We start from the raw sequence: 57,295 nt of genomic DNA, 5'->3' as shown, positions 1-57,295 counted from the left end.
GTTGTCATTGCGCTGTCGTCAGGCGCGACGACCATGCCGTCGGCGCTGACGGAGGGCGTCAGGCCGGCACGTCGTTGCGGCCGCCCCAACGGTCGTGGACGCATTACCCCCGGCCCCGCGCCGAGGGCTCCCCACGAGGCAAACGCACCGCCGGTCACAGGGTCAATCGGCCTTATTGCGTACAACCCGGGCAGGAGGTCACGCGTCCGCGAGGAGGCTCTCGTCGAGGAACTCCCGGACATGGCCGAGAATCATCGCCCGGTCCGTCCCCCGCAGCCCGATCGCCACGTGGATGGAGAAGCCGTCCAGGAGGGCCCGCAGCCGGGCCCCGAAACGGTCCGGGTCGATCGCGCGGAACTCGCCCCGCGAGACCCCCTCCGCGAGCAGCGCCACCAGGTCGCGGTGCCAGGCGCCCTCGATCGCGGCCTGACGGTCGCGCGCGTCGACGTCGGCGTTCTGCGAGCGGTTCCAGACCTCCAGCCACAGGGTCCAGTGCGGATCGCGGTGGCCGTCGGGGACGTACAGGTCGACGTACGCGTCGAGCCGTTCGCGGGCGGTCGCCGTGCGGGTGAGCAACCGTCCCCGCTCGGCTCCCAGCCGCCCCTCGCTCCACTCCAGGGTCCGCAGCAGCAGCTCGTCCTTGGAGCCGAAGTAGTACAGGAGGTGACCGCTGCTCATGCCGACCTCGCGGCCGAGCGCGGCCATGGTGAGCTTCTCCAGGCCCCGCTCGGCGATCATCTCCATGGCCGCGGCGAGGACCTGCTCGCGCGGCGGCGCGGGCGTGCGCCGGGCGGCGGTCATGCGGAGGCCGTCCGTACGCCGTCGGGGAGTCGGCGCGGCGGCTCGGTGCGGCGGTGACCGCGGGCGGTGCGATGCGGCAGGACGTTCACGCGTCTGTTCTACCCGACCGTCGCCCGCGGCTGCTGCTGCGTGACGCAGTGGACACCGCCCCCGCCCGCGAAGATCGTCCGCGCGTCGATCAGCGTCACCGTCCGCCGCGGGAACAGCCGCCGGAAGATGCCGGCCGCGAGCTCGTCGCGCGGGTCGTCGAAGCCGCACAGGACCACACCGCCGTTGCAGAGGTAGTGGTTGATGTAGGAGTAGTCGGCCCAGTGACCGTCGGCCTCCAGGACGGTCGGCGCGGGCACCTCGACGACCTCCAGACGCCGGCCACGAGCGTCGGTCCGGGACGCGAGGAGCCCGATGATCTCCTTGGTCACCTCGTGGTCCGGATGCGCCGGGTCCGGCTGGACGTGGGCCACGACCACGCCCGGGCGGGCGAAGGCGGCGACGATGTCCACGTGGCCCTGAGTGCCGTACGTGCCGTAGTCGCCGGCCAGGCCGCGCGGGAGCCAGATGGCCTTGGTGGTGCCGAGCCTGGCGTGGACCTCCGCCTCGACCTGCGCACGGGTCCAGCCGGGGTTGCGGCCGACGCCGAGCTGGACGGTGTCGGTGAGCAGGACGGTGCCCTCGCCGTCGACGTGGAGGGCGCCGCCCTCGTTGACCAGGGGGCTGCCCAGCACCGGCACCCCGGCGAGGTCGGCCACCCGGCGGGCGATCTTGGAGTCGTGCTCCCAGCGGGCCCAGTCCTGACCGCCCCAGCCGTTGAACACCCAGTCCACGGCGGCCAGTCGGCCCTGCTCGTCCTTGACGAACGTCGGGCCGATGTCGCGCATCCACGCGTCGTCGAGCTCCCGCTCCACGAGCTCGATGTCCGGGCCGAGCAGCTGGCGCGCGGACTCGGCGTGGCCGGGGCCGTGCACCACCGTCACCGGCTCGAAGCGGCGCACCGCACGGGCCACCGACGCCCAGGCGGTGCGGGCCCCGGCCAGTTCCTCGTCGTCGGTGAAGGTGGGGTTGGGGCCGGGCCAGGCCATCCAGGTGCGTTCGTGCGGGGCCCACTCGGGGGGCATGCGGTAGGTCATCGGGGTCCTACAAGTCCTAGAGGAAGTAAAGGCGGTTGAGGGAGACGGACTCGGCCGGTGCGGAGGCGAGCGGCTCTCCGTCCAGCGTGACCAGGCCCGTGTGCTGGTCCACGTCCACCGCTCCGGTACGGGAGTTGAGGCGCAGGTCGGCCGGGCCGATGCCGCGGGTGCCGTGTACGGCGACCCTTCTCCTGCGGGTCGGCATCCGGTCGTTGCCCTGGTCGAGAGCGGCCCGGGCCACGAAGGCGACGGAGATCTCGGCGGGGGTGGCGCCGTACGCCCCGAACTGCGGTCCCAGGACCAGGGGTTCGCAGGTGTCGGTCGCCGCACCCGGGTCGCCGACCACGCCGTACGCCGGGAAGCCGGACTTCAGGACGAGCTGCGGCTTGGCACCGAAGTACTCCGGCCGCCACAGCACGAGGTCGGCCAGCTTGCCGACCTCGATCGAGCCGACCTCGTGCGACAGTCCGTGCGCGATGGCGGGGTTGATGGTCAGCTTGGCCACGTACCGCAGGACGCGCTCGTTGTCGTGCTCCTGGGGCGCGCCGAACTCGGCCTTCATCTTCCCGGCCATCGCGAAGGTACGGCGGACCGTCTCCCCGGCCCGCCCCATGCCCTGGGCGTCCGACGAGGTGATGCCGATCGCGCCCAGGTCGTGCAGCACGTCCTCGGCGCCCATGGTCCCGGCGCGGATGCGGTCGCGGGCCAGGGCGGCGTCGCCGGGCAGGTCGGTCTTCAGGTCGTGGACGGAGACGATCATGCCGTAGTGCTCGGCGACGGCGTCCCGGCCGAAGGGGAGGGTCGGGTTGGTGGAGGAGCCGATGACGTTTGCGACTCCGGCCATCTTCAACACGTTCGGGACGTGCCCGCCCCCGCAGCCCTCGATGTGGAAGGCGTGGACGGTGCGGCCCTCCAGCACCTTCAGGGTGTCCTCGACGGCGAGGCACTCGTTCAACCCGTCGCTGTGCAGGGCGACTTGGACGTCGTGTTCCTCGGCGACCCGCAGCGCGGTGTCCAGCGCCCGGGTGTGGGCGCCCATGTCCTCGTGCACCTTGAAGCCGCTCGCCCCGCCTTCGGCCAGGGCCTCGGTCAGGGGGGCCGCCGCCGACGAGGAGCCCCGGCCCAGGAACCCGATGTTGACCGGCCAGGCGTCGAAGGCGGCGAACGCGTGCCGGAGCGCCCAGGGCGAGTTGACCCCGACGCCCCACACGGGCCCGAACTCCTGCCCGATGATCGTGGTCACCCCGGAGGCCAGCGAAGCCTCCATGATCCGCGGCGACAGCAGATGGACATGGGTGTCGACGGCCCCGGCGGTGGCGATCAGTCCCTCGCCGGACACGATGGACGTCCCCGTGCCGACGACGACGTCGACACCGTCGAGGGTGTCGGGGTTCCCGGCCCGCCCGAGGGAACAGATCCGCCCCTCACGGATCCCGATCGAGACCTTCCGGATCCCCTGCACTGCGTCGATCACGACGACATTGCTGACGACGACGTCACAGGTCTCCCGTACGGCGGCGGCCTTGAGATGCAGCCCGTCCCGAGCGGTCTTGCCGAACCCCGCGAGGAACTCGTCGCCGTGGCGCTGGGAATCGTCCTCCACCCGGATCACCAGCCCGGAGTCACCGAGCCGGACACGGTCACCGGCCCGGGGGCCGTGGATGGCGGCGTACTCGTACGGATTCATCGAGCGCCCTCCACAGAAACCACGGCGCCCGAGAACTCGTCGCCGTGGCGCTGAGAGTCCTCCACCCGGATCACCAGCCCGGAATCACCGAGCCGGACACGGTCACCGGCCCGGGGGACGTGGATGGCGGCGTACTCGTACGGGTTCATCGAGTGCCCTCCGCAGAAGCCACGGCGCCCGAGTAGCCGCAGGCGGCGGCCCGGCGCAGGGCCTCTTCCCTCGCCCCTGGGGCGTCCAGCGGCCCGTCGACCAGCCCCGCGAACCCGATGGCGACCCGTGCGCCCCCGATCGGCAGCAGGCCGACCTCGACGCTCTCCCCCGGTCCGAAGCGCACGGAGGACCCGGCGGGGACGGCGAGCCGCATGCCGTAGGCCTCGGCACGCGGGAAGTCCAGCCGCGGGTTCACCTCGAAGAAGTGGAAATGGGAGGTGACGGAGACGGGCACGGTCGAGGTGTTGGTGACCGTCAGCCGTACGACCGCCTCCGGCCCGGCGTGCTCCGGCCCCGGCAGCAGCGCGCCGGGCGCCTGCCGGCCGAGCCCCCCGCCGATCGGATCGGTGACGACCGCGAGCCGGGAACCGTCGTCGAAGACCGCCTCGACCTGCACCTCGGTGACGACGTCGGCGACACCGGGCAGGACGTCGTCGGGCCCGAGCACGGAGCGGGCGCGCTCGACGGCCTCGGCCAGCCGCACCCCGTCCCGGGCGGCCTCGCACACGGTGTCCGCGACGATCGCCGTCGCCTCCGGGACGTTCAGTCTCAGCCCGCGGGCCTTGCGCGCCCGAGCCAGCTCAGCGGCCCCGAAGAGCAGCAGCCGGTCACGTTCGGTGGGGGTCAGTCTCACGACTGCACCTCCTTGGTCGACCGATGTTAGAGCAACACTCTAAAGCCGGTACCCGACACAACAATGGGACGGATGCCGATGTCGGGCACATCACATGGAACGTCGCTCTATCGGGAGGGCGGCTGGACGGGACCGGAAAATGCGCGACGGGCCCGCCCGGACGTCGTCCGGACGGGCCCGTGAGCGGTCGCCGATCAGCCCAGCTTGTGCATCCAGCCGTGCTTGTCCTCCCGGACACCGCGCTGGATACCGAGCAGCGCCTCGCGCAGCTTCTGGGTGACCTCGCCGGGCGTGCCGTCGCCGTGGGTCCAGGCGTCCGTCTTCGTCTTGACACGGCCGATCGGCGTGACGACCGCGGCGGTGCCGCACGCGAAGACCTCGGTGAGGGCGCCGGAGGCCGCGTCGGCGCGCCACTGGTCCAGGGTGACGACACCTTCCTCGGCGGTGTAGCCGAGATCGCGGGCGACCTGGAGGAGGGAGTCGCGGGTGATGCCCTCGAGGATCGAGCCGGTGAGCGACGGCGTGACGATCCGGTCGCCGTAGACGAAGGCGATGTTCATCGAGCCGGACTCCTCGACCTTGGTGCGGGTCACCGCGTCGAGGTAGACGACCTGGTCGCAGCCGTTCGCGGCGGCCTCGGCCTGCGGGAGGAGGGAGGCCGCGTAGTTGCCGCCGGTCTTGGCGTCACCGGTGCCGCCGGGGACCGCGCGGACGTGGTCCTCGGAGACCCAGATCGTGACCGGCTTGACCCCGCCGGCGAAGTACGCGCCGGACGGGGAGGCGATCAGCATGAAGAGGTACTCGTTGGCCGGGTGGACGCCGAGCGCGGCCTCCGTGGCGAACATGAAGGGCCGCAGGTAGAGGGACTCCTCGCCACCGTGCGGCGGGACCCAGTCGGCGTCCTGGCCGATCAGGGCGTCGAGGGCCTCGATGAACAGCTCCTCGGGCAGCTCGGCCATCGCCATCCGGCGGGCGGAGTTGCGGAAGCGCCGGGCGTTGGCCTCCGGCCGGAACACGGCGACCGAGCCGTCGGCCTGGCGGTAGGCCTTCAGGCCCTCGAAGATCTCCTGGCCGTAGTGCAGGACGTGGGTGGAGGGATCGAGGGAGATGGGGCCGTACGGAACGAGCTGCGCGTCGTGCCAGCCGCGGCCCTCGGTCCACTTGATCGTCACCATGTGGTCGGTGAAGTGGCGGCCGAACCCGGGACTGGCCAGGATCGCCTCGCGCTCGGCGGCGGAGAGCGGACTGGCGGAGGGCTTGAGCTCGATCGTGGGCGTCGTCATGAGTGGTTGTCCTTCACCGGTTGTGTAGTGACGGGCCGCGCTCACGCCCTTTTACTGTCAGTGACCAGTGCTAGGACGTCCGAGCATTCCCTCATTCCGCGGCTCCGCGTTCGATTATCGCAAGCGGGGAGCCGAGGAAGAAACGGCGTGAAATGCGACCCTGGGGATGATGGTGGCACCCGGCGGGGGACATGCGAAAGCCGCCGGGTACGAGTGACCCGGCGGCTTCGAATAGTTTTCGAGTGGCCTGCCCGGTCAGTCGGCTACTCGTACGGCGAGCGCGTCGCCGATCTCCGACGTGCTGCGGGCGGGCTTGCCGGTGCGCTCGGCGAGGTCGGCGGTGACCGCTTCGTCGATGCGGGTGGCCTCGGCCTCGAAGCCGAGGTGGCGCAGGAGCAGGGCGACGGACAGGACCGTGGCGGTGGGATCGGCCTTGCCCTGACCCGCGATGTCGGGCGCCGAGCCGTGGACCGGCTCGAACATCGAGGGAAACTCGCCGGACGGGTTGATGTTCCCGCTCGCGGCGACGCCGATGCCGCCGGACACGGCCGCGGCGAGGTCGGTGATGATGTCGCCGAAGAGGTTGTCGGTGACGATCACGTCGAACCGGGCCGGGTCGGTGACCAGGTAGATCGTGGCCGCGTCGACGTGGATGTAGTCGGTGGTGACCTCGGGGAACTCCCCGGCCACCTTGTTGAAGATGTTCGTCCACAGGTGCCCGGCGAAGGTCAGCACGTTGTTCTTGTGGACCAGCGTGAGCTTCTTGCGCGGACGGGCCTGGGCGCGGGCGAAGGCGTCACGGACCACGCGCTCGACACCGAAGGCCGTGTTCACGGAGACCTCGGTGGCGACCTCGTGCTCGGTGCCCTTGCGGATGGTGCCGCCGTTGCCGGTGTACGGGCCCTCGGTGCCCTCACGGACGACGACGAAGTCGATGGCCGGCTCGCCCTTGAGGGGCGTGTCGACACCCGGGAGCAGCTTCGACGGACGCAGGTTCACGTGGTGGTCGAAGGCGAAGCGGAGCTTGAGCAGGAAGCCGCGCTCCAGCACACCGGAGGGGACCGACGGGTCGCCGATCGCGCCGAGCAGGATCGCGTCGTGCTTCTTCAGCGCGTCGAGGTCGGCCTCGGTGAGGGTCTCACCGGTGGCGTGGTAGCGCCGGGCACCGAAGTCGAAGTCCTTGGTCTCCAGCTTCACATCCTGCGGAAGGACGGCGGAGAGGACCTTCAGACCTTCGGCCACGACCTCCTGGCCGATGCCGTCACCGGGAATCACTGCGAGATTGAGGCTGCGAGACATGCGGGAACCCTACTCCCCGTCCCATGGGATGACATGACCTGTCCGCGATACGGACTCGATAGGGACACGGCACAGGCGCGGCCACACGGACGGGCGTCAGCCCTTCGACTCACGTTCACCCGCAGGTATGGCGGTTGTCGGTGTCCGCTGGGAAGTTCACAGGCATGGACCTCCCCGACTTCGGCATTCCGCCCCGGCTGGCGCGCCGGATGACCATGGCCGAGCAGCACGAGTACCTGCGGACGAAGCTGTCCCGGCGCCGCACGCTGGTGACGGCGGGCGCGGTCGCGGGCGGCCTGCTGACCGGCTGCGCGGGCAACAGCTCCGCGAGTCCGGCCACTGCTCCCTCCCCCACGGCCTCGGTGCACGGTTCCGCCGTCTCCCCCTTCGGCCGCCATCTCGCCTTCGGCGCCGACCCGAGGACGCAGATGCGGATCTCGTGGCAGGTCCCGCTCGCGGTGAGGAAGCCGTACGTCCGCGTCGGCCTGAAGCCCGACGACCTCAGCCGGAAGATCGAGGCCGAGCTCCGCGACCTGCACACCCCCGGGCAGACCGGYGTACGCCTCGCCCTCGACCAGTACTACCTGCACGCGGCCCTGGACGGCCTGCGCCCCGGCACGACGTACTACTACGGCGTCGGCCACGACGGCTTCGACCCGGCGGACGCGAGCCGCCGCTCGACCATCAGCAGTTTCCGGACGGCCCCGGCGAGCCCCGGGAAGTTCGTCTTCACCGCCTTCGGCGACCAGGGTGTCGGCACCGCCGCGGCCGCCAACGACAACCTCCTGCTGCGCCAGAAGCCCGCCTTCCACCTCCACGCCGGCGACATCTGCTACGCCGACGCCAACGGCCAGGGCCGGACGTCGGACGGCTACGACCCGGGCTTCTGGGACCTGTTCCTCAAGCAGAACGAGGAGGTCGCGCGGAGCGTGCCGTGGATGGTGACGACCGGCAACCACGACATGGAGGCCTGGTACTCGCCCGACGGTTACGGCGGCCAGCTCGCCCGCTGGTCCCTCCCGGACAGCGGCTTCGACCCGCGCTCGGCACCGGGTGTGTACTCCTTCGTGTACGGCAACGTCGGCGTCGTGGCGCTGGACGCGAACGACGTGTCGTACGAGATCCAGGCCAACTTCGGCTGCACGGGCGGAAAGCAGACGAAGTGGCTGGAGAAGAAGCTGGCCGAGCTGCGGGCGGCCAAGGGGATCGACTTCGTCGTCGTCTACTTCCACCACTGCGCGTACTCGACGTCCTCGCACGCCTCCGACGGCGGGGTGCGCGCCGAGTGGCTGCCGCTGTTCGAGAGGCACCAGGTGGATCTGGTGATCAACGGGCACAACCACGTCTACGAGCGGACGGACGCGATCCGTGGCGGCGAGGTGGGCCGGACGGTGCCGGTCGGCGGCGCCACGGATCCGACGCGGGACGGGATCGTGTACGTGACGGCCGGCGGGGGCGGGCGGGATCTGTACGGCTTCCCGGCGGGCGTGAAGGAGAGCTACGAGGGGCGCGTGCACGACCACGAGTCCGTCGAGACCTTCGCGTGGACGAAGTCCAAGCAGCCCCGGAAGGAGACGGTGGAGTGGTCGCGGGTGCGCTACCGCGGGTTCTCGCTGCTCTCGGTGGAGGCGGAGAGCGGGGCGCGGCCGCGGCTGACGGTGTCGGCGCTCGCGCAGAGCGGGGAGCGCGTCGACCACTTCGAGGTGCGACGCGGGGCCTGACGGGCCCGCGCCGCACCTCGTTCGGGTGCGGCTCCCGGCTTGGAGAAGTCGGTCAGTGACCGGTCGAGCCGCCGTTGTCACGGCGGTCGAGGGCGCGCTGCAGGGCTGCGGCGGCGTTCTTGCGGTCGGACTCGCTGGTCCGGGAGGTGTGACGGACTCGACGGCGGGCGGTCGTCTCGGCCATGAGAAATCGACTCCTTCGGATTTCCAGGGAAGGGGACAACGAGACGCCGGAGGGGCGGGGAGCGGCGGGCCGCAGGGGTTGCCTGCATGGGGTCCGGCTCACGACCGCCATTCGCTTGATCGAGCGAGACGTTCGGCTCCTACAAAGCTAAGCGAGGACGGCCGGTCTGTCTCCACAATTACTCGGACTTCCTACTATCTGAGACGGCGGAGTGGATCACCCGCCACTGACCTGCGGTTTCACAACCGGATGGGGCCGGGCGAAAGCCCGGCCGCATCCAACGGCTGACAAGGGACTCAGCCCATGTGCGGGTACCCGTAGTCGGTGGGCGGGACCAGGGTCTCCTTGATGGCGCGGGTCAGCGTCCAGCGCTGGAGGTTCTGCGGGGCGCCGGCCTTGTCGTTGGTGCCGGAGGCGCGGCCCCCGCCGAAGGGCTGCTGGCCGACGACGGCGCCGGTGGACTTGTCGTTGATGTAGAAGTTGCCGGCCGCGTAGCGCAGCTTCTCCATCGTGTACGCGGCCGCCGCGCGGTCGGACGAGATCACCGAGCCCGTCAGCGCGTAGTCGGACGCCGACTCCATCTGGGTCAGCATCTCCTCGTACCGGTCGTCCTCGTAGACGTACACCGCGAGGAAGGGGCCGAAGTACTCGGTGGTGAAGACCTCGTTGGCCGGGTCCGTGCACTCGACGACGGTCGGGCGGACGAACCAGCCGACCGAGTCGTCGTAGGAACCGCCCGCGACGATCGTGCAGGTGGGGTCCGACTGCGCGCGGTCGATCGCGGCCTTGTTCTTGGCGAAGGCGCGCTCGTCGATGACCGCGCCGATGAAGTTGGACAGGTCGGTGACGTCACCCATGGCGATGCCGTCCACCTCGGCGGCGAACTCCTCACGGAAACCGCTGTTCCAGATCGACGCCGGGATGTAGGCCCGGGAGGTCGCCGAGCACTTCTGGCCCTGGTACTCGAAGGCACCGCGGGTCAGGGCGGTCTTGAGGATCGCGCGGTCGGCGCTCGGATGGGCGACGACGAAGTCCTTGCCGCCGGTCTCGCCGACCAGGCGCGGGTAGGTGCGGTACTTCTCGATGTTGGCGCCGACCGTCTTCCACAGGTGCTGGAAGGTCTTCGTCGAACCGGTGAAGTGGATGCCCGCGAGGTCCCGGTGCTCCAGGGCGACCTTGGAGACCTCGATGCCGTCGCCGGTGACGAGGTTGATGACACCCTTGGGCAGACCGGCCTCCTCCAGGAGCTGCATGAGCAGCACCGCGGCGTGGGTCTGCGTCGGGGACGGCTTCCACACGACCACGTTGCCCATGAGCGCGGGCGCGGTTGGCAGGTTGCCCGCGATCGCCGTGAAGTTGAACGGCGTGATCGCGTAGACGAAGCCCTCGAGCGGGCGGTGGTCGAGGCGGTTCCAGACGCCGGGGGCGTTGGCCGGGGGCTGCTCGGCGAGCAGGTCACGGGCGTACTTGACGTTGAAGCGCCAGAAGTCGATCAGCTCGCAGGGCGTGTCGATCTCGGCCTGCTGGGCGGTCTTGGACTGGCCGAGCATGGTGGAGGCGGCCAGCGTCTCGCGCCAGGGGCCGGACAGGAGTTCGGCGGCGCGCAGGATGATCGCGGCGCGGTCGTCGAAGGACATCGCCCGCCAGGCGCGCGCGGCGGCGAGCGCCGCGTCGATGGCGTCCCGGGCGTCCTGCTGGGTGGCGTTGCGGTAAGTGCCCAGCACGACCTTGTGGTTGTGCGGCTGCACGACCTGGAAGGCCTCGCCGCCGCCCAGCCGCTTCTCGCCGCCGATGGTCATCGGCAGGTCGACCGGGTTCTCGGCCAGCTCCTTGAGCCTGGCCTCCAGCCGGGCCCGCTCGGGCGAGCCGGGGGCGTAGCCGCGCACCGGCTCGTTGACGGGGGTGGGGACCTGGGTCACAGCGTCCATGAGATCCGTACTCCTTGAACTTGAGCGGGTGTTGGGCTCAGCCCTTGCTGATCATGCTGCGGACGAAGAAACGCAGGTTCGCCGGCTTCTCGGCGAGGCGCCTCATGCTGCGCCTTCCCGGGGGACAACCCCCGGACCCCCGGCAGAAAGAGCTCTGTGCGTGCCTCATCCGTCAGCCCCGGGTGATCATGCTGCGGGCGAAAAAGCGCAGGTTCGCCGGCTTCTCCGCGAGCCTCCGCATGAAGTAGCCGTACCAGTCGGTGCCGTAGGCGGTGTAGACGCGCATCCGGTGGCCTTCGGCGGCGAGCCGGAGGTGTTCGTCGCCGCGGATGCCGTAGAGCATCTGGAACTCGTACTCGTCGGGCTTGCGGCCGGCCTGCCGGGCGAGTTCCTGGGCGATGGAGATCAGGCGCGGGTCGTGGGAGCCGACCATCGGGTATCCCTTGCCCTCCATCAGGATGCGCAGGACCCGGACGTACGCCTTGTCGATCTCGTGTTTCTGCTGGTAGGCGACCTCGGCGGGCTCCTTGTACGCGCCCTTCACGAGCCGTACCCGGCTGCCCGCCCCGGCGAGCCGGCGGGCGTCGGCCTCGGTGCGGAAGAGATAGGCCTGGATCACACAGCCGGTCTGCGGGAAGTCCCTCCGCAGCTCCTCGTGGATGGCGAACATCGAGTCGAGGGTGGTGTGGTCCTCGGCGTCGAGCGTGACGGTCGTCCCGATAGCGGCGGCCGCCTCGACGACCGGCCGGACGTTCGCGAGGGCCAGCTCGTGACCCCCCGGAAGCGCCTGGCCGAACATCGACAGCTTCACCGACATCTCGGCCCTGGTACCCAGTTCGAGTGTCCTGAGCCGCTCGATGAGCGCGAGATAGGCGTCCCGGGCGGATTCCGCCTGCTCCGGGGTGGTGATGTCCTCGCCGACGACGTCCATCGTCAGCTCCAGACCGCGGTCGGTCAGCTCACGGACGATCGGCACGATCTCGTCGACCGTCTCGCCCGGGATGAAGCGGTCGACGACCTGCTTGGTCACCGGGGCCGCCGAGATCAGGCGTCGCATCCGGTCGCTGCGCGACGCGGCAAGAATCACGGGACCCAGCACGGGGCACCTCCACAAACCAGCAGATAGAACCACCGTGAAATCTAAGGATCCCCCCGATCGTGGACCATCGACAGCTGTCACGCATCCGTGCCACAGATCTCAGACAGATGTATGAAGCGGGGTGTTTTTGCGCGAGAATGCCCGAGTGACAGGCGACTACAAAGGTGACTACCAGGAGCTGGTGGACGAGATCTCGGAGCTCCTTGGCGCGCCGGCGACCTTGGAGAACCGCGACTTCGAGCTGATCGCCTTCGGCGCGTACGACAGTGAGGGCGACCTCGATCCGTCGGCGCTGGACCCCGTCCGCACCCGCTCGATCCTGACCCGGCGCTCCACGGCCGCGGTCCGGACGTGGTTCGAGGGCTTCGGCATCACCCGGGCGAGCGGGCCGGTGCGGATTCCGCCCACTCCGGAGGCGGGGGTCTATCGCGGGCGGATCTGTCTGCCCGTACGTCACCGGGGGGTCGTCCTCGGTTACGTCTGGCTCCTGGAACCCGACCCCGGCCCGACCGACCGGCAACTGGACGCGGCGATGCGGGTGACATCCCGTATCGGCGCGCTGCTCGCGGACGAGGCTCAGCACGGGGCCGACCTGAGCCGGGAGCTGCGGGCGGTGCTGACCGCGGAGCGCGGCTGGCAGGGCGACATGGCGGTGGCGGCCCTGCGCACGGCGCTGGGCTCCCGCGCCGACGGCCCGTACACCGTGGTGTGCGTCGCCCCCTGGCCGTCCACCGACCCGGACGACGCCCCGTCGGCCCGTACGGTCCCGCACGCGACGGCGTGGTGCACGGTGCCGTGGGGCGCGGCGGGCCAGAGCCTGGCGGTACTGGTACGGCTACGGGCGACCGACACCCTGACCCCTGCGAGCTCGGCGGCGGGGCGGCTGCTGGAGCGGGCCGCTCCGGGCACGACGGGCGACACGGCAGCTTCCGGTGCGGCACGGGAGACCACAGGCCCGGGGGCGCCGGGCGGTACGGCATCCCCGGGGGCGGGGCGCGGTACGACGTCCCCGGGGGCGGCCCGCGGTACGGAACCCCCGGGAGCGATGCAGGACACCGCCGCCCACGGTGCGACGGGCGGTACGGCGGCCCCAGGCGCGGCACGCAATACGCCGGCCCCCGGCACCACGCGGGGCACCCCCGCCCCCGACACGACGAGCAGCACGGCGGCCCCGAGTGCGACACGCAGCACGCCGGCCCCCGGCACCACGCGGGGCACCCCCGCCCCCGACACGACGAGCAGCACGGCGGCCCCAGGCGCGGCACGCAATACGCCGGCCCCCGCGGCCACACATGGCAGCACTGCCCCCACCGCGACAAGCAGCACGGCGGCCCCGGATGCGACGCGCAGTACGCCGACCTCCGGCACCACGCGGGGCACCCCAGCCCCCGGCGCGACAAGCAGCACGGCAGACCCAGGCGCGGCACGCAACACGCCGGCCCCCAGCGCCACGCCGAGCCCCGGCGCGGCGCGCAGTACTCCCGCTCCCGGCGCGACAAGGGCCACCGCAGCCCCAGGTGCCGTGGCCGCCGGCGTCGCCGACGCTCGTGTGGGTCTTGCGGGACTGGCCGCCGCCTGGCAGGAGGCGTCCGCCGCGGCCCGGGCCGCGCTCGCGGAACCCGGGTTCGGGCCGGTCGCGGAGTGGTCGCGCATCGGCCCGTACCGTCTGCTGACCGCGCTGCCCCCGGAGACGGCCCACGACCCCGTCGTACGCCCCCTTCTCTCCCCCACCCACCGCGAACTCGCCCGCACCGCCGAGGTCTACCTCGACTGCGCGGGCCAGGCCGGCCGTACCGCAGCGGAACTGGGTATCCACCGCCAGACCCTCTACTACCGCCTCTCCCGCGTCGAACAGCTCACCGGCCTGGACCTGGACGACGGCGAGGACCGACTGTTGCTGCACATGGCGCTCAAGGGCGCGCGGCTATAAGGGCGTTGGGGCCGGGGCGCGCACTACCTCCGCGGGCCCCCGCACGCCCCGGCCGCCCGGATCAGCGGCCGAGGCCACCGAGTTCGGCGGGCGACCGGCGCGGGGAGGCTGATCCCCATGCCCCTGCTGATGATCGACCTCGACAACACCCTCGTCGACCGGGACGCGGCCTTCCGCGCGGCGGCGACCGCTTTTCTCTCCGAACACGGCCTGCCCCACGGGGACTTGGACTGGCTGATGACCCTCGACGCGAGCGGCTACACACCACGACGGGAGGTCGCGCGGGCGCTGTCCGTGCGGTACGGCGGCATCGACTCCCAGGACTTCCTCGACCGGGGCGCGGCCGACCGGATCACCCTGTCCGACCCGGTCCGCGAGGCGCTCATGGAGGCCCGCGCCGACGGCTGGTTCTGCGTGATCGTGACCAACGGGCGGACCGTCCAGCAGGAGACGAAGATCCGCAACGTCGGTCTCGACCGGCTCGTCCACGGCTGGGTGATCTCCGAGGCGGCCGGGCACCGGAAGCCCGAGCCGGAGATCTTCCACGCGGCGGCCGCCGTCGCCGGAGCCGCGCTCGACGGCTCGTGGATGATCGGCGACTCGGCCCCCGCGGACATCCGGGGCGCGCTGGGCGTCGGAGCGCGGAGCGTCTGGGTCTCGGCGGGCCGGCCGTGGACGGAACCGGACTACCGGCCCACCCTCACCACCCCGGACACCGCGTCCGCCATCCGGCGCGTGAGCGGCGGCCGGGACACGGCTCCCTGAGCCCCCGCCACCGCATCCGGGACACGGAACCGCTGACGCTCACAGGGCGGAGGCCCACTCACGCGCGCGTGGCGGCCTCGATGACCTGCCGCAGGCCCTCGGTGAGGGTGTCCGCGTCGGGCGCGCTCTTGGGGTCGAAGGCCCACTGGCCGATGAGGCCGGTCATCAGCGCCAGATAGAACCGGCCGAGGGTGTCGGCGCTCTCGTCCGTCACCTCCTCCTCCGGCACGCCCATGAGCATGGAGACCAGGCCCCGCCCACCCTCGCGCTGTGCCCGCACCAACTGGTCACGCACCTCGGGAAGTTGGTCACCCATACCCATGATCTCCAGGCTGAGCCGCCACAGCGAGCCGGGCTCCCGCATGGTGTCGACGATGTTGGCCCACACCTCCCGGAAGCGCTCCAGCGAGCCGGGCGCACCGGTGAATCCGTCGCCCCCTTCGAAGGACACGTCCTCCACCAGCGCGATGTACGCCTGCCCCAGCAGCGCGTCCTTCGAGCCGTAGTGATAGCCGATGGACGCCAGGTTCGTCCCGGACTCCTTGACGATGTCCCGCGCGGTCGTCCGCAGGAACCCCTTCTCCAGCAGGCAGCGCTTGGCGCCTTCGAGCAGATCCTCGCGATGTCCCATGGGCTCAGCCTATCTAGACAAGCGATTTATACAAGCGTCATAGACAAGCGTTTAAGACGACCGTATAGTCACCGCCATGACGAACCCGACGAGCACCACCACCCCGTCCGGCCGCGCCGGCCGCCGTGAATGGACCGCCCTCGCCGTCCTGATGCTTCCGCTGCTCCTGGTCTCGATGGACGTCTCCGTCCTCTACTTCGCGATCCCGGCGATCAGCGCGGACCTGAAGCCGAGCGGCACCCAGCAGCTGTGGATCTTCGACATCTACGCCTTCGTCCTGGCCGGCCTGCTGATGACGATGGGCTCCCTGGGCGACCGCATCGGCCGCCGCAGGCTCCTGCTCATCGGCGCGGTCGCCTTCGGCACCGCCTCGCTGATCGCCGCCTACGCGAACAGCGCGGAGACCCTCATCGCGGCCCGAGCCGTCCTCGGCATCGGCGGCGCGACCCTGATGCCGTCGACGATGGCGCTGATCCGCACGATGTTCACCGACCCCGGCCAGCGCGCGAAGGCGATCGGCATGTGGTCCGGCGTGATGACGGCCGGGATCGCGCTCGGTTCGGTGATGAGCGGTGTGCTGGTCGAGTACTTCTGGTGGGGCTCGGTCTTCCTGGTCAACCTGCCCGCGATGGTCCTGCTCCTGGTCCTCGGCCCGATCCTGCTGCCCGAGTCGAAGGCCGCCTCGCCCGGCCGGTTCGACTGGCTGAGCGTGCCGCTGTCGATGGCCGCGGTGCTGCCCGTCGTCTACGGCCTCAAGGAGATCCCGTCCGAGAGCTGGAACGTCCGTTACGTCGTCTCGATCACCGTCGGTCTGCTCTTCGCGGTCCTCTTCGTGCACCGCCAGCGCACCACGGCCTCACCGATGATCTCGCCGGCCCTGTTCCGCGGCCGCGGTTTCGGGCCCTCCGTCGCCCTCAACCTCATCTCCTCGTTCGCGATGATGGGCTCGGCCTACTTCACCACGCAGTATCTGCAGTCGGTGCTCGGCAAGAGCGCGCTGGAGGCGGCCCTGTGGGCGCTGCTGCCCTCGGTGCCGATCGGCGCCGCGGCCCCGCTCGCGACCTCCCTGGTCCAGAGGGGCGTCGACCGCGCCCACGTCGTCACCGCCGGCTTCGCGATCGGCGCTGTCGGCTACGCGCTGCTGGCCTTCACCGGCACGGACTCGATGGCACTGGTCCTGACCGCGTGCGGTGTCCTCGCCGTCGGCGTCGTCACCGTGATCTCGCAGATCACGGACCTCGCGATGGGCAGCGCCCCGGTCGAGCGGGCCGGCTCGGCGTCCTCCCTGATGGAGACCGGCGCGGAGTTCGGCGGCGCCCTCGGCATGGCGGTGCTCGGCTCCATCGGTACGGCGGTCTACCGCCACGAGATGCCGGATTCGGCGCCGGATGCGGCGCGGGAGACGCTGGGCGGGGCGCTCGCGGTGGCCGACCGGTTCCCGGGCCTCGCGACGGCGGCCCGGGAGGCGTTCACCAGCGGAATGCAGGGCGCGGCGATCGCGGGGGCGGTGCTGCTGGTCGGGGCGGCGGGCCTGGCGGCGCTGACGCTGCGAGGAGTCGAGGTGCGCGAGGAGGCACCGGAGCCGGAACCGGAGAAGTCACTCGCATGAACTCGCATGAGAAAGCGGCTGGGCGGACCGGGATCTCCCGGTCCGCCCAGCCGCCTGTCGTGAAGCGTCAGACCAGGTTCACCGCACGGGCCGACGTCGCCCCGATCTCCTCGGCCACCTCGGTCAGCACACCCGCGGGCACCGTGTCGTCGACGGTGAGGACGGCGAGCGCCTCGCCACCGGCGATCGCCCGCGACACCTGCATACCGGCGATGTTGATTCCGGCCTCGCCGAAGATACGGCCGACCGTGCCGACGACGCCGGGACGGTCCTCGTACTTCAGGACGACCATGTGGTCGGCGAGGGCCAGGTCGACGTCGTACTCACCGACCGCGACGATCTTCTGGAGGTGCTTGGGGCCGGCCAGCGTGCCGGAGACCGACACCTCCTCGCCGCTGCCGAGCGTGCCGCGCACGGTGACGACGTTGCGGTGGTCGGCCGACTCCGAGCTGGTCGTCAGCCGCACCTCGACGCCGCGCTCCTGGGCGAACAGCGGGGCGTTGACGTACGACACCGTCTCGGCGACGACGTCCTCGAAGACACCCTTGAGTGCGGACAGCTCCAGCACCTTCACATCGTGCTGGGTGATCTCGCCGTACACCTCGACGTCGAGGCGGACCGCGACCTCACCGGCGAGCGCGGTGAAGATGCGGCCGAGGCGCTCGGCGAGCGGCAGGCCCGGCTTGACGTCCTCGGCGATGACGCCGCCCTGGACGTTCACCGCGTCGGGCACGAGCTCACCGGCGAGGGCGAGGCGCACCGAGCGGGCGACGGCGATACCGGCCTTCTCCTGGGCCTCGTCGGTGGAGGCGCCGAGGTGCGGGGTGGCGACGACCTGGTCGAACTCGAAGAGCGGGGAGTCCGTGCAGGGTTCCTTCGCGTACACGTCGAGACCGGCGCCGGCGACCCGGCCCTCCTTGAGGGCGGAGTACAGCGCCTCCTCGTCGACGATCCCGCCGCGCGCGGCGTTGACGATGCGCACGCTCGGCTTGACCTTGCGCAGCGCCTCGTCGCCGATGAGACCGACGGTCTCGGGCGTCTTGGGCAGGTGGACGGTGATGAAGTCGGAGACCTCGAGCAGCTCGTCCAGGGACAGCACCTTGACGCCCATCTGGGCGGCGCGGGCGGGCTGGATGTAGGGGTCGTAGGCGACCACCTTCATACCGAAGCCGGACATGCGCTGGGCGACCAGCGCACCGATCCGGCCCAGACCCACGACACCGAGGGTCTTCTCGGCGAGCTCCACGCCCGTGTACTTGCTGCGCTTCCACTCGCCGTTCTTCAGCGCGGCGTTGGCCTGCGGAATGTGGCGGGCGGTGGCGACGAGGAGACCGCAGGCCAGCTCGGCGGCGGTGACGATGTTCGAGGTGGGGGCGTTGACGACCATCACGCCGGCCTTGGTGGCGGCGGAGACGTCGACGTTGTCCAGGCCGACGCCGGCTCGTGCGACGACCTTCAGCTTGTTGGCGGCGGCGATCGCCTCGGCGTCCACCTTGGTGGCGGAGCGGATCAGGATCGCGTCGACATCGGCGATGGCCGGGAGCAGTTCGGCTCGGTCCGCTCCGTTGCAGTGCCGGATCTCGAAGTCGGGGCCAAGCGCGTCCACAGTCGCGGGCGACAGCTCTTCAGCGATGAGTACGACGGGTTTCGAGCTCACGTGAGTCCTCACAGGTCCATTGCGGACGGCCGTCCCGACGGCCGCAGGCGGTGGAGGGTACTGGCCGCGTGGAAGACGCACGACGTTGTGGGCCTGACGCGTATGTATACGGCAGTGTAGTGGCGCCAGGACGGTCGTCCCTCGCCTCCGCGGAAGGATCACCCGTCCGTGATGCGACGGGTTGGACAACGGGGCCGGAGCTGTCCGCTCCGGCCCCGTGGCCTGAGGCTTACGCCTCCTCGTCGACCCAGCTCATCAGCTTGCGCAGCTGCTTGCCGGTGGTCTCCAGCAGGGACTCGGCGTCCTTCTGCTTGTACTCGTTGTACTTCTTCAGACCGCCGTGGTACTCGGCCATCCACTCACGGGCGAAGGTGCCGTCCTGGATCTCGGCGAGGACCTTCTTCATCTCGGCCTTGGTGGCGTCCGTGATGATCCGCGGGCCGGTGACGTAGTCGCCCCACTCGGCGGTCTCGGAGATCGACCAGCGCATCTTCTCCAGGCCGCCCTCGTACATGAGGTCGACGATGAGCTTCAGCTCGTGCAGGCACTCGAAGTACGCGATCTCCGGCTGGTAGCCGGCCTCGGTCAGCGTCTCGAAACCGGCCTTGACCAGCGCGGCCGTACCACCGCAGAGAACGGCCTGCTCACCGAACAGGTCGGTCTCGGTCTCCTCGGTGAAGGTCGTCTTGATGACGCCGGCACGGGTGCCGCCGATGCCCTTGGCGTACGACAGCGCGAGCGCGAAGGCGTTGCCGGAGGCGTCCTGCTCGACGGCCGCGATACACGGAACGCCGCGGCCCTCCTCGTACTGGCGACGGACGAGATGGCCCGGGCCCTTGGGGGCGACCATGCAGACGTCGACGTTCGCCGGGGGCTTGATGAAGTCGAAGCGGATGTTCAGGCCGTGGCCGAAGAACAGCGCGTCGCCGTCGTTCAGGTTGTCCTTGATGGACTCCTCGTAGACCTGGGCCTGGATCGGGTCCGGGACGAGGATCATGATGACGTCGGCCTCGGCGGCGGCCTCGGACGGCGTCACCACGCGCAGGCCCTGCTCCTCGGCCTTGGCCTTGGACTTGGAGCCCTCGTGCAGGCCGACACGCACGTCGACACCCGAGTCACGGAGCGACAGCGCGTGGGCGTGGCCCTGGCTGCCGTAACCGATGACCGCGACCTTGCGGCCCTGGATGATGGACAGGTCGGCGTCGGCGTCGTAGAACAGCTCGGCCACTTTGGGTTCTCTCCTTGGTCTGCAGGTGTTGCGTCCCACCGTATGACGGCGGGCTGAGATGAGGTTTCGGGGTCTCGGTATACGGGCGGCCGGAGCCGCCCGTACCCGGTCCTACGCGCTGCGGTCGAGCGCGCGCAGCGAGCGGTCCGTGATCGAACGGGCGCCGCGGCCGATCGCGATGGTGCCCGACTGGACGAGCTCCTTGATGCCGAACGGCTCCAGCATCTTCAGCATCGCGGACAGCTTCTCACCGCTGCCGGTGGCCTCGATCGTGACGGCCTCCGGGGAGACGTCGACGGTCTTGGCGCGGAACAGCTGGACGATCTCGACGATCTGGGAGCGCGTCTCGTTGTCGGCGCGCACCTTCACCAGAACGAGTTCGCGCTGTACGGCCGAGCCGGGTTCCAGCTCGACGATCTTCAGCACGTTGACGAGCTTGTTGAGCTGCTTGGTCACCTGCTCCAGCGGCAGTTCCTCGACCACGGTGACCACGATGGTGATCCGCGAGATCTCGGGGTGCTCGGTGACACCGACCGCGAGCGAGTCGATGTTGAAGCCGCGGCGGGAGAACAGCGCGGCGATCCGGGCGAGGATGCCCGGGGTGTTCTCCACCAGGACGGAGAGCGTGTGCTTGGACATGATCTTTTACGTCTCTCTCGCTCAGTCGTCTTCGTTGTCGCCGAAGTCGGGGCGGACGTCCCGGGCGGCCATGATCTCGTCGTTGGAGGTGCCGGCGGCGACCATCGGCCACACCATCGCGTCCTCGTGGACGATGAAGTCGACGACGACGGGGCGGTCGTTGATGGAGTTCGCCTCGGCGATGACCTTGTCCAGGTCCTCCGGGCGCTCGCAGCGCAGGCCCACGCAGCCCATCGCCTCGGACAGCTTCACGAAGTCCGGCACGCGCGTGCCCTTGGCGTCGGGGTTGACGTCCTCGGGGCCGCTGTGGAGCACGGTGTTGGAGTAGCGCTGGTTGTAGAAGAGGGTCTGCCACTGGCGGACCATCCCGAGGGCGCCGTTGTTGATGATGGCGACCTTGATCGGGATGTTGTTCAGGGCGCAGGTGGTCAGTTCCTGGTTGGTCATCTGGAAGCAGCCGTCGCCGTCGATCGCCCAGACCGTGTTCCCCGGCATGCCGGCCTTGGCGCCCATCGCGGCCGGGACCGCGTAGCCCATGGTTCCGGCGCCGCCGGAGTTCAGCCAGGTGGCGGGCTTCTCGTACTGGATGAAGTGCGCGGACCACATCTGGTGCTGGCCGACGCCCGCCGCGAAGATGGTGCCCTCCGGGGCGAGTTGCCCGACCCGCTCGATGACCTGCTGCGGGGAGAGCGAGCCGTCGTCGGGCAGGTCGTACCCGAGCGGGTAGGTCTCGCGCCAGCGGGACAGGTCCCTCCACCAGGCGCTGTAGTCGCCCTTGTGGCCCTCGCTGTGTTCCTTCTGGACGGCCTGGACCAGGTCGGCGATGACCTCGCGGGCGTCCCCGACGATCGGCACGTCGGCGGCGCGGTTCTTGCCGATCTCGGCCGGGTCGATGTCGGCGTGGACGATCTTGGCGTGCGGGGCGAAGCTGTCCAGCTTGCCGGTGACGCGGTCGTCGAAGCGGGTACCGAGGGCGACGATCAGGTCGGCCTTCTGCAGCGCGGTGACGGCGGTGACCGCACCGTGCATGCCCGGCATTCCCACGTGCAGCGGGTGGCTGTCGGGGAATGCGCCGAGCCCCATCAGGGTGGTGGTGACGGGAGCTCCGGTGAGTTCTGCGAGGACCTTCAGCTCGGCGGTGGCGCCGGCCTTGATGACACCGCCGCCGACGTAGAGGACGGGCCGCTTGGCCTGGGTGATCAGCTTGGCGCCTTCGCGGATCTGCTTGGCGTGCGGCTTGGTCACCGGGCGGTAGCCGGGCAGGTCCATGACGGGCGGCCAGGAGAACGTCGTCTTCGCCTGGAGGGCGTCCTTGGCGATGTCGACCAGGACCGGGCCGGGGCGGCCGGTGGAGGCGATGTGGAAGGCCTGCGCGATGACGCGCGGGATGTCCTCGGCCTTGGTGACGAGGAAGTTGTGCTTGGTGATCGGCATGGTGATGCCGACGATGTCCGCCTCCTGGAAGGCGTCCGTGCCGATCGCCTTGGAGGCCACCTGCCCGGTGATCGCCACGAGCGGCACCGAGTCCATGTGGGCGTCCGCGATCGGGGTGACCAGGTTGGTGGCACCGGGGCCCGAGGTCGCCATGCAGACGCCGACCTTGCCGGTGGCCTGCGCGTAACCGGTGGCCGCGTGGCCCGCGCCCTGCTCGTGACGGACCAGGACGTGCCGCACCCGGGTGGAGTCCATCAGCGGGTCGTACGCCGGAAGGATGGCACCGCCGGGGATGCCGAATACGGTCTCGGCGCCGACCTCCTCGAGAGAGCGGATGAGGGACTGCGCGCCCGTGACGTGCTCGGGGGCGGACTGCTGTCCTCCGGATCGGGGCCGCGGCTGCGGATGGGCCCCGGTGGCCTGCTCGGTCATCGTCATTCTCTTCTCGATGCTGAGGGTTTTTGCGAAGTTTGTGCGGTGTTCGACTGGTGCCTGTGCAACAAAAAACCCCTCGTGCCGTAAGGCAAGCGAGGGGAGCGCGCCGGGTGGGGTCGCTGAGCGATCGAGGGCTCAGCGTCAGCCGACGCGCTTTCCAAGTACGAGAATTCGGGTGCGCATGGCACTGACCCTCCCCCCGGCACGCATGTGGTGTCAAGTAGGTGGGACGGGAGTCTCATTATGTGAGCGCAGGGCTGTGCCGCCTCCGAGGACCGAGGACACACCACTGGTGTACACCTCCGCGCCGCCTCCCGCGAACGCGGGTTCGGCGGGGCCGTGCGGCACCGGGTAGTGGCCCGAGGCCAGCGCCCTGCGCAACCGGTACTCGTCCAGGGGTGCGGAGAAGGCCATGCCCTGTCCGTGGGTGCAGCCCATCGCCCGCAGGGCGACGACCTGTTCCGGGAGGTCCACGCCGTCGGCCACGGACTGGAGGCCGAGGTCCCCGGCGATCCTCAGCAGCCCGCTGGTGATCTTGTGCAGTCTGGCGGACTCCACGACGCCCTCGACCAGGCTGCGGTCGAGCTTCAGTACGTCCACGGGGAGTTTGCGCAGCGCGGTGATCGCCGCGTAGCCGCTGCCGAAGCCGTCCAGGGCGATCCGGACGCCGACGCGCCGGATCGCGGTCAGCCGGCGCTCCAACTCGTCCAGCGAGACCCGGGGGTCGGCGTCGGAGAGCTCGATGACCAGGGAGCCGGACGGCAGCCCGTGCCGGGTCAGCAGCGCCTCGACGGAACCGAGGGGCAGCGAGCGGTCCAGCAGTCGCTGGGCGCTCATCCGGACCGCCACGGGCACGGTGAGCCCGGTCGCGGCCCGCTCGGCGGCCTGTTCGACGGCCTCCTCCAGGATCCAGCGGCCCAGCTCCTGCGTACGGTCGCTGTCCTCGGCCACCCGCAGGAACTCGGCCGGCGTGAACAGCACTCCCTGGGAGGAGCGCCAGCGCGCCTGCGCGGAGACCGAGGCGATGCGGCCGTCCTCCAGGCGGACGACGGGCTGGTGCAGCAGGGCGAACTCGCCGTCGTGCAGTGCGGCACGCAGGCGCGTGGCCAGCTCCGCCTTTCGTACGACGTCCTGCTGCATCTGGGGCGCGTAGAGCTCGACGCGACCCTTGCCGCCCGCCTTGGCGCGGTACATCGCGAGGTCCGCGTTGCGCAGGAGCTCGCCCGCCCCGAGGCCGGGTTCGGCGAAGGCGACGCCGATGGAGGCGGCGACCCGGACATCGTTGCCGTCGATGAGGTACGGCTGCGAGAGCGTGACCCTGAGGCGGTCGGCGAGCTCCAGGATGTGGCCCTCGCGGGCGGTGCGGTCGCGGGTGCCGTCCCCGACGATCAGTGCGGCGAACTCGTCCCCGCCGAGCCGGGAGGCGGTGTCCCCGTAGCGGACCGCGTCCTGGAGTCTGCGGGCGGCCTGGACGAGCAGCTCGTCCCCGGCCTGGTGCCCGATCGTGTCGTTGACGGCCTTGAAGCCGTCCAGGTCGATGAAGAGGACGGCCGTGCCGCGGTCGGAGGAACGGCGGCCGGACAGGGCCTGCTGGACGCGCCGGGTGAACAGGGCGCGGTTGGGCAGGTCGGTCAGCGGGTCGTGCTCGGCGTTGTGCTGGAGCTGCGCCTGCAGGCGCACTCTTTCGGTGACGTCCCGGCTGTTGAAGATGAGGCCGCCGTGGTGACGGTTGACGGTGGACTCGACGTTGAGCCAGCCGCCGTCGCCGGACCGGAAACGGCACTCGATGCGGGTGGTGGGCTCTTCGAGAGGGCTGGCGGCGAGGAACCGGCGCACCTCGTGCACCACGCAGCCCAGATCCTCCGGGTGGATGAGGCCGGCCAGTTCCGTGCCCACGAGTTCCTCGGCGGAGCGGCCGTAGACCCCCGCGGCGGCCGGGGAGACGTACCTGAGGATGCCGTTGGGTGCGGCGATCATGATGACGTCGCTCGAGCCCTGCACCAGGGAGCGGAAGTGGTTCTCCTTCTGCGCGAGTTCCTGGGTGAGGGTGATGTTGTCGAGCAGCATGATGCCCTGGCGCACCACGAGGGCGAGCACGACGGTGCCGCCGGTGAGGAGCACCACGCGGTCCACGCTGCGGCCGTTGAGGACGTTGTAGAGGATCCCCAGCGTGCAGACCGCGGCGGCGAGATACGGGGTGAGGGCGGCCAGCGATCCGGTGATGGGCCGGGTGGCCGGATACCGGCTGTGGTCACCGGCCTGCGCTCCCTGGGCTCCCTGCGGGCCCTGCACTCCCTGCGTGGACGGGTGGCGCCAGCTCCCGAAGCGCGGCCTGGGCAGGTGTTCGTGCACCACGCGCGTGCGCCCGGCCGGTCGCTGCCGGTCGCCGTCCGGGCGCCGGGGCGCGGCCCAGGGGGCGTAGGCGAGGAGCAGGGAGCCGGCGAACCATCCGGCGTCCAGCAACTGGCCGGAGCGGTAGTTGTTGTGGAGCAGTGGCGAGGTGAACAGGGCGTCGCACATCACGGTCAGGGCGAGCGCGCCGATCGCGGTGTTCACCGCGGTGCGGTTGACCGCCGAGCGCCGGAAGTGCAGCGCGAGGACCATGCTGACGAGGGCGATGTCCAGCAGTGGATACGCCAGGGACAGCGCGGTGTGCGCGACGCTGGGTCCCTCCGACTTGGCCGCCTGGGCGAGAGCGAGGCTCCAGGACAGCGTGAGGAGCGAGCCGCCGATCAGCCAGGAGTCCAGGCCGAGACAGACCCAGCCCGCCTTCGTCACCGGCCGCTTGGCGAGGACCAGCAGACCCACGATCGCGGGCGGCGCGAAGCACAGGAAGAACAGGTCGGCGTAGCTCGGGCTGGGCACGTCCCGGCCCAGGACGACCTCGTACCACCCCCAGATCAGGTTGCCGAGCGACGCCATGGTCGAGGAGAGCGCGAAGAGCAGCCAGGCCTGCCGGAACCGGACCCGACGGTCGCGGGCGTAGAGGAAGCACGACACGGCGGCGGTGCCCGCCGCGGCGCTCAGCCCGAAGTCACCCATGATCAGGGCGACTTCGGACGAGCCCCAGCCGAGCGCGGAACCGAGGGCGTATCCCGCGCACACCAGGGCGAGGAGGAGTTGGTGGACCAGGCTCGACCCGCCACGGAGGACCGGCGGCCGGGAAGGCAGCAGCGCCGCCCTCGTGGGCCGGGCCCGCAGCGCTCCGTCGAGGGTGGTCGTGGGAGAGGGAGGCGAGCTCACCGGGTCCTCCCGGTCCGCGCCGCTCCGGGGTCCCAGGGATCCTGGTGCGCCGGGTGCGCATGCCTCCTGCTGTGCCTGCGGTGATGAGGGCTGTGGTGACCGCCGTGACCGGCATGGTGGCCGCGTCTGCGCGCGGCCGTGTGCCAGGGTCGGAGCCGGCGGCCCCGCCGCGTCGGATCGTTGGTCCATAGGCCGTGCATCGCCCGTCGCCCCCCTCACATTCTGCAATGTCCATCCCCGGCGCCGAACGGTGCGCGGCGCTGCCCCTGTCGGGACGATACACCAGTCTCGTCACTCAGGGACATAGTTCCTCTACGCTCCGTGACGACCAGCGGCGATGCGGCCACGGATCGCGTCCGGAAGATTGCGGAGGGTACCGGAAGCGGATTGCGCGCCTGTTGCTCCGTGGGTCTAAGCGTTCTCCGAACCCGTCGTAAGGATCACGTTGCGCAAGGGCTCCTGGTTCACATAGCGGTTGAGCTGGTCCACCAACAGGCGTTTGGCACGCGGCAGGAACGCCGAGGTGGGTCCTCCGACATGGGGACTGACCAGTACGCCCGGCGCCTGCCACAAGGGGTGTCCCGGGGGCAGCGGCTCGGGGTCGGTGACGTCGAGGGCGGCGGTGATGCGGCCGGTCTCCAGTTCGGCGAGCAGCGCCTTGGTGTCGACGACCGGGCCGCGGGCGACGTTCACGAGGAGCGCGCCGTCCTTCATACGGGCCAGGAAGTCGGCGTCGGCCAGGTGACGCGTGGTCTCGTCGAGGGGCGTGGACAGGATGACGACGTCCGCCTCGGGGAGCAGGGCGGGCAGTTCGGTGAGCGGGTGCACCGGGCCGCGCTCCGTGGTGCGCGCGGAGCGCGCGACGCGCGCCACCCGCGCGACCTCGAACGGTACGAGCCGGTCCTCGATGGCGGAGCCGATCGAGCCGTAGCCGACGATGAGGACGTTCTTGTCGGCGAGCGAGGGCCGGAAGCCGGCGCGCCACTCCCCCTTGTCCTGGGCCCGCACGAAGTCGGGAACCCCGCGCAGCGAGGCGAGGACCAGGGTGAGCGTGAGTTCGGCGGTGCTCGCCTCGTGGACACCGCGCGCGTTGCACAACCGCACGCCGGGACGCAGATGCCTCAGGCCGGGTTTCACGTTGTCGACGCCGGCCGACAGCGTCTGCACGACCTCGACGGAGCTCAGGTGGGGCATCGGTCGCAGGACGACATCCAGCGGCTTCATGTAGGGGACGACGTAGTACGCGCAGTCGGCCGGGTCCGCCGGGAAGTCCTCCTCGCCGTTCCAGAAGTGGTAGTCGGGGCCCTCGGGGAGCCCCTCGATGTCGTCGGGCGGGATGGGAAGCCACACGTCAGCACTCATGGTCAGGAGGCTATGTCAGGCGCCCTGGAGCCCAGAGGTTAGGTTGGGGGCCGGAAGAGGGAGGGTCACGAGCAGGTGGAGCGCAGGAAGATCGGCGCGGCGGCGCTCGCGGTGGGAGCCGTCGGACTCGGGTGCATGCCGATGAGCTGGGCCTACAGCGGGTCGCGGCAGCGGGGCGACGAGTCGGTCAGGGCCGTGCACCGGGCGCTCGATCTGGGCTCGACGCTGCTGGACACGGCCGACATGTATGGCCCGTTCACCAACGAGCTGCTGCTCGGGCGGGTGTTGAAGGAGCGGCGCGGGGACGCCTTCGTGTCGACGAAGGTCGGTCTGCTGGTGGGCGAGCAGCACATCGTGGCCAACGGCCGCCCCGGCTATGTGAGACGGGCCTGTGACGCGTCCCTGCGGCGGCTCCAGACCGATGTGATCGACCTCTACCAGCTGCACCGCGAGGACCCCGAGGTTCCGGTCGAGGAGACCTGGGGTGCGATGGCGGAGCTCGTACAGGCCGGAAAAGTACGGTCGTTGGGGCTCTGCGCGATGGGAGCGCGCGGCGGGCGCCGCTCCGGCAGGCGGCTGTACGACGCGACGATCCGGCAGTTGGAGCGGGTCCAGCAGGTCTTCCCGGTGAGCGCGGTGGAGGCGGAGCTGTCGGTGTGGTCGCCGGAGGCGCTGGAGACGCTGCTGCCGTGGTGCGGGGCGCGCGGCATCGGCTTTCTGGCGGCGATGCCCCTCGGCAACGGCTTCCTGACCGGCACCCTGACCCCGGGCGAGGGCTTCGAACCGGACGACGTCCGCGCCCGCCATCCCCGCTTCACCGCCGAGATGATGGCCGCGAACCAGCCGATCGTCTCCGGTCTGCGCCGCATCGCGGCCCGGCACGGGGAGGGCGTCACCCCGGCACAGGTGGCGCTGGCGTGGGTGCTGGCCCAGGGCACTCACGTGGTCCCGGTGCCCGGGGCCAAGCAGGAGCGGTGGGTGACGCAGAACGCGGCGGCGGCCTCCCTCCGGCTGACCGTCCAGGACCTCACCGAGGTGGCGCAACTGCCGCCGGCACAGGGGTCGTGGGACTAGCGTCTCTGCTGACGGGGCCCGCCGGACAAACCAGCGGCCCCAGCCGCAGCGCCCACCCGCGGACCATCAGCCCCCCCAGCGGCCCAAGACCCGCGGACCAGCAAGCCCGCCAACTGCGCAGGGGCCCGTGGCACGAGGAGCCCCCCGGACGACACCTGCGCCGCGATCCGCAGGACGAGCTGACCCCCGCACGACGACCGCGCCGCGGACCAGCAAGCCCGCCAACTGCGCAGGGGCCCGTGGGACGAGGAGCCCCCCGGACGACACCTGCGCCGCGATCCGCAGGACGAGCTGACCCCCGGACGACGACCGCGCCGCGGACCAGCACGCCCGCCAACTGCGCAGGGGCCGTGCGACGAGCAGACCCTCAGACGACACTCGCCGCGGACCAGCCTGCCGGCGGCACACGGGCACCCACCAGCGCGCCCGCCAACTGCCCACAGGCCCGCGGGTCGAGCAGACCCACCGGCCACCCACGCGCCGCAGGGCCGGCACACCCATCAACGCCGGTGCCCCACCCGCACACCAGCAAGCCCGCCAACTGTGCGGGGACCCGCGGCACCGGCAGACCCTCAGACGACACCCGCGCCGCAGACCGCCTGCCGACCGCACACGATCCACCGGCCCGCAGACCTGGCGGCCATCGAGCGCCACAGGGCCGGCACGCCCACCGACCGCGCACGCGTCGCGGGACTGGTGGGGACGGGTGTGCGCATCGGGTCCGGGAGATCGGGAACCTGGGAGGCGCGAGCGGTGTATGACAGGTAGAACCCGCCGCTTCGAAGGGACCATGATCGTGCATCGTCGAGCTGTGACGGCCGTGCTGGCCGCGACCACGCTCCTGCTGACGGCCGGCTGCTCCTCCGACGGCGGAGGAGGAGGCGGTGGCTCGCCCGACGGCGGCGACAGCGCCTCGTCGAGCGGTGCGGCCTCGGGGTCGACCCCCACCCAGCAGGCCGTGGAGGCGACCCCGCCTGCGAAGGGCTCGGTGAAGGTGGTGCGCACGATCGCCGAGGACCTCAAGACCCCCTGGGGCCTCGCCCCGCTCCCCGACGGCGACCTGCTCGTCTCCTCACGGGACGACGGCACGATCACCCGGGTCGACGGACAGTCCGGCAAGAAGACGGAGCTGGGGCAGGTCTCCGGGGTCTCCGCGGCCGGCGAAGGCGGCCTCCTGGGCGTCGCGCTGTCCCCGGACTACGCCTCGGACCACATGGTCTACGCCTACTTCACCTCCGACTCGGACAACCGCGTCGTGCGGATGGTCTACGACGAGCAGAAGGCGTCCGGTGAGCAACTGGGCGCTCCCGACACCATCTTCAAGGGCATCCCGAAGGGCTTCATCCACAACGGCGGCCGGATCGCGTTCGGCCCGGACGGCATGCTGTACGCGGGCACGGGCGAGAGCGGCAACACCGGCCTGTCCCAGGATCGCAAATCCCTGGGCGGCAAGATCCTGCGCCTGACCCCGGAGGGCGACCCGGCCCCGGGCAACCCGTTCCCGGACTCCCCCGTGTACTCCTACGGCCACCGCAATGTGCAGGGCATCGCCTGGGACTCCAAACAGCGTTTGTTCGCCTCGGAGTTCGGCCAGGACACCTGGGACGAACTGAACGCGATCAAGCCGGGCGACAATTACGGCTGGCCGACCGCCGAGGGCAAGTCCGACGACAAGGAGTTCCACAACCCGATAGCCCAGTGGCACACCGACGACGCCTCGCCCAGCGGCATCGCCTACGCCGAGGGCTCCGTCTGGATGGCCGGGCTGAAGGGCCAGCGCCTGTGGCGCATCCCGCTGAAGGGCACTGCGGCCTCCGCCGACCCGCAGTCCTTCCTGAAGGGGGAGTACGGCCGGCTGCGCACGGTGGTCGCCGCGGGCGGAGACAAGCTGTGGCTCATCACCAGCAACACGGACGGCCGCGGCAGCCCCAAGGAGGGGGACGACAAGATCCTGGAGATACAGGTCAGCTAGTCGGAGCCGTCATTCGGGCGCGCTCCGCGGGGGCTCCTCGGTGTCGTCGTCCGGCTTGGACCGGCGGACGACGACCTTCCCGGACGTGAGATCTATCGGTCCGTGTCCGGGGTCGCCGTCGCCGACGTCCTCGCGGGTCAGCTCCAGCCGGTTCTGCTCGTCACGGGTGTGCTTGCGGCCGGGTGCGAACAGTTCCTCGAACATGTTGAACATGCAGCCTCCCCTGCCGGTCTCCTACACCGTACGCCTCACTCTGTGATCGGCGCGTGGAGAGCCTCGGCCGGGAACAGCCCCAGCCGGTGTGCCACCGCCGCAGCCTCTCCCCTTCCGGAGACGCCGAGCTTGGCCAGGATGTTGGAGACATGGACGCTGGCCGTCTTCGGGGAGATGAAGAGTTCCTCGGCGATCAGGCGGTTGGTGCGGCCGAGGGCGACCAGGCGCAGGACATCGCGTTCGCGGCCGGTGAGGCCGAGGGAGCGGACCGGGTCGTCCCCGCCGGGGGCCGGCGCGACGGTCAGGGTGAGACGGGCGCGCTGAGCGAGGAGCGTGACGGCGTCGGCGAGGGGCCGGGCGCCGAGGTGGTCGGCGGCGGCGTGGGCGAGGCGCAGGAGTTCGGTGGCCTGCTCGCGGTCGGACTGCTCGGCGCCGCCGGGTGCCGACAGCAGGGCCTGGGCGAGCCGGTGGCGGACGCGGGCGAGGTCATAGGGGCGTTCCAAGGGCTCGAGGGCGGTGAGGGCCTCGTACCAGTGGTCCGGGGTGTCGGCGCTCTCGGCGCGCAGCAGTTCGGCGCGGACCCAGCGTTCGTGGGCCAGCCAGACGGGTGCGTTGGTGGCGAGGGGCCTGGCGGCCTCCCTGATGCGGTGGAGGATCTTCGCGCGGTCCCGTTCGGCGACGGGCAGGCCGAGGGCGTCGGCCTCCATGGTGGCGGCGGTGAGCAGCAGGGGCCAGGCATAGCGCTGGGTGCCGGGCGGGAAGCCGGCGTCCAGGACGCGTTCGAGTTCGGCGCGGGCGTCCAGGAGGCGGCCTTCGGCGGCGGCGATACCGATGGCCAGTTCGGTGAGGGGGAGTTCGTGCTGAGGGGCTCTGTCATGGGTACCGAAGTAGCCGCGCGCGGCGGTGAGTTGGCGTGCCGCCTCGGACAGGTCGCCGCGGGCGAGGGCGAGGGCCGCGCGGTTGCCGGCGTGGAAGCCGCGGGGCTGGGCGCTTCGGCCGACGAGTTCGGCCCTCGTGGCGGATTCCGCGGCCCGGTCCCAGCGGCCCAGCGAGTGGAGGGACTCGGCGAGGTTGCCCCAGATCCAGGCCTCCTTGTCGGACAGGCCGAACTTCCGGGCGTAGCCGAGTCCTTCCTCCAGGATCGGCACGGCTTCCCGGGAGCGCCCGATGGCTTCGAGGGCGTTCGGCAGATTCACGTAGACACGGCTGGCGACGGCGGAGATGCCGTCCTCGACTGTCTGCCGCAGGATTTCGAACATCTCGGCGAGCCCGGTCTCGACGCCACCGGACTCGACGAGGAGACCCGCGTGGGTGAGCCGGGCGTTCATCTCGATCTCGCGGGCTCCGACCATGCGCGCGTACTCCACGGCGCTTTCGGCGGCCGTCATGGCCTCCGGGCCGGGAACGTGAACCATGGACCAGTGGGCGACGTTCGCCAGCACCTCGGCGTGCACCTCGGACGGCGGCAGGCCGCGCACCAGCTCTTCGGCGGTCGCCAGTTCCGCCCAGCCGTCGCCGCGGGCCAGCCCCTGGACGAGATGGGAGCGCTGTACCCAGAACCACGCCGCGCGCAGGGGGTCCCCGTCGTCCTCCAGGAGGTGCAGCGCCCGCTTGGTGATCTTCAGGGCGCGTTCGCGTTCGCCGCCCAGGCGGCCGGCGACGGCGGCCTCGGCCATCAGGTCGAGGTAGCGCAGCGGGGTGGTGGCCGGGTCGCAGCCGCAGGGAGGGTAGACCTCGGTGTAGTCCACGGGGCGCAGGGCGGCCCTGACGTCCTCGGGGGTGGTGTCCCACAGCTCCATCGCGCGTTCCAGGAGCCGGAGTTGTTCGGAGTAGGCGTGCCGGCGGCGGGCGGTGACGGAGGCGTCCAGGACGGCGGGCAGGGCCTTGGCGGCATCGTGGGCGTGGTACCAGTAGCTGGCCAGCCGCATGACCCGCTCGGCGGCCGGGACCAGCGTGGGGTCGGCCTCCAGGGCTTCGGCGTAGCGGCGGTTGAGGCGGGAGCGTTCGCCGGGCAGCAGATCGTCGGCGACGGCCTCGCGGACCAGGGAGTGCCGGAAGTGGTAGCCGTCGCCGTCGGGTGCCGGAAGGAGGATGTTGGCGTTCACCGCGACCCGCAGCGCCTCGATGAGGTCGTCCTCGGCGAGTCGGGTGACGGCGGCGAGCAGCCGGTACTCCACGGTGGAGCCGCCCTCGGCGACGACCCGGGCGACCCGCTGGGTGCTTTCGGGCAGCCCCTCGACGCGGACGAGGAGCAGGTCGCGCAGGGAGTCGGTGAGGCCGGCGCCACAGCCCTCGGTGGCGCAGACGGCGAGTTCCTCGACGAAGAAGGCGTTGCCGTCGGAGCGTTCGAAGATGTCGTCGACCTGGGTGGGGTTCGGCTCGGTGGCGAAAATCCCGGCTATCTGGCGGCTGACCTCGTCCCGGTTGAAGCGACCGAGTTCGATCCGGCGGACCGTGCGCAGCCGGTCGAGTTCGGCGAGCAGGGGGCGCAGCGGGTGGCGGCGGTGGATGTCGTCGGCACGGTAGGTGGCGAGGACGACCAGGCGGCCGGTGCGCAGGGTGCGGAAGAGGTAGGCCAGCAGGTGGCGGGTGGAGGCGTCGGCCCAGTGGAGGTCCTCCAGGGCGACGACGACGGTGCGCTCGGCGGCGACGCGCTCCAGGAGGCGGGCGGTCAGTTCGAAGAGGCGGGCCAGGCTCTCCTCGTCGTGCCGGCCGGTGCCCCGTGCGGGGAGGGCCTCGCCGACCTCGGGCAGCAGCCTGGCCAGTTCCTCCTCCTGGCCCGCGGCCGCGGCGGCCAGTTCGTCGGGCAGGGCGCGCCGCAGAGCGCGCAGGGCGGTGGAGAAGGGGGCGAAGGGCAGTCCGTCGGCGCCGATCTCGACGCAGCCGCCGAGGGCGACGACCGCGCCCTGACGGCAGGCGGAGGTGGCGAACTCCTCGACGAGCCGTGTCTTGCCGACACCGGCCTCACCGCCGAGCAGCAACGCCTGAGGCTCTCCCGCGGCGGCGCGGGAGAGCGCTTCGTTCAGGCTGTTCAGCTCTTCGGTGCGGCCGACGAACACGGGACTGACGGACCTGGTCTCCACAAGCCCGAGCATTGCACGCGGGTCCGACAGCGCGGCACTCGTTTTCGGGGCGGGTCCGGTTCCCCAACTGGCCCTGGCTGCCGGGAGGACGGCCGCGGTGGTGACCGCGGGGACGGGCAGAGCCGTACGGCCGTCCTCCCTGCCGGCGCTCACGCCGTGCGGAGGAACCGGTGCCGCCAGGGGCGGCCGGTATGCGAATCGCTCTCGGATGTGCGCTCGGCGGCTTCGCGACGGGCGGCGCGGCGGCCGCGCAGCGTCTCGCGGACGAGCCGCTCGTGCTCGGCCTGGCGGCGGAGTTCGGCGGCACGGTACTGGGAGATCTCGTATGCGGAGTACATGGTGTCGTCCTTGTCGGAGTCGGTTTCGGGCATCGCTTTCTGCGATGCCTCTACCTTCGTCTCCGAGGGGGGTCCGCCACATCGGGAGAGTTCCGCATCTTCCCGGGCCGCGGGGGCCTTAGACGCGCGCGAGGGGTCCTACGGCCTCCGTAAGGTACCTACGGCTGCCCTAAGACCCCTCGTGACCTGCGCTTGTTCAGCTCGCGGAAGGCAGGTCCAGCAGAAGGTCGGTGTACTTGAGGACGGCCAGGAGCAGGCCGACCACACCGAGCGCGACACCGCCCCAGGCGACGGACTTGATCCAGGTGGCCTGCGGCTTGCCGGGAGCACCGAAGGCCGGCCGGGCCAGCACGCCGACACCGACGACCAGGGCGATCAGCGCGAAGACGCCGCCCCAGAGCGCGGTGGCCTTCCAGGCGTCTCCGTAGCCCTCGTCGAGGAGCTTCGCCACGTCGGAGGACGTCGCGGTCTGCGCGTGCAGCTGGCCGACCAGCGACTGCCGCGCGGACGCCACGGTGCCGACCCAGCTGCCGGTGAGCGAGACGAGGCCCAGTGCCGCGGAGACGACGGCGCCCGCGCCCTGGCCGACCCCGGTGGGGCCCTCCTCCCGGGTGGCCTCGGGCAGGTCGTCCTCGTCGTCGATCTCGTCGGCGGCGGTGTCCTCGGCCGAGGTGTCCTCGGCCTCCGTCACCTCGTCGGTCTTGGCGACGCTCACCTTCTCCTCGTCGGTCGTGGCCTTGGCGCCCGTCTCGGCGCCGGTCTCGTCAGCTGTCTTCGTTCCCATGTCGGGCACCGTACGGATCCTGTCTGAGAGGTTTCTTAATGATCGTTCCGGGCTGCACGCGCGCGTGCTTCACGCCACTCGGGGGCGAGAATCGACCACACCTCGAGGTCGTGCCGTACGCCACGATAGGGGTGGGCCTGACGGCGGACTCCGTCGCGGGTCATTCCCAGGCGCTTGGCGACGTTGATGCTGGCCGTGTTTCCCGATGCGGCGACCCACTCGACCCGGTGGACACCGCGCTCCTCGACCACCGAGTCGATCAGTGTCCGCATGGCCCGGGTGATCAGTCCGCGGCCGGTCGCGGCGGGCTCCAGCCAGCAGCCGACCTCGCAGTTTCCCTGTTCGGCGTCGAAGTTGAGGGTGAGCACTCCGCCGACGAGCTTTCCGTCGAGCCAGATGCCGTGGTAGCCGCCGGTGTCGTCGGCGCGCATCCGGGCGTACCGCTGGAGTGTCTCGCGCGCGGAGGCCAGGTCGACGGCCTGGGAGCCGAAGGGGATGAACTGCCCGATGAACTCCCGCCCCCGCTCCAGGTTGGCGAGGAACTCCTCCGCGTGCCACGGCTCCAGGGGCCGCAGTTCGGCCCCGTCGTCACCCAGGGATATCGCGTACATCCTCGTCCCGCTCCCTCTCCATCTGCTCCACGACGTCCTGCTCCACGACATCGGTGAGCCTCTCATGCGCGGCGCGGCGCTCGGGAGGTTCGATGCTGATACGGGGCATCCGGCGGTCCAGCCAGCCCGGCAGCCACCAGTTGGCGCCGCCGAGCAGATGCATGAGAGCCGGGACGAGGAGGGTGCGCAGGACGAAGGCGTCGAGGGCGACGGCGGCGGCGAGCGCGATGCCGAACATGGCGATCACGCGGTCGCCGCTGAGGACGAAGGCGAGGAAGACGGAGATCATGATGACCGCGGCGGAGTTGATCACCCGGCTGGTCTCGGCGAGGCCGACCCGGACGGCCCGCCGGTTGTCGCGGGTCTCCAGCCATTCCTCGTACATCCGGCTGACCAGGAAGACCTGGTAGTCCATGGAAAGCCCGAAGAGCACGGACACCATGATCACGGGGAGGAAGGGCTCGATCGGGCCCGCGCGGCCGAGGCCGAGCAGTTCGCTCCCCCAGCCCCACTGGAAGATCGCCACGACCACTCCGAAGGAGGCGGCGACGGCGGCGACGTTCATCGCGGCTGCCTTCAGCGGGATGCCGACGGAACGGAAGGCGAGCAGGAGCAGCAGACAGCCCAGGCCGATGACCACGCCGACGAACAGCGGCAGCTTGCCGACGATGATGTCAGCGAAGTCGTCGTACGACGCCGTCGTCCCGCCGACCTGGATGTCGAGTGAGGTGCCGGTCTCCGCGCGCGGCAGCACCTCGGTGCGCAGCCGGTCAACGAGCTCGCTGGTCTGCTGGGACTGCGGGGCGGACTCGGGGACGATGGTGAAGTAGGCGAGGTCGCCGCCGGTGTCGTAGGTCACCGGGGTGGTGGACGCGATGCCCTCGGTGGTGCGGATGGTGGCGTCGAGGTTGTCGAGGAGCAGCTTGTCCTCGGCACCGTCGACACGAGTCACCAGCGTGAGCGGGCCGTTGACGCCTGGGCCGAAGCCGTCCGCGAGGAGGTCGTAGGCCTGCCGCGTGGTGGCGGACCGTGGGTCGTTGCCCTGGTCGGAGGTGCCGAGGTGCAGGCCCAGGGTGGGCAGCGCGAGGACGGTGATGACCAGGAGGGCGATGCCGCCGAGCAGCTTGGGGTGCCGTTCCACGAACGCGGACCAGCGATGGGCGAACCCGGTCGGCAGTTCCGGCTCGGGCCCGTGCTCGGCGAGGCGGCGCCGCTCCCGCCGGCTCAGGGCGCGCATGCCGATGAGGGAGAGCAGGGCCGGCAGCAGGGTCACGGAGGAGGCGACCGTGAGGACGACGGTCAGGGAGGCGGCTATCGCGACGCCGTTGAGGAAGCCGAGCCGGAGGATCAGCATTCCCAGCAGGGCGATGCAAACCGTGGCACCCGCGAAGACGACCGCGCGCCCGGTGGTGGTGACGGCGTTCTCGACGGACTCGGCGACGCTCAGTCCGCGTTTGAGGCCGCGCCGGTGTCTGGTGACGATGAAGAGCGCGTAGTCGATGCCGACGCCGAGCCCGATCAGCATGCCGAGCATGGGCGCGAAGTCGGCGACGGTCATGGCATGCCCGAGCAGCCCGATGCCGGCGTACGCGGTGCCCACCCCGACCAGGGCGGTGGCGATGGGCAGCAGCGAGGCGGCGAGCGAGCCGAAGGCCAGGAACAGCACGACGGCGGCGACGAGCACTCCGACGATCTCGGCGACATGGCCGCCCGAGGACTCGGTGAGGGCGACGGCGCTGCCGCCCAGTTCCACCTGGAGCCCGTCGGCCTCGGCGTCCTTGGCGGTGTCCACCACGGCCTTCGCCTGGGAGGCGTCGATGTCCTCGGCCGAGTCGGCGAAGGTGACGGTGGCGTACGCGGTGTGTCCGTCGGCGCTGATCCGGGCGGCGCCCGCGTCGTCGTACGGGCTGACGACGGCGGCCACTCCGGGCAGGTCCGCGATCTTGTCCAGGGTCGCGGTCATCGTCTGCTCGACGTCGGCGTCCCGGACCGAGCCCGAGGTGAGGTGCCAGACGACCGTGTCGCTGTCGCCGCCGAGGTGCGGGAAGCCGTCCTGGAGCAGCTGGGTGGCGCGGCCCGACTCGGTGCCGGGGACCTCGTAGTCGTTCGAGTACACGGAGCCGGTGACGGCGGCGGCAGCGCTCACCCCGCCGAGGGCGAGCAGCCACAGGAGAACGACGACAAGGCGGCGTCGTACACACCAGCGTGCAAGGGCTGCCACGAACGTGCTCCCGGGGTGAATTGTGGATCTTTGACCGGGAACAGTCCTTGATGTGTGAACGGCCCGCAAAGAACGCATGAGCAATGCGTGGACCACTCTTGCAGGGGAAAGTGATCGTTTATCGCGATCGTGCGTTTATTCACAAGAGTGCGAGACAGATCACAGGACAGTAACGGTCACTCTGTCACGTCAGTCGAACTGGTCGCCCAGCGCCATCACCATCACGCCGGCGATCAGCAGCCACAGGGCCCTGCGGGTGCGCCCGCGCGAGCCCAGGACCGCGGCGAGCGCGCACACCCCGGCGCCCAGTCCGTAGGCCGCGGGGACCAGCGCGGGGGCGGAGCCGCTCAACCGGAGCGCCGCCGCGGCCAGACCGGCGAGGGCCAGCAGCGCGCCGGTGCCGGAGGCCGTCCAGCGGGCCCGCCGGGCGTCCAGCACCTGGCCGTCGTACTCCTCCTGTATGTCGGACGACTCGGAATTCGCAGGACCGTTCATGGCGGGCGAGCGTAGCGTGTTCCGCTGAGCGACCGCGGGCCCGTCCGGCCCCCGACCGAAGCAGGTGCGTTGTTTGAGCGTCCGACCGAGCTCCTCCGTATCCCTTTCCGTTTCCCCGGACTCAAGGAGCCCGTTCACCGATGCCAGACGACATCACCCCGCCTCTGACGGGGCCCTCGAATGAGGACCTCACCCGGCGGCTGACCCAGGCCCGCTACCCGCGCAGCAACAGCTACGACGTCCGCTGGGTCATCGAGAACCAGATGGGCCCGAACGCGCTGTGGCTGCTGGAGTGGCTCGGGCCCGCCCTGGGCCTGGACACCCTGCGGCCCTGCGCCCGCGTGCTCGACCTGGGCTGCGGCCGGGCGATGACCTCGGTCTTCCTGGCCAGGGAGTACGACGTCCAGGTCACCGCGGCGGACCTGTGGGTCAAGCCCGACGAGAACGCGAAGCGCATCGCCGAGGCCGGTTTCGCCGACAGGGTGCTGCCCGTGCACACCGAGGCACACGACCTGCCCTTCGCCGAGGGCAGCTTCGATGCGATCATGAGCATCGACGCGTACCAGTACTTCGGCACCAATGACCTCTATCTGCCCACGCTGACCCGGTTGTTGAAGCCGGGCGGGCGGATCGGGATCGTCGTCCCCGCGATGCGGGAGGAGATCGAGGGCGTGGAGCCGCCCGCGCACCTCAAAGAGTGGTGGCAGCCCGACTTCTGGTGCTTCCACTCGGCCGACTGGTGGCGGCGGCACTGGACCCGCGGCGGGGCCGTCGAGGTCGAGACGGCCGACTGGCAGCCGGACGGCTGGAAGGACTGGCTGCTGTGGTGCGACGTGATCGCCGAGGAGAGCCCCCAGGAGTTCCATCGCACGATGGCCCGTGACGTCGGCGAGATGGTACGGGCCGACCAGGGGCGGTCGTTGGGCTTCGTACGGCTCGTAGGACGCCGTAAGTAACGCTACGGCCCCGGAGGACATGTCCTCCGGGGCCGTACCCAACAGAGCGCTCAGCCCTCGCCGACGCCCAGCTTCTCCAGGATCAGCTCCTTGACGCGAGCCGCGTCGGCCTGACCGCGGGTCGCCTTCATGACCGCGCCGACCAGGGCGCCGGCCGCGGCGACCTTGCCCGAGCGGATCTTGTCGGCGATGCCCGGGTTGCCGGCGATGGCCTCGTCGACGGCGGCACCCAGGGCGCCCTCGTCGGAGACGACCTTCAGACCGCGCTTGTCGACGACCTCGTCCGGGGTGCCTTCGCCGGCGAGGACGCCTTCGATGACCTGGCGGGCCAGCTTGTCGTTCAGGTCACCCTTGGAGACCAGCTCCGTGACTCGGGCGACCTGCTCCGGCGTGATGGCCAGCTCGTCCAGCGCCTTGCCGGACTCGTTGGCGCTGCGGGCGAGTTCACCCATCCACCACTTGCGGGCGGAGGCCGCGTCGGCACCGGCGTCGATCGTGGCGACGATCGGGTCCAGGGCGCCAGCGTTGAGGATCGCCTGCATGTCGAGTGCCGTGATGCCCCACTCGGCGACGAGCCGGTTGCGGCGGACCAGCGGCAGCTCGGGGAGCGCCGCCCGGATCTCCTCGACCCACTCGCGCGAGGGGGCCACCGGAACGAGGTCCGGCTCGGGGAAGTACCGGTAGTCCTCGGCCTCCTCCTTCACACGGCCCGAGGTCGTGGACCCCGTGTCCTCGTGGAAGTGCCGGGTCTCCTGGATGATCGTCCCGCCACTGCTCAGGACGGCCGCGTGCCGCTGGATCTCGAAACGGGCCGCGCGCTCCACGGACCGCAGCGAGTTGACGTTCTTCGTCTCGGAACGCGTGCCGAACTTCTCGCGGCCGTGCGGGCGCAGCGACAGGTTCACGTCGCAGCGCAGCTGGCCCATCTCCATGCGGGCTTCCGACACACCGAGCGCCTTGATGACCTCGCGCAGCTCACGGACGTACGCCTTCGCCACCTCGGGAGCGCGCTCACCCGCGCCCTCGATCGGCTTGGTGACGATCTCGATGAGCGGGATGCCGGCCCGGTTGTAGTCGAGCAGCGAGTGCGAGGCGCCGTGGATACGGCCCGTCGCGCCGCCCACGTGGGTCGACTTGCCGGTGTCCTCCTCCATGTGGGCGCGCTCGATCTCCACGCGGAAGGTCTCGCCGTCCTCCAGCTGGACGTCGAGGTAGCCGTTGAAGGCGATCGGCTCGTCGTACTGGGAGGTCTGGAAGTTCTTCGGCATGTCCGGATAGAAGTAGTTCTTCCGGGCGAAGCGGCACCACTCGGCGATCTCGCAGTTCAGCGCGAGACCGATCTTGACAGCCGACTCGATGCCGATCGCGTTGACGACCGGGAGCGCGCCGGGCAGGCCGAGGCAGGTGGGACAGGTCTGCGTGTTGGCGTCCTGACCGAGTTCGGTCGAACAGCCGCAGAACATCTTCGTCTTGGTGCCGAGTTCGACATGGACCTCGAGGCCCATGACGGGGTCGTACGACGCGAGAGCGTCCTCGTACGACACCAGGTCGGTCGTGGTGGTCACGGTGTAACTTCCCTCTCAGCCCAGCAGGACGTCGTCGTCGCCCAGCCGCTTCAGCTCGCGGTACAGGATCGCGAGACCGGTGACGATGGCGACGGCGGACACGGTGGCGTCGATCAGGACCAGCGTGTCCTTCTCGGCACGGGCCTTCTTGAGCCGCTTGGCGACGCCGATCGCGCCGAACGCGGTCCCGGCGATGGACAGGTACGTACCGGACTTGGACTTCTTGAAGTCCTTCGCCTTGGTCAGCTTGCTCACAGCGACGGTGCCTCCTCCAGGAGCGGGTGCCCCCACCTTTCCACGAAGGCGGCCTCGACGGCGGCGCCCACCTTGTAAAGACGGTCGTCCTTCAGGGCCGGGGCGATGATCTGGAGGCCGACGGGCAGGTTGTCCTCGGGCGCCAGACCGCACGGCAGCGACATGGCCGCGTTGCCCGCGAGGTTGGTCGGGATGGTGCACAGGTCGGCCAGGTACATCGCCATCGGGTCGTCGGCGCGCTCGCCGATCGGGAAGGCGGTGGTCGGGGTCGTCGGGGAGACGATCACGTCGACCTGCTCGAAGGCCTTCTCGAAGTCGCGCGTGATGAGCGTGCGGACCTTCTGCGCCGAGCCGTAGTAGGCGTCGTAGTAACCGCTCGACAGGGCGTACGTGCCGAGCATGATCCGGCGCTTGACCTCGGGGCCGAAGCCCGCCTCACGGGTGAGGGAGGTGACCTCCTCGGCCGAGTGGGTGCCGTCGTCGCCGACCCGCAGGCCGTAGCGCAGGCCGTCGAAGCGGGCGAGGTTGGACGAGCACTCGGACGGCGCGATCAGGTAGTACGCCGACAGGGCCAGGTCGAAGGACGGGCAGTCCAGTTCGACGATCTCGGCGCCCAGGTCCTTGAGCAGAGCCACGGACTCGTCGAAGCGCTGGATGACGCCGGCCTGGTAGCCCTCGCCGCGGAACTGCTTCACGACACCGACGCGCATGCCCTCGACGCTGCCGTTGCGGGCGGCCTCGACGACCGCCGGGACCGGGGTGTCGATCGAGGTGGAGTCGAGCGGGTCGTGACCGGCGATGACCTCGTGCAGCAGCGCCGCGTCCAGGACCGTACGGGCGCAGGGGCCGCCCTGGTCGAGGGAGGAGGAGAAGGCGACCATGCCGTAGCGGGAGACCGCGCCGTACGTCGGCTTCACACCGACCGTGCCGGTGACGGCGGCCGGCTGGCGGATGGAACCGCCGGTGTCGGTGCCGATGGCGAGGGGGGCCTGGAAGGAGGCGAGCGCGGCACTCGACCCACCGCCGGAGCCGCCGGGGATCCTCGTGAGGTCCCAGGGGTTGCCCGTCGGGCCGTACGCGCTGTTCTCCGTCGACGACCCCATGGCGAACTCGTCCATGTTGGTCTTGCCGAGGATGACGACGTCGGCGGCCTTCAGTCGCTTGGTGACGGTCGCGTCGTACGGCGGGATCCAGCCCTCGAGGATCTTGGAGCCGACGGTCGTCGGGACGCCCTCGGTGGTGAAGATGTCCTTGAGCGCGAGCGGGACGCCGGCGAGCGGACCGAGCTTCTCGCCCTTGGCCCGCTTCTCGTCGACGGCACGGGCCTGCGCGAGGGCGCCCTCGCGGTCGACGTGCAGGAAGGCGTGCACCTTCTCGTCGACGGCCTCGATACGGGCCAGGTGGGCCTCGGTGACCTGCACGGCCGTGAGCTCACCGGAAGCGATCTTCGCGGCGGTCTCGGCGGCGGTGAGCTTGATGATGTCCGTCATGGGTGTTAGTCCTCCCCCAGGATCTGCGGCACCTTGAAACGCTGCTGTTCCTGGGCCGGGGCGCCGGAGAGCGCCTGCTCGGGGGTGAGCGACGGACGGACCTCGTCCGCGCGCATGACGTTCGTCAGCGGGAGCGGGTGCGAGGTCGGCGGTACGTCTTGGTCGGCGACCTCACTGACGCGTGCGACCGCGCCGATGATGTCGTCCAGCTGTCCCGCGAAGTGCTCGAGCTCTTCGGGCTTCAGCTCCAGACGCGCCAGCCGTGCGAGGTGGGCGACCTCCTCGCGCGTGATGCCAGGCATGCAGCGATCCTCTGGGGTGAGTGCGTGTGGTTCGGGGCGGGGCTGGCCGTCACATTCCCGTCGTCCGTCCGAAGGGCGGGTCGCGCGGCCTCTGGTGCGTGCGATCGCAAGGCGCCGGAGCAGCCTCGTGGCGGAGCCACGTGGCCGGTTCGGCAACGCGGCGAGCGTGCGTGCCAGGCGTCGCGCGACAGACGGGAATGTGACGGCTGGCCCCAATCCTATGGGTCCCGGCCGGATGGCCGTTAAACGGTTTCCCGTGGCCGACGTCAACGGGCACTCCCCCATACCGCGCCAAAGGATGCCGGGACGGGTCACTCCGCCGCCGGCAGCGCCGCCCTGGGCCGCTGCCAGCCCCTCGAACCCCTGGCCAGGAGCCACGCCGTCGTCTCCTCCGGGGGCATCGCGGCCGCGACCAGCCAGCCCTGTACGGCGTCGCAGCCCATGTCGCGCAACCGCTCCCAGGTCTCGTCGTCCTCCACGCCCTCCGCCACGACCAGCAGGCCCAGGGAGTGCGCGAGGTCGACCGTGCAGCGGACGATCTCCGCGTCCTCGGTGTCGACGGCCAGCTTGGCCACGAACGAGCGGTCGATCTTCAGTTCGCTCACCGGCAGGCGGCGCAGGTGGACCAGGGAGGAGTAGCCCGTGCCGAAGTCGTCCAGGGACATCTTCACGCCGTGCCCGGTCAGGGCGGCGAGCGTGTCCGCGGCCCGCGAGGGGTCCTCGAGGAGGACGTGTTCGGTGATCTCCAGTTGGAGGGCGCCCGCGGGGACGCCGTGCCGGGCGAGGCGCGCGGCCACCGAGCCGGCGAAGCCCGGGGTGTGCACGTCACGCGGGGAGACGTTGACCGCCACCGGGACGAACAGGCCGTGCGCCCGCCACTCGGCGACCTGGGCGAGAGCCGTGTCGAGGACGTACTCGGTGAGGTAGGGCATCAGTCCGGACGACTCGGCGATCGCGATGAACTCGTCCGGCGGTACCTTCCCGCGCTCCGGGTGCACCCAGCGCACCAGGGCCTCCAGACCGGCGACCTGTCCGTCGAAGCGGACCTTGGGCTGGTAGTGCAGCTGCACCTCGTGCGCGTCCAGCGCCCGGCGCAGATCGCCCAGCAGCCCGAGCCGGTCCGGGGTGTTGGAGTCCCGCTTGGACTCGTACACCTCCACTCCCGTACGGTCCCGCTTGGCCTGGTACATCGCCACGTCCGCCCGGCGCAGCAGCCCCTCGGCGTCCACGGCGTGGTCGGGGAAGACGGCGACCCCGGCACTGGCCTCCAGGACGAGGGTCAGCCCGTCGAGATCGAGCGGGGAGCTGAGGGCCGCGACCAGGTTGCGGGCGACCCGGGTCGCGGAGGTCGTGGAGTCGGCGACCGGCAGTAAGACGGCGAACTCGTCGCCGCCGAGCCGCGCCGCCTCCGCCCCGCGCGGCAGCGCGATCCGCAGCCGGTCGGCGATCTGGAGGAGCAGCCGGTCACCGGCGAGGTGACCCAGGGTGTCGTTGACCGAGCGGAAGCGGTCGAGGTCGATGAGCATCAGGGCGGACCGGGCGCCGATGCGCTCGGCGTCGTCCAGGGCGGTCCAGATGCGCTCCAGGAGCCACTGCCGGTTGGGCAGTCCGGTCAGCGGGTCGCGCAATTGCTCCTCGGCGCGGGCCCGGGCCATCCACAGGGTGGAGTCGAGGGCGATGAGGGGGATCGCGAACAGCGGGAGCAGCACGGGCTTGGCGGCGGCGACCACGCAGACCAGGGGGGCGATGCCGAGCAGTGCGACGGCGACCAGGCCCTGTCTGACCAGGGCGGTGCGGGCCACGGTGGGCAGACCGGCGTGCCGGGAGGAGTGCAGATACCAGCCCAGGGCCCGGGTGACCGCGAGGTAGGCGACGGCGACCAGGACCACCTCGGGGCCGGTGTAGAAGGTCCAGGTGTCGGGGTTCCAGGGGGTCTCGACGGACGGCGACTGACCGAACGCGGCTATGACCAGGGCGCCGGTGGCTATGCCGAGCATGTCCACCGCGCCGTGCAGGATGCCCTGCCGCCAGCGGTGGCGCCGGGCTATGCCGACCAGCAGGACGACGGTGAGGCTGACCATTCCGGCGGGCACCCAGCCGTACATCAGCAGGACGGCGAGGGTCAGGGCGGCGCCCGAGCCGGTGCCGCCCCACCAGCGGGCCCGGCCGAGGGCGACCAGATGGCCGACGATGACCCCGGTCAGCACGGCCAGGGACCAGCCGACGGTGCCGGACGGGAAGAGGGCGTGGCCGCCGGTGAACGCCCGGTAGAAGCCCGCGCCCAGCACGAATCCGGCGGCCGAGACGATCGCCGTGGGCAGAGCGGGCCAGGACAGCTGGCGGTCACGTTCGGAGTCCGGCATACCGGGGGCGCGCTCTGCGGTGAGCTGCGCGGCCCCGGAGCCGCCGGCCGCGGTGTAGGGTCCGGCGGCGCGTCCCTCCGCGCCCGGATACGCCGAAGGCCGCCCGGCCCACCGGCTCGTCCGCCACGCGCCGGTGAGCCGGCGCAGCCGTGAGTCCGGGGCGGCGCTCTCGGTCGGTTCCATTCCCGTCCCTCTCACAGCCGGCGGTGCCCACGCCACGCGGCTCGTTCGCCCGACAGATCCCTCGACGGCGCCGCGTTGGAAAAACCTTCCCCTTGCTCTTCAGGAGCAAGGGAATGCCCCGGCCGCAGCTGGGCACGGCAGGCGCACATCTCAACAGTAGGCCGCAGAAGGCTTCCACGGGCAGCGGTCGTCGACGGTTGCCCGAATGCGCCCCTGCCACCCGTATGCATCTGGTATGCGCCGATCGGGTGGCCTTCAACCGCCGCTGCTCGCTACTCCTCCGTGGGAAGTGCCACATCGGCGGCCGCCTCGGGGCCCTGCTCCAGCAGCACGTCGAAGCCGTCCTCGTTCAGAACGGGCACCTTGAGTTGCATCGCTTTGTCGTACTTAGAACCCGGATTGTCACCTACGACAACGAAAGATGTCTTCTTCGAAACCGAACCGGTGACCTTCGCCCCTCTGGTCTGCAACGCCTCCTTGGCCCCGTCGCGAGTGAAGCGCTCCAGGGTGCCGGTGACGACGACGGTGAGCCCTTCGAGAGGGCGCGGACCCTCGTCCTCCCCCGAGCCCTCCTCCTCCGTGCGCACACCCGCGGCCTTCCACTTGCGCAGGATCTCCTGGTGCCAGTCCTCCGCGAACCACTCCTTGAGGGACCTGGCGATGATCGGTCCGACGCCGTCGGTGTTCGCCAGTTCCTCCTCGCTCGCCTGCTCGATGCGGTCGATCGAGCGGAAGTTGCGCGCCAGCGCCTCGGCGGCGACCGGGCCGACGTGGCGGATCGACAGACCGGTGAGGACGCGGGCCAGCGGGCGCTCCTTGGCGGCCGCGATGTTCTCCAGCATGGCGACGGCGTTCTTCTTGGGCTCGCCCTGCTGGTTGGCGAAGACGGTGGCGATCTTCTCCTCGCCGGTCTTCGGGTCACGCTTGGGCAGACCGCTGTCCTGGTCGAGGACGTACGCCTTGATGGGCAGCAGCTGCTCGATGGTGAGGTCGAACAGGTCGCCCTCGTCGGTCAGCGGCGGCTCCGAGGGTTCCAGCGGCTTGGTCAGGGCCGCGGCCGCGACGTACCCGAAGTGCTCGATGTCCAGTGACTTGCGGCCCGCGAGGTAGAACAGGCGTTCACGCAGCTGGGCCGGGCAGGTCCGGGCGTTGGGGCAGCGCAGGTCGACGTCCCCCTCCTTCATGGGGCGCAGGCCCGTGCCGCACTCCGGGCACTCGCTCGGCATCACGAACTCGCGCTCGCTGCCGTCGCGCAGGTCGACCACCGGGCCGAGGATCTCGGGGATGACGTCACCGGCCTTGCGCAGCACCACGGTGTCGCCGATGAGGACGCCCTTGGCCTTGACGACGTCCTGATTGTGCAGGGTGGCGAACTCGACCTCCGAGCCGGCCACCGTCACCGGCTCGACCTGGGCGTACGGCGTGATCCGGCCCGTACGGCCCACGCCCACGCGGATGTTGATGAGCTTGGTGTTGACCTCTTCGGGCGCGTACTTGTACGCGATCGCCCAGCGCGGGGCCCGGGAGGTGGAACCGAGCCGGCCCTGGAGGGGGATCTCGTCGAGCTTGACGACGACCCCGTCGATCTCGTGCTCCACGGAGTGGCGGTTCTCGCCGAAGTAGGCGATGAACTCCCGTACGCCGTCGAGGTCGTCGACCACCTTGTTGTGCTTGGCGGTGGGCAGGCCCCAGGACTTCAGGAGGGCGTAGCCCTGGGAGAGGCGGGTCATGCCGGTGAAGCCCTCCAGGACGCCGATGCCGTGCACGACCATGTGGAGGGGGCGGGTGGCGGTGACGCGCGGGTCCTTCTGGCGCAGCGAACCGGCCGCCGCGTTGCGCGGGTTGGCGAAGGGCTTGTCGCCGGCCTCGACCAGGCGGGCGTTGAGTTCCTCGAACTTCTCCATCGGGAAGTAGACCTCGCCGCGGATCTCGACGAGGTCGGGGACCTTGTCGCCGGTGAGGCGGTCCGGGATCTCGGCGATCGTGCGGACGTTGGGCGTGATGTCCTCGCCGGTGCGGCCGTCGCCGCGGGTCGCCGCGCGGGTGAGGCGGCCGTGCTCGTAGGTGAGGTTGACGGCGAGGCCGTCGACCTTGAGCTCGCACAGCAGGTGGTAGTCGGTGGTGCCGACGTCCTTGGCGACCCGCTCGGCCCAGGCTGCCAACTCCTCGTCGCTGAAGGCGTTGTCCAGGGAGAGCATGCGGGAGCGGTGCTGGACGGACGTGAAGTCGGTCTCGTACGCCCCCGCGACCTTCTGGGTCGGCGAGTCGGGCGTGCGCAGCTCGGGGTGCTCCTCTTCGAGGGATTCGAGGGAGCGCAGGAGCTTGTCGAAGTCGGCGTCGCTGATGACCGGCGCGTCGTTCACGTAGTACCGGAAGCGGTGCTCCTCGATCTGCTCAGCGAGCTGCGCGTGCTTCTCCCGTGCCTCGGCGGGCACCGTCGTCTCCGCTTGCTTGTCGCCGGCCACCGTGTTGTCCTCCCGTTACTCTGGGTTGTCCGCGAGGGACCTCGCCGCCTGGGCGCAGTGGGCGAGAGCCTTGCGCGCGTACTCGGGGGAGGCCCCCGCGAGCCCGCACGACGGAGTCACCGTGACCGCCTCCGCGAGAAGTCCCGGATGCAGCCCCAGCCTGCGCCACAGCGTCCTGACACCCATGACGCTACCGGCAGGGTCTGACAATGCCGTGTCCGTCCCGGGCACGACACCGGCGAAGAGCCTCGTCCCCCCTTCCACCGCCTCGCCGATCGCGTCGTCGTCACGCTCGGTGAGAAGCGAGAAGTCGAAGGAGACCGCCGCCGCACCCGCCCTCCGCAGCAGGGCGAAGGGGACGTCCGGTGCGCACGAGTGGACCACGACGGGGCCACCCGCGTGAACCCCGACGACATCGCGCAGGCCGGCCTCGACGACCTGCCGGTCGACGGCGCGGTGGGTGCGGTACCCGCTGGCGCTCCTCACCTGCCCGCGCAGGACGCCGATGAGGGACGGCTCGTCGAGCTGGAGCACCACCTGCGCGCCGGGGACCCGACTTCGGACCTCCTCCAGGTGCAGGCGCAGTCCCTCGGCCAGCGAGGCGGCGAGGTCCCGGCACGCGCCGGGGTCGGAGAGGGCGACCTCGCCGTTGCGCAGCTCCAGCGTGGCGGCCAGTGTCCAGGGCCCGACGGCCTGCACCTTCAGCTGCCCCTCGTACCCCTGGGTGAACTCCTCCAGCGCGTCGAGGTCCTCCCCCAGCCAGGACCGCGCCCGCTTGGTGTCCCGCCCCGGCCGGTCCCCGATCCGCCACCCGCTGGGCTCCACGCGCGCGTACAGCTCGACGAGCATTCCGGCGGTACGGCCGATCATGTCGGCGCCGGGGCCGCGGGCGGGCAGTTCGGGCAGGAAGGGGAAGTCCTCGAAGGAGCCGGTGGCGGTCCTGGCGGCCTCACGGGCGTCGCCGCCGGGGAGGGAGCCGATGCCGGTGGCGGGGGCGAAGCGAAGGTCTGCGGTCACATACGAAGCCTACGTACGTGGCAGGAGGAGGTTCGCGCCCCCACCGGAGCCGTCAGCGTCCCGGGCGGACCGTCAGGTCGTTGATCTCCGCGTCGCGCGGGAGGTCGATCGCCGTGAGGATCGCGGTGGCGACCGACTCGGGGTCGATCCATCGCGCGGGGTCGTAGTCCTTGCCCTCCTGCTGGTGGACCTTGGCCTGCATGGGGCTCGCCGTGCGGCCGGGGTAGACCGAGGTGACGCGGACGCCGTTCGCGTGTTCCTCGTGGCGCAGGGAGTCCGCCAGGGCCTTGAGGCCGTGCTTGGAGGCGGCGTACGCGGACCAGTCGGCGTGCGCGGTCAGCCCCGAGCCCGAGTTGACGAACACCACCTGGCCCCGGGTCGCCCGGAGTTGGGGCAGGAAGTGGCGGGTCAGCTCGGCCGGAGCGATCAGGTTGACGTTCAGCTGGTGGCGCCAGGACTTCGGGGTCAGATCGCCGACGGGGCCGAGGTCGACCACACCCGCGATGTGCAGCAGGGAGTCCACCTGGTCCGGCAGCGACTGGTGCGAGAAGGCCCAGCTCAGCTTGTCGGGGTCGGCCAGGTCCCCGACCAGGGTGCGCGCCCCGGGGAACTGTGCCGCCAGGTCCTTCGCGCGGCCCGCGTCACGCGCGTGCAGCACGAGGTCGTCCCCGCGCGCGTGCAGACGCCGGGTCACCGCCGCACCGATGCCGGAGCCCGCTCCGGTGATCACATGTGTAGCCATGCCGCCATGCTCGCATCACGGCGTCAGCGCGTACCGAGCGACTCCTCCAGGTACGCCAGCGCCCCCACCGGCTCCTCCGCGAAGAACACCAGGTCGGTGAGCGGACGGGGCAGGAAGCCCTCGTCCTCCATGCGGCGGAACTGCTCCTTCAAGCCGTCGTAGAAGCCCGCCGTGTTCAGCAGCACCACCGGCTTCTCGGTGTGCCCGTGCTTCTTCAGCTCCAGGATCTCCGTCGCCTCGTCGAGCGTGCCCGTGCCGCCCATCATGATCACCACGGCGTCGGCCTTCTCCAGGAGCAGTTTCTTCCGCTCGGCGAGGTCCTTCGCGATCACCATCTCGTCGACGCCCGGGCGGACCTTGGCGGCCAGGAACTCCACGGAGACCCCGACGAGCCGTCCGCCCGCCTCCTGCACCCCGTCGGCGACCACCTTCATGAGGCCCACGTCCGAGCCGCCCCACACGAGGGTGTGCCCGCCCTTGCCCAGCAGCTTCGCGAACTCCCGCGCGGGGCGCGTGTAGCGGTCGTCGAGGTCGGCGGCGGAGAGGAAGACGCAGATTCGCATGAGGTCACCGTACGCGGGAAGAACCGGGGGCCCGCGAGCGCTTTCCCGGTATGGCCGAAGGACACACGATCACCATCGAGCAAGCCGACCAACACGTGCGCGTGGTGCACGGCGACCAGGTTCTCGCGGAGAGCGACCGACCCCTCGTGCTGCGCGAGACGGGCTCGCCCGTGCGGTACTACCTCCCCGCCGAGGACGTACGACTCGACCTGCTGACCCCCTCCGACACCCACACCTACTGCCCCTTCAAGGGCACCGCGTCCTACTGGTCCCTGCCGGACGCGCCCGATCTGGTGTGGTTCTATCCCGAGCCGAAGCCCGCCGTCGCCGAGATCAAGGACCACCTCTGTTTCTACGAGGTCGACGTGTCCTGACCGATGATTTCCGTGCGGTGCGGCAGTCTCCACAGGCATGGACAAGAAGACCCTCTCGCGCGACGGCACGCCGATCGCGTACGAACGCACCGGAAACGGCCCGGCGGTCATCCTCGTCAGCGGCGCGATGTCCACGGGCGGCACGGTCGCGCCCCTGGCCGTGCCGCTGTCCGAGCGGTTCGACGTGCTCGTGTACGACCGCCGGGGCCGCGGCGCGAGCGGCGACACCGCGCCCTACGCGGTGGCCCGTGAGGTCGAGGACCTCGCCGCGCTCATCGAGGCGGCGGGCGGCGAGGCGTGCCTGTGCGGCGTCTCGTCCGGCGGTGCGCTGGTCCTGGAGGCCGCGGCGAGCGGACTGCCGGTGCGCCGGGTCGCCGTGTACGAGACGCCGTACGCCGACTTCCTGGACGGCGGCGCGGAGCAGAACGCCGAGTACACCGAGAAGCTGACGGCTGCGCTCGCCGAGGGCCGGCGCGGGGACGCGGTGGAGCTCTTCCTGCGGCTCACCGGCATGGGCGAGGAGATGATCCAGGGCGCCCGCCAGTCCCCCATGTGGCCCGGTATGGAGGCGGTCGCCCCGACACTCGCCTACGACAACTCGGTCATGGCCGGCGGTCTGGTCCCCCGGGACCGGCTGGCCTCGATCACGGTCCCATTGCTGGCGGTCGCGGGCGGCGCGAGCCCCGAGTGGATGCGCGAGGGCACCAGGTCGGTCGCGGAGGCAGCGCCGAAGGGCTCGTACCGCGTCCTGGAGGGCCAGACCCACATGGTGGACCCGACCGCCCTCGGACCGGTCCTGGCGGAGTTCTTCGCGACCTGACATCCGCCACCCGCGGGTGGCGGCGGGACGTGCCCGTGCGCGCGGGCCCGTGACGACCGCGCGTACGGGCGGCATCGACTCGGGGCCTGCGGGCACGCGCGCGTGAGACCACGGACACAGCCCGCGGCGCTGCCTACGTGCCGGCACCTACAGGCGATCCTCCCGAGGCGTGCGGCACGGGGGTACGCGCGCGTGGCACGACTGACACGGCGACACCGCCGGGTCTGGCGTGCGACGAGGGTCTCAGGCCACGCCCGCCGTCACCCGCACCGTGGACGCGATCGTCGCCGAACCCACCACGCGCGTGCCGTCGTAGAGCACGATCGCCTGGCCGGGGGCCACTCCGCGGACCGGCTCGGCGAAGGAGACCTCCAGGGTGCCGTCCACCAGTTCCGCGGTGACCTCGGTCTCGCCGCCGTGGGCGCGGAGCTGGGCCGTGTAGGTGCCGGGGCCCGTCGGGGCCGCGCCGCACCAGCGGGGCTTGATGGCGGTCAGGGCGTTCACGTCCAGCGCGGCGGCCGGGCCGACCGTCACCGTGTTGTTCACCGGTGAGATGTCGAGAACATAGCGCGGCTTGCCGTCGGCGGCCGGGGTGCCGATCCTGAGGCCCTTGCGCTGGCCGATGGTGAAGCCGTACGCACCCTCGTGGGAGCCGATCTTCGCGCCCGACTCGTCGACGATGTCGCCCTCCGCCCTGCCGAGGCGGGAGGCGAGGAAGCCCTGGGTGTCGCCGTCGGCGATGAAGCAGATGTCGTGCGAGTCGGGCTTCTTGGCGACCGCGAGACCCCGGCGCTCGGCCTCGGCGCGGATCTCGTCCTTGGTGGTGACCGTGTCGCCGAGCGGGAACATCGCGTGGGCGAGCTGCCGGTCGTCCAGCACGCCGAGGACGTACGACTGGTCCTTCGCCATGTCGGAGGCGCGGTGCAGCTCCCGGGAGCCGTCCGCGAGCGTGACGACCTTCGCGTAGTGGCCCGTGCACACCGCGTCGAAGCCCAGCGCGAGCGCCTTGTCGAGCAGGGCGGCGAACTTGATCTTCTCGTTGCAGCGCAGGCAGGGGTTGGGGGTGCGGCCGGCCTCGTACTCGGCGACGAAGTCCTCGACGACGTCCTCGCGGAAGCGGTCGGCGAGGTCCCAGACGTAGAACGGGATGCCGATGACGTCGGCGGCGCGGCGGGCGTCGCGCGAGTCCTCGATGGTGCAACAGCCACGCGCGCCCGTGCGGAACGATTGAGGGTTCGCGGAGAGCGCGAGGTGGACGCCGGTCACGTCATGGCCGGCTTGGGCGGCACGGGCGGCGGCGACGGCGGAGTCGACTCCTCCGGACATGGCGGCGAGTACACGAAGAGGGCGCGGCGTGGTGTCAGTCATAACCCCTCCAGGGTACGGGGGCGCGGGAACCGAAGCCCACGAGTATCCGTTGACGATCACATGGGGGAGAAACTGGCGTCCGCGGACGGCGACCGGCGCATCGGTCGCCGGGCCCTGCTCATCGGCGGGACGGCGGCGGCCGTGGGCACGGCGGTGCTGGCCCGCGACGAGTTGGCGCGGCTGTGGTGGCGGGCGCCCGGGGTGGAGAAACCGCGCGTCCAGGGCGCGGTCGACTTCCGCGGCGCGCAGTGGGTGGCGGCCTCCGACGCGAACTGGCGGCGGGCGGACCGGCCCGACGACTACGGCATAGACATGGTGATCATCCATGTCACCCAGGGCAGCTTCGCCAGTGCGGTGAAGGTGTTCCAGGATCCGGGGCACGGCGCGGCCGCGCACTACGTCGTCCGCAAGGACGGGCACGTCACACAGATGATCCGCGAGCTGGACGTGGCGTTCCACGCCGGCAACCGCGCCTACAACGAACGCAGTGTGGGCATCGAGCACGAGGGATTCGTCGACCGGCCCGAGGACTTCACCGACGAGATGTACGCGGCGTCGGCGCGGCTCACGGCCGGGATATGCGCGCGGTACGCCATACCCGTCGACCGCGAGCACATCATCGGCCATGTGGAGGTGCCGGGCACGGATCACACGGACCCGGGCGAACACTGGGACTGGGACCGGTACATGCGGCTGGTGCGGAAGGTGCCGAGGGCCTCCGTCTAGTCGGCTACGAACATTCCGCTTGGTTATGAAGATTCGGTCCAGACCGCACGCCCGACATGTCCCGCACCCCGATCTTGACCTGCGGACCGTCAACTTGGCTTTTCTTCAAGGGAGTTGGCCCAAACCCCTTCCTCACAGCTTCCCGGGCTCGCACCCAGCTTCACCCCAGTCCTCACACAGCCCTTACGTCGAAGCTCCCCGGCCATGACACACACCACAGACGGCCTGGGGGCCAAGCCCGAGCACTCCAAGGAGAGCAGAGGCCACAAGAAGGGTCTGCACCGGCGGAAGTTCCTCGGCGGAATGGCCGGGGTGGGCCTCGGGGCGGTGGGGGCGGCGGGCGCCGCCTTCTCCCTGCTGACCGAGGGCACCCGCAGCAAGGCGGCCGCCGCGACGGACGGCACCCTCACCATTCCGGACCTGCTGGAGGGCACCACCTCCGACGGCACCACCACCTTCACCCTGGCGGCGCAGACCGGCACCGCCGAGGTGCTCAGCGGCGTCACCAGCAGCACCGCGGGCTACAACCAGTCGTTCCTCGGCCCCACCCTGAAGTGGACCAAGGGCGACACCGTGCTGCTGAACATCACCAACAGCCTCACCGAGGACACCACCGTCCACTTCCACGGCGCCCACGTCCCGCCCAAAATGGACGGCGGCCCGCAGAACGCCTTCTCCGCCGGCACGACCTGGTCCCCCACCTTCACGGTCCTGGACGAGGCCAAGACCCTCTGGTACCACCCGCACGCCCTGGGCACCACGGCCAAGCAGGCCACCCACGGCCTGGCCGGGATGATCATCGTCGAGGACGACTCGGACACGTCCGCCGCACTGCCCGGCGACTACGGCGTCGACGACATCCCGCTCGTCTTCCAGTGCCTGGCCGTGGACAGCGCCGGAGACATCAAGTACGACCAGACCGGCTATCTCAGCTCCGGTCTCAGCTTCCCGCTGCTGGTGAACGGCGAGAACGTCGACGCCACGACACTCGCCTTCGCCGCCACCAAGACCCGCAACCGCTTCCGCGCGCTCAACGCCTCACCGTCGGACATCATCACCCTCCAGCGCAGCGACGGCGGCACGCTGACCCAGATCGCCACCGACCAGGGCTATCTGACGGAGGCGGCCGAGGTGACCACCATCCGTCTGGTGGCCGGCGCCCGCGCCGAGTTCGTCATGGACGTCAGCGAGGACGTCACGCTCCAGGCCGTCGTCACGACGGGCTGGATCCGCGGCGGCTCCGGTACGTACGACTTCCTCACCGTCACGGCGGGCGGCACGGACACCCCGGATGACCTGCCGAGCACGCTCAACACCATCGAGCGGTACGACACCTCCGACTTCACGGCGCGCACCATCACCCTCAGCAACACGGGCGCGACCATGAAGATCAACGGCTCCGCCGGGCTCACCATGGCCGGCATGACCATGATCAGCACCACGCTGGGCGCGAAGGAGATATGGACGATCACCAACGCCAGCCAGCTGGAGCACTCGTTCCATCTGCACGACGTGCCCTACCAGCTCGTCTCGATCAACGGTGAGAAGCCGACCGGGGTCGACCTCGGCTGGTTCGACACGTTCGAGGTCGTCGGCGGCGGCCAGATCGTGATCGCGATGGAATTCACCGACTTCGCCGACGACACGTACATGTACATGCTCCACTGCCATCTGCTCCAGCACGAGGACGAGGGCATGATGGCCTCCCTCATGGTCACGGAGAGCTGACCGGCAGCACACCGCGCCACAGCCACGGAAAGGGTGTCCTGCTCGGCGGCGCTACGTCAGCCCCGCCGCGCGGGCGCGTTCCACCGCCGGGCCGATGGCCTTCGCGACCGCCTCGACGTCCGCCTCGGTGGAGGTGTGGCCGAGGGAGAAGCGGAGCGTGCCGCGGGCCAGGTCGGGCTCGGTGCCGGTGGCCAGCAGGACGTGGCTGGGCTGGGCGACTCCCGCGGTGCAGGCGGAGCCGGTGGAGCACTCGATGCCCTGGGCGTCCAGGAGCAGCAGCAGGGAGTCGCCCTCGCAGCCGGGGAAGGTGAAGTGGGCGTTGGCCGGGAGACGGCCCCCGGGTGCCGGGTCGCCGCCGAGGATCGCGTCCGGGACCGCCGTACGGACCGCCTCGACCAGGGCGTCGCGCAGGGCGCCGATCTCGGCGTCGAACCACTCGCGCTGCTCGGCGGCGAGGCGGCCGGCCACCGCGAAGGAGGCGATGGCGGGGACGTCGAGGGTGCCGGAGCGGACGTGGCGCTCCTGGCCACCGCCGTGCAGGACGGGGACGGGGGTCCACTCGCGGCCGAGGACCAGGGCGCCGATGCCGTACGGGCCGCCGATCTTGTGACCGGAGACCGTCATCGCGGCGAGGCCGGAGGCGGCGAAGTCGACGGGGACCTGGCCGAAGGCCTGGACGGCGTCGGCGTGCAGCGGGATGCCGAACTCCGCGGTGACGTCGGCGAGTTCGCGGACCGGCAGGACCGTGCCGATCTCGTTGTTGGCCCACATGACCGTGGCGAGGGCGACGTCGTCGGGGTCGCGGGCGATCGCCTCGCGCAGGGCGTCGGGGTGGACCCGGCCGTACTTGTCGACGGGGAGGTACTCGACGGTGGCGCCCTCGTGTTCGCCGAGCCAGTGGACGGCGTCGAGGACCGCGTGGTGTTCGACGGGGCTGGCGAGAACCCGCGTCCTTGCGGGGTCCGCGTCGCGCCGGGACCAGTACAGGCCCTTCACGGCGAGGTTGTCGGCCTCCGTGCCGCCGGATGTGAGGACGATCTCACTGGGTCGGGCGCCGAGCGCCTCCGCGAGGGTCTCGCGGGATTCCTCGACCGTGCGGCGGGCCCTGCGGCCGGATGCGTGAAGGGAAGAGGCGTTGCCGGTGGCGCCGAGATGCGCGGTGAGTGCCTCGACCGCCTCGGGGAGCATCGGGGTGGTCGCGGCGTGGTCGAGGTATGCCATGGTGACGCCGATTCTACGGGTCGCATGCGAGCACCCTCAGGCCAGGACCGGCCGGTGTCGGCGGGCTCAGAAGCTCCAGGACGGCGTGCTGTCGAACTGCATGAACGCCACCAGGACCAGCAGGTCCGCCACTCCGAGGCCGAGGCCCAGGTAGGCACGGCCGCGGCGGGCGGTGCCGCGCCACAGGGCGACCGAGGCCAGGACGATGGCGATCGGGCCGAGGAAGACGTTGAGGACGAGAAGGCCGACGAGGCCGAGGACGAAGGACGCCACGGCCATGCCGTCGGCGTCGCGGGCGCCGGTGCGGGCGGTGCCCTGCGCGGTGAGCTGCATGGTGATCAGTGCTCCTGGGGACGGTGGGACGGCGGTCAGTGGGACGGGGTGCGGCGGCGGGCGTGACGCTCGCGGAGCGCGAAGACGCCCAGCCAGACGGCGATCACGGCGGCGGCGACGGCGGTGAAGGTGAGCGGCGCGTGGGCGACGGTGCCCAGGACGATGCCGAGCAGCATGAGTGCGGCGACGAGGAACAGCATGGGACGGATCCCCCTCCGAGATGGCTGTCGTTACGTTTGGGTGAACAGTTGTAGTTACAGTTGTTCACTGACTCCAGAGTCTAGCGTGTCACATGGCTTTCCAATTACGGAGAACAGTTGTTAACTGGATGACATGAGTCACACCCTCGGCATCCGGCAGGTACAGAAGCAGAAGACTCGACAGGCGCTCCTGGACGCGGCGTTGGCCCTGCTGGAGGAACAGAGCCTGAGCAGCCTCGGCCTGCGCGAGGTCACGCGGGCCGTCGGCGTCGCCCCGACCGCCTTCTACCGGCACTTCCGCTCCATCGCGGATCTCGGCGCGGCTCTGGTCGAGGAGGCGCTGGGCAGCCTGCACCCGATGATCCGGACGACGGTGTCCGCGGCCGACGACCACGCCCAACGGATCAAGCGGGCCATCGAGTTGATCGCCGGCCATGTAGACGCGTACCCCGCTCATGTCCGTTTTATCGCCCGAGAGCGACATGGCGGGGTCCAGCCGGTCCGGGAGGCCATCCGGGAGCAACTCGCCCGGTTCGGGCAGGAGGTGAAGGACGAGCTGGCCAAGGACCCGGTGTCCGAGGGCTGGAGCGAGGACGACCTGCTGATGCTGGCCAACCTGTACGTCGACCAGATGCTGATCACGGCCTCACTGTTCCTGGAGGCCCTGGAGGCCTCCCCGGAGGAGCGGGAGCGGGTCTGCCAGGTGGCGGAGCATCAGATGCGCCTGATCAGCATCGGCCGCGAACACTGGCTGGACTGAGGGCCGGTCCGGCAACACACAGGGGCGACACCCCCGTTCACCGGGAGTGCCGCCCCTGTCGTACGACGTCGGGGTCAGCTCTTCGTCGCCGCCGCGCTCGGCGCACCGCTGGGCGCACCGCTCGGGGCCGCGCCGCCGCCGCGGCCGCCGCAGCCGCCCATGCCGCCGCC

Annotated in this window: 48 protein-coding genes and 2 pseudogenes; 13 read left to right on the top strand and 37 right to left on the bottom strand. The window is 70.8% G+C overall.

Annotated features, from left to right (window positions below; translation table 11 throughout):
- Nucleotides 1-198: 198 nt before the first annotated feature.
- From BFN33_RS45895 to BFN33_RS45870, 7 genes are all read right to left on the bottom strand, one after another.
- Complete coding sequence (locus BFN33_RS45895; RefSeq protein ID WP_069766181.1) at nt 199-801, bottom strand: TetR/AcrR family transcriptional regulator; 603 nt, start codon at nt 799-801, stop codon at nt 199-201.
- A 98-nt stretch (nt 802-899) separates the two neighbouring features.
- Entirely contained in the window at nt 900-1,925 is a 1,026-nt protein-coding gene (locus tag BFN33_RS45890) for an agmatine/peptidylarginine deiminase (RefSeq protein ID WP_069766180.1), read from the bottom strand.
- Between the two features lie 16 nt (nt 1,926-1,941).
- Nucleotides 1,942-3,612 (bottom strand): urease subunit alpha, encoded by a 1,671-nt coding sequence (locus BFN33_RS45885; RefSeq protein ID WP_069766179.1) that lies wholly within the window; start codon nt 3,610-3,612, stop codon nt 1,942-1,944.
- On the bottom strand, nt 3,609-3,761 hold the full coding sequence (locus BFN33_RS50930; protein WP_079141379.1) for a hypothetical protein: 153 nt from the start codon (nt 3,759-3,761) through the stop codon (nt 3,609-3,611). Before BFN33_RS50930 ends, BFN33_RS45885 begins: the two co-directional genes overlap by 4 nt.
- A complete protein-coding gene (gene ureA, locus BFN33_RS45880) occupies nt 3,758-4,456 on the bottom strand; it encodes an urease subunit gamma (protein WP_069766178.1) in 699 nt (232 codons plus the stop codon). The genes BFN33_RS50930 and ureA overlap by 4 nt, the downstream gene beginning before the upstream one ends.
- Before the next feature lie 194 nt (nt 4,457-4,650).
- A complete protein-coding gene (locus BFN33_RS45875) occupies nt 4,651-5,739 on the bottom strand; it encodes a branched-chain amino acid aminotransferase (RefSeq protein WP_069766177.1) in 1,089 nt (362 codons plus the stop codon).
- Nucleotides 5,740-5,994: 255 nt separating this feature from the next.
- Complete coding sequence (locus BFN33_RS45870) at nt 5,995-7,038, bottom strand: 3-isopropylmalate dehydrogenase (protein WP_069766176.1); 1,044 nt, start codon at nt 7,036-7,038, stop codon at nt 5,995-5,997.
- Between the two features lie 164 nt (nt 7,039-7,202).
- On the opposite strand from BFN33_RS45870, the gene BFN33_RS45865 reads away from it, so the two are divergent.
- On the top strand, nt 7,203-8,759 hold the full coding sequence (locus BFN33_RS45865) for a metallophosphoesterase family protein (protein ID WP_069766175.1): 1,557 nt from the start codon (nt 7,203-7,205) through the stop codon (nt 8,757-8,759).
- A 52-nt stretch (nt 8,760-8,811) separates the two neighbouring features.
- Here BFN33_RS45865 and BFN33_RS55015 read toward each other — a convergent pair whose 3' ends face one another.
- From BFN33_RS55015 to BFN33_RS45855, 3 genes are all read right to left on the bottom strand, one after another.
- On the bottom strand, nt 8,812-8,943 hold the full coding sequence (locus BFN33_RS55015) for a hypothetical protein (protein WP_020121043.1): 132 nt from the start codon (nt 8,941-8,943) through the stop codon (nt 8,812-8,814).
- Nucleotides 8,944-9,239: 296 nt separating this feature from the next.
- Nucleotides 9,240-10,871, bottom strand: coding sequence for an L-glutamate gamma-semialdehyde dehydrogenase (pruA, locus tag BFN33_RS45860; protein WP_069766174.1), 1,632 nt, complete (start codon nt 10,869-10,871; stop codon nt 9,240-9,242).
- A 172-nt stretch (nt 10,872-11,043) separates the two neighbouring features.
- The gene (locus BFN33_RS45855; protein WP_069766173.1) at nt 11,044-11,970 is read right to left on the bottom strand and encodes a proline dehydrogenase family protein; all 927 of its coding nucleotides are present in this window, start codon (nt 11,968-11,970) and stop codon (nt 11,044-11,046) included.
- Nucleotides 11,971-12,097: 127 nt separating this feature from the next.
- Between BFN33_RS45855 and BFN33_RS55010 the strand changes: the two are divergent.
- From BFN33_RS55010 to BFN33_RS45845, 3 genes and pseudogenes are all read left to right on the top strand, one after another.
- Nucleotides 12,098-13,042: pseudogene (locus BFN33_RS55010) on the top strand (PucR family transcriptional regulator); the annotation flags it as partial.
- A 444-nt stretch (nt 13,043-13,486) separates the two neighbouring features.
- Nucleotides 13,487-13,900 (top strand): annotated as a pseudogene (locus BFN33_RS55005) (PucR family transcriptional regulator); the annotation flags it as partial.
- Nucleotides 13,901-14,017: 117 nt separating this feature from the next.
- Complete coding sequence (locus BFN33_RS45845; RefSeq protein WP_069766171.1) at nt 14,018-14,665, top strand: HAD family hydrolase; 648 nt, start codon at nt 14,018-14,020, stop codon at nt 14,663-14,665.
- Nucleotides 14,666-14,723: 58 nt separating this feature from the next.
- On the opposite strand, the gene BFN33_RS45840 is transcribed toward BFN33_RS45845, so the two are convergent.
- The gene (locus BFN33_RS45840; protein ID WP_069766170.1) at nt 14,724-15,296 is read right to left on the bottom strand and encodes a TetR/AcrR family transcriptional regulator; all 573 of its coding nucleotides are present in this window, start codon (nt 15,294-15,296) and stop codon (nt 14,724-14,726) included.
- A gap of 76 nt (nt 15,297-15,372) precedes the next feature.
- Between BFN33_RS45840 and BFN33_RS45835 the strand changes: the two genes are divergently transcribed.
- Nucleotides 15,373-16,905: an MFS transporter gene (locus tag BFN33_RS45835; protein WP_069766169.1), complete on the top strand. Its 1,533-nt coding sequence runs from the start codon at nt 15,373-15,375 to the stop codon at nt 16,903-16,905.
- 67 nt (nt 16,906-16,972) lie between these two features.
- Here BFN33_RS45835 and serA read toward each other — a convergent pair whose 3' ends face one another.
- From serA to BFN33_RS45805, 6 genes are all read right to left on the bottom strand, one after another.
- Nucleotides 16,973-18,562 (bottom strand): phosphoglycerate dehydrogenase, encoded by a 1,590-nt coding sequence (serA, locus tag BFN33_RS45830; RefSeq protein ID WP_069766168.1) that lies wholly within the window; start codon nt 18,560-18,562, stop codon nt 16,973-16,975.
- 229 nt (nt 18,563-18,791) lie between these two features.
- Nucleotides 18,792-19,790, bottom strand: a complete 999-nt coding sequence (ilvC, locus tag BFN33_RS45825; RefSeq protein WP_069766167.1) for a ketol-acid reductoisomerase — start codon at nt 19,788-19,790, stop codon at nt 18,792-18,794.
- A 111-nt stretch (nt 19,791-19,901) separates the two neighbouring features.
- A complete protein-coding gene (gene ilvN, locus BFN33_RS45820; protein WP_069766166.1) occupies nt 19,902-20,429 on the bottom strand; it encodes an acetolactate synthase small subunit in 528 nt (175 codons plus the stop codon).
- 21 nt (nt 20,430-20,450) lie between these two features.
- The gene (locus tag BFN33_RS45815; RefSeq protein WP_176742641.1) at nt 20,451-22,295 is read right to left on the bottom strand and encodes an acetolactate synthase large subunit; all 1,845 of its coding nucleotides are present in this window, start codon (nt 22,293-22,295) and stop codon (nt 20,451-20,453) included.
- A 219-nt stretch (nt 22,296-22,514) separates the two neighbouring features.
- Nucleotides 22,515-25,541: an EAL domain-containing protein gene (locus BFN33_RS45810; RefSeq protein ID WP_069766164.1), complete on the bottom strand. Its 3,027-nt coding sequence runs from the start codon at nt 25,539-25,541 to the stop codon at nt 22,515-22,517.
- 411 nt (nt 25,542-25,952) lie between these two features.
- On the bottom strand, nt 25,953-26,903 hold the full coding sequence (locus BFN33_RS45805; RefSeq protein ID WP_088245529.1) for a 2-hydroxyacid dehydrogenase: 951 nt from the start codon (nt 26,901-26,903) through the stop codon (nt 25,953-25,955).
- A 75-nt stretch (nt 26,904-26,978) separates the two neighbouring features.
- On the opposite strand from BFN33_RS45805, the gene BFN33_RS45800 reads away from it, so the two are divergent.
- The gene (locus BFN33_RS45800) at nt 26,979-27,977 is read left to right on the top strand and encodes an aldo/keto reductase (protein ID WP_069766162.1); all 999 of its coding nucleotides are present in this window, start codon (nt 26,979-26,981) and stop codon (nt 27,975-27,977) included.
- 790 nt (nt 27,978-28,767) lie between these two features.
- Entirely contained in the window at nt 28,768-29,949 is a 1,182-nt protein-coding gene (locus BFN33_RS45795; RefSeq protein WP_079141378.1) for a sorbosone dehydrogenase family protein, read from the top strand.
- Nucleotides 29,950-29,958: 9 nt separating this feature from the next.
- Here BFN33_RS45795 and BFN33_RS45790 read toward each other — a convergent pair whose 3' ends face one another.
- From BFN33_RS45790 to BFN33_RS45760, 7 genes are all read right to left on the bottom strand, one after another.
- On the bottom strand, nt 29,959-30,162 hold the full coding sequence (locus BFN33_RS45790; RefSeq protein WP_069766160.1) for a DUF6191 domain-containing protein: 204 nt from the start codon (nt 30,160-30,162) through the stop codon (nt 29,959-29,961).
- 35 nt (nt 30,163-30,197) lie between these two features.
- Nucleotides 30,198-33,257 (bottom strand): helix-turn-helix transcriptional regulator, encoded by a 3,060-nt coding sequence (locus BFN33_RS45785; RefSeq protein WP_069766159.1) that lies wholly within the window; start codon nt 33,255-33,257, stop codon nt 30,198-30,200.
- Between the two features lie 137 nt (nt 33,258-33,394).
- Nucleotides 33,395-33,616, bottom strand: coding sequence for a hypothetical protein (locus BFN33_RS45780; protein ID WP_370743387.1), 222 nt, complete (start codon nt 33,614-33,616; stop codon nt 33,395-33,397).
- 163 nt (nt 33,617-33,779) lie between these two features.
- Nucleotides 33,780-34,367: a hypothetical protein gene (locus tag BFN33_RS45775; protein WP_069766158.1), complete on the bottom strand. Its 588-nt coding sequence runs from the start codon at nt 34,365-34,367 to the stop codon at nt 33,780-33,782.
- Between the two features lie 35 nt (nt 34,368-34,402).
- On the bottom strand, nt 34,403-34,978 hold the full coding sequence (locus BFN33_RS45770; protein ID WP_069766157.1) for a GNAT family N-acetyltransferase: 576 nt from the start codon (nt 34,976-34,978) through the stop codon (nt 34,403-34,405).
- Nucleotides 34,956-37,199 (bottom strand): MMPL family transporter, encoded by a 2,244-nt coding sequence (locus BFN33_RS45765; protein ID WP_069766156.1) that lies wholly within the window; start codon nt 37,197-37,199, stop codon nt 34,956-34,958. The genes BFN33_RS45770 and BFN33_RS45765 overlap by 23 nt, the downstream gene beginning before the upstream one ends.
- A gap of 189 nt (nt 37,200-37,388) precedes the next feature.
- Nucleotides 37,389-37,694, bottom strand: coding sequence for a hypothetical protein (locus BFN33_RS45760; RefSeq protein WP_069766155.1), 306 nt, complete (start codon nt 37,692-37,694; stop codon nt 37,389-37,391).
- Between the two features lie 140 nt (nt 37,695-37,834).
- Between BFN33_RS45760 and BFN33_RS45755 the strand changes: the two genes are divergently transcribed.
- Nucleotides 37,835-38,650, top strand: coding sequence for a cyclopropane-fatty-acyl-phospholipid synthase family protein (locus tag BFN33_RS45755; protein WP_069766154.1), 816 nt, complete (start codon nt 37,835-37,837; stop codon nt 38,648-38,650).
- A 50-nt stretch (nt 38,651-38,700) separates the two neighbouring features.
- Here BFN33_RS45755 and gatB read toward each other — a convergent pair whose 3' ends face one another.
- From gatB to BFN33_RS45710, 9 genes are all read right to left on the bottom strand, one after another.
- Nucleotides 38,701-40,215, bottom strand: coding sequence for an Asp-tRNA(Asn)/Glu-tRNA(Gln) amidotransferase subunit GatB (gene gatB, locus BFN33_RS45750; protein WP_069766153.1), 1,515 nt, complete (start codon nt 40,213-40,215; stop codon nt 38,701-38,703).
- Between the two features lie 15 nt (nt 40,216-40,230).
- A complete protein-coding gene (locus tag BFN33_RS45745) occupies nt 40,231-40,470 on the bottom strand; it encodes a hypothetical protein (RefSeq protein WP_007384862.1) in 240 nt (79 codons plus the stop codon).
- Nucleotides 40,467-41,960 carry an Asp-tRNA(Asn)/Glu-tRNA(Gln) amidotransferase subunit GatA gene (gatA, locus tag BFN33_RS45740; protein ID WP_069766152.1) on the bottom strand — a complete coding sequence of 498 codons (1,494 nt, stop codon included), beginning with the start codon at nt 41,958-41,960 and terminating at the stop codon, nt 40,467-40,469. Before gatA ends, BFN33_RS45745 begins: the two co-directional genes overlap by 4 nt.
- Before the next feature lie 5 nt (nt 41,961-41,965).
- Nucleotides 41,966-42,262 carry an Asp-tRNA(Asn)/Glu-tRNA(Gln) amidotransferase subunit GatC gene (gene gatC, locus BFN33_RS45735; RefSeq protein ID WP_007384860.1) on the bottom strand — a complete coding sequence of 99 codons (297 nt, stop codon included), beginning with the start codon at nt 42,260-42,262 and terminating at the stop codon, nt 41,966-41,968.
- 311 nt (nt 42,263-42,573) lie between these two features.
- Nucleotides 42,574-44,808: a bifunctional diguanylate cyclase/phosphodiesterase gene (locus tag BFN33_RS45730; protein ID WP_069766151.1), complete on the bottom strand. Its 2,235-nt coding sequence runs from the start codon at nt 44,806-44,808 to the stop codon at nt 42,574-42,576.
- Between the two features lie 272 nt (nt 44,809-45,080).
- On the bottom strand, nt 45,081-47,273 hold the full coding sequence (ligA, locus tag BFN33_RS45725) for an NAD-dependent DNA ligase LigA (RefSeq protein ID WP_069766150.1): 2,193 nt from the start codon (nt 47,271-47,273) through the stop codon (nt 45,081-45,083).
- A 15-nt stretch (nt 47,274-47,288) separates the two neighbouring features.
- Complete coding sequence (locus tag BFN33_RS45720; RefSeq protein ID WP_069766149.1) at nt 47,289-48,290, bottom strand: methionine synthase; 1,002 nt, start codon at nt 48,288-48,290, stop codon at nt 47,289-47,291.
- 52 nt (nt 48,291-48,342) lie between these two features.
- Nucleotides 48,343-49,032 (bottom strand): SDR family oxidoreductase, encoded by a 690-nt coding sequence (locus BFN33_RS45715; protein WP_069766148.1) that lies wholly within the window; start codon nt 49,030-49,032, stop codon nt 48,343-48,345.
- A 23-nt stretch (nt 49,033-49,055) separates the two neighbouring features.
- Nucleotides 49,056-49,595, bottom strand: a complete 540-nt coding sequence (locus tag BFN33_RS45710) for a TIGR00730 family Rossman fold protein (protein WP_069766147.1) — start codon at nt 49,593-49,595, stop codon at nt 49,056-49,058.
- Between the two features lie 50 nt (nt 49,596-49,645).
- Here BFN33_RS45710 and BFN33_RS45705 point away from each other — a divergent pair, with 50 nt between their 5' ends.
- On the top strand, nt 49,646-49,969 hold the full coding sequence (locus tag BFN33_RS45705) for a DUF427 domain-containing protein (protein WP_069766146.1): 324 nt from the start codon (nt 49,646-49,648) through the stop codon (nt 49,967-49,969).
- Nucleotides 49,970-50,006: 37 nt separating this feature from the next.
- Nucleotides 50,007-50,789 (top strand): alpha/beta fold hydrolase, encoded by a 783-nt coding sequence (locus tag BFN33_RS45700; protein ID WP_069766145.1) that lies wholly within the window; start codon nt 50,007-50,009, stop codon nt 50,787-50,789.
- 243 nt (nt 50,790-51,032) lie between these two features.
- On the opposite strand, the gene mnmA is transcribed toward BFN33_RS45700, so the two are convergent.
- Nucleotides 51,033-52,157 (bottom strand): tRNA 2-thiouridine(34) synthase MnmA, encoded by a 1,125-nt coding sequence (gene mnmA, locus BFN33_RS45695; protein ID WP_069766144.1) that lies wholly within the window; start codon nt 52,155-52,157, stop codon nt 51,033-51,035.
- Between the two features lie 60 nt (nt 52,158-52,217).
- On the opposite strand from mnmA, the gene BFN33_RS45690 reads away from it, so the two are divergent.
- Complete coding sequence (locus BFN33_RS45690) at nt 52,218-52,883, top strand: N-acetylmuramoyl-L-alanine amidase (protein WP_069766143.1); 666 nt, start codon at nt 52,218-52,220, stop codon at nt 52,881-52,883.
- A 204-nt stretch (nt 52,884-53,087) separates the two neighbouring features.
- Nucleotides 53,088-54,611 (top strand): multicopper oxidase family protein, encoded by a 1,524-nt coding sequence (locus BFN33_RS45685; protein WP_069766142.1) that lies wholly within the window; start codon nt 53,088-53,090, stop codon nt 54,609-54,611.
- A 51-nt stretch (nt 54,612-54,662) separates the two neighbouring features.
- On the opposite strand, the gene BFN33_RS45680 is transcribed toward BFN33_RS45685, so the two are convergent.
- The 3 genes from BFN33_RS45680 to BFN33_RS53550 form a co-directional block, all read right to left on the bottom strand.
- A complete protein-coding gene (locus BFN33_RS45680) occupies nt 54,663-55,832 on the bottom strand; it encodes a cysteine desulfurase family protein (RefSeq protein WP_069766141.1) in 1,170 nt (389 codons plus the stop codon).
- 66 nt (nt 55,833-55,898) lie between these two features.
- Complete coding sequence (locus BFN33_RS45675; RefSeq protein WP_069766140.1) at nt 55,899-56,165, bottom strand: DUF4190 domain-containing protein; 267 nt, start codon at nt 56,163-56,165, stop codon at nt 55,899-55,901.
- A 35-nt stretch (nt 56,166-56,200) separates the two neighbouring features.
- Entirely contained in the window at nt 56,201-56,365 is a 165-nt protein-coding gene (locus tag BFN33_RS53550) for a hypothetical protein (protein ID WP_088245528.1), read from the bottom strand.
- Nucleotides 56,366-56,498: 133 nt separating this feature from the next.
- On the opposite strand from BFN33_RS53550, the gene BFN33_RS45670 reads away from it, so the two are divergent.
- Complete coding sequence (locus BFN33_RS45670; RefSeq protein WP_069766139.1) at nt 56,499-57,125, top strand: TetR family transcriptional regulator; 627 nt, start codon at nt 56,499-56,501, stop codon at nt 57,123-57,125.
- The last annotated feature ends 170 nt before the right edge of the window (nt 57,126-57,295 follow it).

The sequence above is a fragment of the Streptomyces sp. LUP47B genome (assembly GCF_001746295.1).
In the GTDB taxonomy this organism is placed as follows: Bacteria; Actinomycetota; Actinomycetes; order Streptomycetales; family Streptomycetaceae; genus Streptomyces.
Note: the sequence above shows the minus strand (reverse complement) of the source record. Positions and strands in the feature narration are given on the sequence as shown.

Excerpts from the sequence above, each read along its gene's own strand:
- ilvN (WP_069766166.1), bottom strand. The coding sequence starts at position 20,429 with ATGTCCAAGCACACGCTCTCCGTCCTGGTGGAGAACACCCCGGGCATC.
- BFN33_RS45895 (WP_069766181.1), bottom strand. The coding sequence starts at position 801 with ATGACCGCCGCCCGGCGCACGCCCGCGCCGCCGCGCGAGCAGGTCCTC.
- BFN33_RS45770 (WP_069766157.1), bottom strand. The coding sequence starts at position 34,978 with ATGTACGCGATATCCCTGGGTGACGACGGGGCCGAACTGCGGCCCCTG.
- BFN33_RS45840 (WP_069766170.1), bottom strand. The coding sequence starts at position 15,296 with ATGGGACATCGCGAGGATCTGCTCGAAGGCGCCAAGCGCTGCCTGCTG.
- BFN33_RS45670 (WP_069766139.1), top strand. The coding sequence starts at position 56,499 with ATGAGTCACACCCTCGGCATCCGGCAGGTACAGAAGCAGAAGACTCGA.
- BFN33_RS55015 (WP_020121043.1), bottom strand. The coding sequence starts at position 8,943 with ATGGCCGAGACGACCGCCCGCCGTCGAGTCCGTCACACCTCCCGGACC.
- BFN33_RS45780 (WP_370743387.1), bottom strand. The coding sequence starts at position 33,616 with ATGCCCGAAACCGACTCCGACAAGGACGACACCATGTACTCCGCATAC.
- BFN33_RS45700 (WP_069766145.1), top strand. The coding sequence starts at position 50,007 with ATGGACAAGAAGACCCTCTCGCGCGACGGCACGCCGATCGCGTACGAA.
- BFN33_RS45805 (WP_088245529.1), bottom strand. The coding sequence starts at position 26,903 with ATGAGTGCTGACGTGTGGCTTCCCATCCCGCCCGACGACATCGAGGGG.
- BFN33_RS45705 (WP_069766146.1), top strand. The coding sequence starts at position 49,646 with ATGGCCGAAGGACACACGATCACCATCGAGCAAGCCGACCAACACGTG.
- BFN33_RS45690 (WP_069766143.1), top strand. The coding sequence starts at position 52,218 with ATGGGGGAGAAACTGGCGTCCGCGGACGGCGACCGGCGCATCGGTCGC.
- BFN33_RS45890 (WP_069766180.1), bottom strand. The coding sequence starts at position 1,925 with ATGACCTACCGCATGCCCCCCGAGTGGGCCCCGCACGAACGCACCTGG.
- BFN33_RS45675 (WP_069766140.1), bottom strand. The coding sequence starts at position 56,165 with ATGCAGCTCACCGCGCAGGGCACCGCCCGCACCGGCGCCCGCGACGCC.
- BFN33_RS45715 (WP_069766148.1), bottom strand. The coding sequence starts at position 49,032 with ATGGCTACACATGTGATCACCGGAGCGGGCTCCGGCATCGGTGCGGCG.
- BFN33_RS45795 (WP_079141378.1), top strand. The coding sequence starts at position 28,768 with ATGATCGTGCATCGTCGAGCTGTGACGGCCGTGCTGGCCGCGACCACG.
- BFN33_RS45760 (WP_069766155.1), bottom strand. The coding sequence starts at position 37,694 with ATGAACGGTCCTGCGAATTCCGAGTCGTCCGACATACAGGAGGAGTAC.
- BFN33_RS45785 (WP_069766159.1), bottom strand. The coding sequence starts at position 33,257 with ATGCTCGGGCTTGTGGAGACCAGGTCCGTCAGTCCCGTGTTCGTCGGC.
- BFN33_RS45870 (WP_069766176.1), bottom strand. The coding sequence starts at position 7,038 with ATGTCTCGCAGCCTCAATCTCGCAGTGATTCCCGGTGACGGCATCGGC.
- BFN33_RS45845 (WP_069766171.1), top strand. The coding sequence starts at position 14,018 with ATGCCCCTGCTGATGATCGACCTCGACAACACCCTCGTCGACCGGGAC.
- BFN33_RS45835 (WP_069766169.1), top strand. The coding sequence starts at position 15,373 with ATGACGAACCCGACGAGCACCACCACCCCGTCCGGCCGCGCCGGCCGC.
- BFN33_RS45815 (WP_176742641.1), bottom strand. The coding sequence starts at position 22,295 with ATGACCGAGCAGGCCACCGGGGCCCATCCGCAGCCGCGGCCCCGATCC.
- BFN33_RS45730 (WP_069766151.1), bottom strand. The coding sequence starts at position 44,808 with ATGGAACCGACCGAGAGCGCCGCCCCGGACTCACGGCTGCGCCGGCTC.
- BFN33_RS45755 (WP_069766154.1), top strand. The coding sequence starts at position 37,835 with ATGCCAGACGACATCACCCCGCCTCTGACGGGGCCCTCGAATGAGGAC.
- BFN33_RS45775 (WP_069766158.1), bottom strand. The coding sequence starts at position 34,367 with ATGGGAACGAAGACAGCTGACGAGACCGGCGCCGAGACGGGCGCCAAG.
- pruA (WP_069766174.1), bottom strand. The coding sequence starts at position 10,871 with ATGGACGCTGTGACCCAGGTCCCCACCCCCGTCAACGAGCCGGTGCGC.
- BFN33_RS45685 (WP_069766142.1), top strand. The coding sequence starts at position 53,088 with ATGACACACACCACAGACGGCCTGGGGGCCAAGCCCGAGCACTCCAAG.
- BFN33_RS45885 (WP_069766179.1), bottom strand. The coding sequence starts at position 3,612 with ATGAATCCGTACGAGTACGCCGCCATCCACGGCCCCCGGGCCGGTGAC.
- BFN33_RS53550 (WP_088245528.1), bottom strand. The coding sequence starts at position 56,365 with ATGCTGTTCCTCGTCGCCGCACTCATGCTGCTCGGCATCGTCCTGGGC.
- BFN33_RS45710 (WP_069766147.1), bottom strand. The coding sequence starts at position 49,595 with ATGCGAATCTGCGTCTTCCTCTCCGCCGCCGACCTCGACGACCGCTAC.
- gatA (WP_069766152.1), bottom strand. The coding sequence starts at position 41,960 with ATGACGGACATCATCAAGCTCACCGCCGCCGAGACCGCCGCGAAGATC.
- BFN33_RS45790 (WP_069766160.1), bottom strand. The coding sequence starts at position 30,162 with ATGTTCAACATGTTCGAGGAACTGTTCGCACCCGGCCGCAAGCACACC.
- mnmA (WP_069766144.1), bottom strand. The coding sequence starts at position 52,157 with ATGACTGACACCACGCCGCGCCCTCTTCGTGTACTCGCCGCCATGTCC.
- gatC (WP_007384860.1), bottom strand. The coding sequence starts at position 42,262 with ATGCCTGGCATCACGCGCGAGGAGGTCGCCCACCTCGCACGGCTGGCG.
- BFN33_RS50930 (WP_079141379.1), bottom strand. The coding sequence starts at position 3,761 with ATGAACCCGTACGAGTACGCCGCCATCCACGTCCCCCGGGCCGGTGAC.
- BFN33_RS45680 (WP_069766141.1), bottom strand. The coding sequence starts at position 55,832 with ATGGCATACCTCGACCACGCCGCGACCACCCCGATGCTCCCCGAGGCG.
- BFN33_RS45875 (WP_069766177.1), bottom strand. The coding sequence starts at position 5,739 with ATGACGACGCCCACGATCGAGCTCAAGCCCTCCGCCAGTCCGCTCTCC.